This window comes from Defluviicoccus vanus (assembly GCF_014672695.1).
Classification (GTDB): domain Bacteria; phylum Pseudomonadota; class Alphaproteobacteria; order Rhodospirillales; family Defluviicoccaceae; genus Defluviicoccus; species Defluviicoccus vanus.
Window position 1 is genome coordinate 4030523 of the sequence record NZ_CP053923.1, and the last position, 57671, is coordinate 4088193.

The 57671-nt window shown below is 61.4% G+C and carries 53 protein-coding genes and 2 pseudogenes (2 of these 55 running past the window's edge); 23 read left to right on the forward strand and 32 right to left on the reverse strand.

Going from position 1 to position 57671, the window contains the following annotated elements; all coding sequences use genetic code 11:
* Positions 1 to 745: the 5' portion of an ArsB/NhaD family transporter gene (locus HQ394_RS18410; RefSeq protein WP_223291717.1), read on the reverse strand. 599 nt of this gene lie to the left of the window's left edge; the window shows 745 of its 1344 coding nt (coding positions 1-745); the start codon lies at positions 743 to 745; the stop codon falls past the left edge of the window.
* A gap of 27 nt (positions 746 to 772) precedes the next feature.
* The gene (locus tag HQ394_RS18415; protein WP_223291718.1) at positions 773 to 1297 is read right to left on the reverse strand and encodes a CBS domain-containing protein; all 525 of its coding nucleotides are present in this window, start codon (positions 1295 to 1297) and stop codon (positions 773 to 775) included.
* A gap of 233 nt (positions 1298 to 1530) precedes the next feature.
* On the opposite strand from HQ394_RS18415, the gene HQ394_RS18420 reads away from it, so the two are divergent.
* Positions 1531 to 2355, forward strand: coding sequence for an IS5 family transposase (locus HQ394_RS18420; RefSeq protein WP_190261407.1), 825 nt, complete (start codon positions 1531 to 1533; stop codon positions 2353 to 2355).
* Positions 2356 to 2383: 28 nt separating this feature from the next.
* Here HQ394_RS18420 and HQ394_RS18425 read toward each other — a convergent pair whose 3' ends face one another.
* From HQ394_RS18425 to nifH, 14 genes are all read right to left on the reverse strand, one after another.
* Complete coding sequence (locus HQ394_RS18425; protein ID WP_190261408.1) at positions 2384 to 3385, reverse strand: TerC family protein; 1002 nt, start codon at positions 3383 to 3385, stop codon at positions 2384 to 2386.
* A gap of 170 nt (positions 3386 to 3555) precedes the next feature.
* Positions 3556 to 3900, reverse strand: a complete 345-nt coding sequence (locus HQ394_RS18430; RefSeq protein ID WP_190261409.1) for a hypothetical protein — start codon at positions 3898 to 3900, stop codon at positions 3556 to 3558.
* A gap of 305 nt (positions 3901 to 4205) precedes the next feature.
* Positions 4206 to 4739 (reverse strand): hypothetical protein, encoded by a 534-nt coding sequence (locus HQ394_RS20275; RefSeq protein WP_223291719.1) that lies wholly within the window; start codon positions 4737 to 4739, stop codon positions 4206 to 4208.
* Positions 4740 to 4856: 117 nt separating this feature from the next.
* Positions 4857 to 7223 (reverse strand): NADPH-dependent glutamate synthase, encoded by a 2367-nt coding sequence (gene gltA / locus HQ394_RS18435; RefSeq protein ID WP_223291720.1) that lies wholly within the window; start codon positions 7221 to 7223, stop codon positions 4857 to 4859.
* A 38-nt stretch (positions 7224 to 7261) separates the two neighbouring features.
* Positions 7262 to 7708 (reverse strand): nitrogenase-stabilizing/protective protein NifW, encoded by a 447-nt coding sequence (nifW, locus tag HQ394_RS18440; RefSeq protein WP_190261410.1) that lies wholly within the window; start codon positions 7706 to 7708, stop codon positions 7262 to 7264.
* Complete coding sequence (gene nifV / locus HQ394_RS18445; protein WP_190261411.1) at positions 7705 to 8877, reverse strand: homocitrate synthase; 1173 nt, start codon at positions 8875 to 8877, stop codon at positions 7705 to 7707. Before nifV ends, nifW begins: the two co-directional genes overlap by 4 nt.
* The gene (locus tag HQ394_RS18450; RefSeq protein WP_190261412.1) at positions 8874 to 9197 is read right to left on the reverse strand and encodes a HesB/IscA family protein; all 324 of its coding nucleotides are present in this window, start codon (positions 9195 to 9197) and stop codon (positions 8874 to 8876) included. The genes nifV and HQ394_RS18450 overlap by 4 nt, the downstream gene beginning before the upstream one ends.
* Before the next feature lie 148 nt (positions 9198 to 9345).
* A complete protein-coding gene (locus HQ394_RS18455) occupies positions 9346 to 9939 on the reverse strand; it encodes a nitrogen fixation protein NifQ (protein WP_190261413.1) in 594 nt (197 codons plus the stop codon).
* A gap of 48 nt (positions 9940 to 9987) precedes the next feature.
* Positions 9988 to 10272, reverse strand: coding sequence for a ferredoxin III, nif-specific (gene fdxB, locus HQ394_RS18460; protein ID WP_190261414.1), 285 nt, complete (start codon positions 10270 to 10272; stop codon positions 9988 to 9990).
* 23 nt (positions 10273 to 10295) lie between these two features.
* The gene (locus HQ394_RS20890) at positions 10296 to 11273 is read right to left on the reverse strand and encodes a NifX-associated nitrogen fixation protein (protein WP_456151460.1); all 978 of its coding nucleotides are present in this window, start codon (positions 11271 to 11273) and stop codon (positions 10296 to 10298) included.
* The gene (locus HQ394_RS18470) at positions 11266 to 14034 is read right to left on the reverse strand and encodes a bifunctional nitrogenase iron-molybdenum cofactor biosynthesis protein NifEN (RefSeq protein ID WP_190261415.1); all 2769 of its coding nucleotides are present in this window, start codon (positions 14032 to 14034) and stop codon (positions 11266 to 11268) included. The genes HQ394_RS20890 and HQ394_RS18470 overlap by 8 nt, the downstream gene beginning before the upstream one ends.
* Before the next feature lie 129 nt (positions 14035 to 14163).
* Positions 14164 to 15702 (reverse strand): nitrogenase molybdenum-iron protein subunit beta, encoded by a 1539-nt coding sequence (gene nifK / locus HQ394_RS18475; protein WP_190261416.1) that lies wholly within the window; start codon positions 15700 to 15702, stop codon positions 14164 to 14166.
* Positions 15703 to 15812: 110 nt separating this feature from the next.
* Positions 15813 to 17294 carry a nitrogenase molybdenum-iron protein alpha chain gene (gene nifD, locus HQ394_RS18480; protein ID WP_190261417.1) on the reverse strand — a complete coding sequence of 494 codons (1482 nt, stop codon included), beginning with the start codon at positions 17292 to 17294 and terminating at the stop codon, positions 15813 to 15815.
* Between the two features lie 40 nt (positions 17295 to 17334).
* Complete coding sequence (nifH, locus tag HQ394_RS18485; RefSeq protein ID WP_190261418.1) at positions 17335 to 18237, reverse strand: nitrogenase iron protein; 903 nt, start codon at positions 18235 to 18237, stop codon at positions 17335 to 17337.
* A 280-nt stretch (positions 18238 to 18517) separates the two neighbouring features.
* Here nifH and HQ394_RS18490 point away from each other — a divergent pair, with 280 nt between their 5' ends.
* Together HQ394_RS18490 and draG are read left to right on the forward strand one after the other, a co-directional pair.
* A complete protein-coding gene (locus HQ394_RS18490; RefSeq protein ID WP_190261419.1) occupies positions 18518 to 19369 on the forward strand; it encodes an NAD(+)--dinitrogen-reductase ADP-D-ribosyltransferase in 852 nt (283 codons plus the stop codon).
* A 22-nt stretch (positions 19370 to 19391) separates the two neighbouring features.
* Positions 19392 to 20300, forward strand: coding sequence for an ADP-ribosyl-[dinitrogen reductase] hydrolase (draG, locus tag HQ394_RS18495; RefSeq protein ID WP_190261420.1), 909 nt, complete (start codon positions 19392 to 19394; stop codon positions 20298 to 20300).
* 95 nt (positions 20301 to 20395) lie between these two features.
* Here the strand turns inward: draG and HQ394_RS18500 are convergent, their stop codons facing one another.
* The 6 genes from HQ394_RS18500 to HQ394_RS18530 form a co-directional block, all read right to left on the reverse strand.
* The gene (locus tag HQ394_RS18500; RefSeq protein ID WP_190261421.1) at positions 20396 to 20602 is read right to left on the reverse strand and encodes a dodecin; all 207 of its coding nucleotides are present in this window, start codon (positions 20600 to 20602) and stop codon (positions 20396 to 20398) included.
* Positions 20603 to 20735: 133 nt separating this feature from the next.
* On the reverse strand, positions 20736 to 21212 hold the full coding sequence (gene nifT / locus HQ394_RS20895; protein ID WP_317628968.1) for a putative nitrogen fixation protein NifT: 477 nt from the start codon (positions 21210 to 21212) through the stop codon (positions 20736 to 20738).
* A 45-nt stretch (positions 21213 to 21257) separates the two neighbouring features.
* Positions 21258 to 21452 carry a 4Fe-4S binding protein gene (locus HQ394_RS18515; RefSeq protein WP_190261422.1) on the reverse strand — a complete coding sequence of 65 codons (195 nt, stop codon included), beginning with the start codon at positions 21450 to 21452 and terminating at the stop codon, positions 21258 to 21260.
* Positions 21453 to 21512: 60 nt separating this feature from the next.
* A complete protein-coding gene (gene nifB / locus HQ394_RS18520) occupies positions 21513 to 23003 on the reverse strand; it encodes a nitrogenase cofactor biosynthesis protein NifB (RefSeq protein WP_190261423.1) in 1491 nt (496 codons plus the stop codon).
* 161 nt (positions 23004 to 23164) lie between these two features.
* Positions 23165 to 24793 carry a nif-specific transcriptional activator NifA gene (nifA, locus tag HQ394_RS18525; protein WP_190261424.1) on the reverse strand — a complete coding sequence of 543 codons (1629 nt, stop codon included), beginning with the start codon at positions 24791 to 24793 and terminating at the stop codon, positions 23165 to 23167.
* A gap of 475 nt (positions 24794 to 25268) precedes the next feature.
* Positions 25269 to 25967, reverse strand: coding sequence for a hypothetical protein (locus tag HQ394_RS18530; RefSeq protein WP_190261425.1), 699 nt, complete (start codon positions 25965 to 25967; stop codon positions 25269 to 25271).
* Positions 25968 to 26181: 214 nt separating this feature from the next.
* On the opposite strand from HQ394_RS18530, the gene HQ394_RS18535 reads away from it, so the two are divergent.
* The 13 genes and pseudogenes from HQ394_RS18535 (at position 26182) to HQ394_RS18590 (ending at position 41642) form a co-directional block, all read left to right on the forward strand.
* The gene (locus HQ394_RS18535; RefSeq protein WP_190261426.1) at positions 26182 to 27189 is read left to right on the forward strand and encodes a TRAP transporter substrate-binding protein; all 1008 of its coding nucleotides are present in this window, start codon (positions 26182 to 26184) and stop codon (positions 27187 to 27189) included.
* A 109-nt stretch (positions 27190 to 27298) separates the two neighbouring features.
* Positions 27299 to 27709 (forward strand): annotated as a pseudogene (locus tag HQ394_RS20285) (TRAP transporter small permease); the annotation flags it as partial.
* Between the two features lie 141 nt (positions 27710 to 27850).
* Complete coding sequence (locus HQ394_RS18540) at positions 27851 to 29134, forward strand: TRAP transporter large permease (protein WP_223292138.1); 1284 nt, start codon at positions 27851 to 27853, stop codon at positions 29132 to 29134.
* Between the two features lie 158 nt (positions 29135 to 29292).
* On the forward strand, positions 29293 to 30933 hold the full coding sequence (locus tag HQ394_RS18545; RefSeq protein WP_456151651.1) for an alpha-glucosidase: 1641 nt from the start codon (positions 29293 to 29295) through the stop codon (positions 30931 to 30933).
* Positions 30934 to 31060: 127 nt separating this feature from the next.
* Positions 31061 to 31456 (forward strand): hypothetical protein, encoded by a 396-nt coding sequence (locus HQ394_RS20290; RefSeq protein ID WP_223291722.1) that lies wholly within the window; start codon positions 31061 to 31063, stop codon positions 31454 to 31456.
* Positions 31457 to 31550: 94 nt separating this feature from the next.
* On the forward strand, positions 31551 to 32000 hold the full coding sequence (locus HQ394_RS18555; protein ID WP_190261430.1) for an RrF2 family transcriptional regulator: 450 nt from the start codon (positions 31551 to 31553) through the stop codon (positions 31998 to 32000).
* Between the two features lie 127 nt (positions 32001 to 32127).
* Entirely contained in the window at positions 32128 to 33147 is a 1020-nt protein-coding gene (locus HQ394_RS18560) for a sulfate ABC transporter substrate-binding protein (RefSeq protein ID WP_263053748.1), read from the forward strand.
* Positions 33148 to 33150: 3 nt separating this feature from the next.
* Positions 33151 to 34005 carry a sulfate ABC transporter permease subunit CysT gene (gene cysT / locus HQ394_RS18565; RefSeq protein WP_190261431.1) on the forward strand — a complete coding sequence of 285 codons (855 nt, stop codon included), beginning with the start codon at positions 33151 to 33153 and terminating at the stop codon, positions 34003 to 34005.
* A gap of 18 nt (positions 34006 to 34023) precedes the next feature.
* Positions 34024 to 34884: a sulfate ABC transporter permease subunit CysW gene (gene cysW / locus HQ394_RS18570; RefSeq protein ID WP_190261432.1), complete on the forward strand. Its 861-nt coding sequence runs from the start codon at positions 34024 to 34026 to the stop codon at positions 34882 to 34884.
* Between the two features lie 21 nt (positions 34885 to 34905).
* Positions 34906 to 35991, forward strand: a complete 1086-nt coding sequence (locus HQ394_RS18575; protein ID WP_190261433.1) for a sulfate/molybdate ABC transporter ATP-binding protein — start codon at positions 34906 to 34908, stop codon at positions 35989 to 35991.
* 128 nt (positions 35992 to 36119) lie between these two features.
* Positions 36120 to 36614 (forward strand): transcriptional repressor, encoded by a 495-nt coding sequence (locus tag HQ394_RS18580; RefSeq protein WP_190263412.1) that lies wholly within the window; start codon positions 36120 to 36122, stop codon positions 36612 to 36614.
* Between the two features lie 250 nt (positions 36615 to 36864).
* Complete coding sequence (locus tag HQ394_RS18585; protein ID WP_190261434.1) at positions 36865 to 40068, forward strand: type I secretion system permease/ATPase; 3204 nt, start codon at positions 36865 to 36867, stop codon at positions 40066 to 40068.
* Positions 40069 to 40460: 392 nt separating this feature from the next.
* Complete coding sequence (locus HQ394_RS18590; protein ID WP_223291723.1) at positions 40461 to 41642, forward strand: alpha-D-ribose 1-methylphosphonate 5-triphosphate diphosphatase; 1182 nt, start codon at positions 40461 to 40463, stop codon at positions 41640 to 41642.
* 44 nt (positions 41643 to 41686) lie between these two features.
* Here the strand turns inward: HQ394_RS18590 and gltA (HQ394_RS18595) are convergent, their stop codons facing one another.
* Positions 41687 to 43009, reverse strand: a complete 1323-nt coding sequence (gene gltA, locus HQ394_RS18595) for a citrate synthase (RefSeq protein ID WP_190263414.1) — start codon at positions 43007 to 43009, stop codon at positions 41687 to 41689.
* A 91-nt stretch (positions 43010 to 43100) separates the two neighbouring features.
* Entirely contained in the window at positions 43101 to 44528 is a 1428-nt protein-coding gene (gene gltX / locus HQ394_RS18600; protein WP_190261435.1) for a glutamate--tRNA ligase, read from the reverse strand.
* A gap of 240 nt (positions 44529 to 44768) precedes the next feature.
* On the opposite strand from gltX, the gene HQ394_RS18605 reads away from it, so the two are divergent.
* The 3 genes and pseudogenes from HQ394_RS18605 to HQ394_RS18615 all read left to right on the forward strand — a co-directional run bounded on the left by HQ394_RS18605 (position 44769) and on the right by HQ394_RS18615 (position 47436).
* Positions 44769 to 45203: a secondary thiamine-phosphate synthase enzyme YjbQ gene (locus tag HQ394_RS18605; protein ID WP_223291724.1), complete on the forward strand. Its 435-nt coding sequence runs from the start codon at positions 44769 to 44771 to the stop codon at positions 45201 to 45203.
* A 407-nt stretch (positions 45204 to 45610) separates the two neighbouring features.
* Positions 45611 to 45847 (forward strand): hypothetical protein, encoded by a 237-nt coding sequence (locus HQ394_RS18610; RefSeq protein ID WP_190261436.1) that lies wholly within the window; start codon positions 45611 to 45613, stop codon positions 45845 to 45847.
* A 226-nt stretch (positions 45848 to 46073) separates the two neighbouring features.
* Positions 46074 to 47436, forward strand: a pseudogene (locus HQ394_RS18615) (IS1182 family transposase).
* 347 nt (positions 47437 to 47783) lie between these two features.
* On the opposite strand, the gene HQ394_RS18620 reads toward HQ394_RS18615, so the two are convergent.
* Positions 47784 to 49679 carry an ABC-F family ATP-binding cassette domain-containing protein gene (locus HQ394_RS18620; protein WP_190261437.1) on the reverse strand — a complete coding sequence of 632 codons (1896 nt, stop codon included), beginning with the start codon at positions 49677 to 49679 and terminating at the stop codon, positions 47784 to 47786.
* Between the two features lie 369 nt (positions 49680 to 50048).
* On the opposite strand from HQ394_RS18620, the gene HQ394_RS18625 reads away from it, so the two are divergent.
* Positions 50049 to 50513 (forward strand): hypothetical protein, encoded by a 465-nt coding sequence (locus tag HQ394_RS18625; protein ID WP_223291725.1) that lies wholly within the window; start codon positions 50049 to 50051, stop codon positions 50511 to 50513.
* Between the two features lie 42 nt (positions 50514 to 50555).
* On the opposite strand, the gene HQ394_RS18630 is transcribed toward HQ394_RS18625, so the two are convergent.
* The 7 genes from HQ394_RS18630 to HQ394_RS18660 form a co-directional block, all read right to left on the reverse strand.
* The gene (locus tag HQ394_RS18630) at positions 50556 to 50951 is read right to left on the reverse strand and encodes a hypothetical protein (RefSeq protein ID WP_190261439.1); all 396 of its coding nucleotides are present in this window, start codon (positions 50949 to 50951) and stop codon (positions 50556 to 50558) included.
* Positions 50952 to 51112: 161 nt separating this feature from the next.
* On the reverse strand, positions 51113 to 51319 hold the full coding sequence (locus HQ394_RS18635; protein ID WP_190261440.1) for a hypothetical protein: 207 nt from the start codon (positions 51317 to 51319) through the stop codon (positions 51113 to 51115).
* A 150-nt stretch (positions 51320 to 51469) separates the two neighbouring features.
* A complete protein-coding gene (locus HQ394_RS18640) occupies positions 51470 to 52732 on the reverse strand; it encodes a nucleoside recognition domain-containing protein (protein ID WP_456151652.1) in 1263 nt (420 codons plus the stop codon).
* A gap of 231 nt (positions 52733 to 52963) precedes the next feature.
* A complete protein-coding gene (locus HQ394_RS18645) occupies positions 52964 to 53401 on the reverse strand; it encodes a helix-turn-helix domain-containing protein (RefSeq protein ID WP_190261442.1) in 438 nt (145 codons plus the stop codon).
* A 279-nt stretch (positions 53402 to 53680) separates the two neighbouring features.
* On the reverse strand, positions 53681 to 54145 hold the full coding sequence (locus tag HQ394_RS18650) for a CoA-binding protein (RefSeq protein WP_190263416.1): 465 nt from the start codon (positions 54143 to 54145) through the stop codon (positions 53681 to 53683).
* 5 nt (positions 54146 to 54150) lie between these two features.
* A complete protein-coding gene (locus HQ394_RS18655; protein WP_190261443.1) occupies positions 54151 to 54963 on the reverse strand; it encodes an enoyl-CoA hydratase in 813 nt (270 codons plus the stop codon).
* A 46-nt stretch (positions 54964 to 55009) separates the two neighbouring features.
* Positions 55010 to 55486: a bacteriohemerythrin gene (locus HQ394_RS18660; RefSeq protein ID WP_190261444.1), complete on the reverse strand. Its 477-nt coding sequence runs from the start codon at positions 55484 to 55486 to the stop codon at positions 55010 to 55012.
* Between the two features lie 262 nt (positions 55487 to 55748).
* Here HQ394_RS18660 and rplM point away from each other — a divergent pair, with 262 nt between their 5' ends.
* From rplM to argC, 3 genes are all read left to right on the forward strand, one after another.
* Positions 55749 to 56207: a 50S ribosomal protein L13 gene (rplM, locus tag HQ394_RS18665; RefSeq protein ID WP_190261445.1), complete on the forward strand. Its 459-nt coding sequence runs from the start codon at positions 55749 to 55751 to the stop codon at positions 56205 to 56207.
* Between the two features lie 8 nt (positions 56208 to 56215).
* Complete coding sequence (gene rpsI / locus HQ394_RS18670) at positions 56216 to 56698, forward strand: 30S ribosomal protein S9 (RefSeq protein ID WP_190261446.1); 483 nt, start codon at positions 56216 to 56218, stop codon at positions 56696 to 56698.
* A gap of 69 nt (positions 56699 to 56767) precedes the next feature.
* On the forward strand, positions 56768 to 57671 hold the 5' portion of the coding sequence (argC, locus tag HQ394_RS18675; protein WP_190261447.1) for an N-acetyl-gamma-glutamyl-phosphate reductase. Its footprint extends 161 nt past the window's final position; only the first 904 of its 1065 coding nucleotides appear in the window; its start codon is at positions 56768 to 56770; its stop codon lies beyond the right edge, outside the window.

The following is a 57671-nucleotide window of genomic DNA, read 5'->3' on the forward strand; positions in this document are numbered from 1 at the left end:
CGATGACGCAGGCGACCACGGCCAGGGCCTTCTTTAAGAGTAATGGATCGGTAATCGCCTTGCGTTCATCAAAGCCCATGACATGCGCCCGTGCCGCAGCCGTGGCGTTGAGCTTTCGGCCCCAGAGGAAGTGCATCGAGGCGAGATGGAAGGCGAGAATAACGATGATAATGGGACTGAGATTGATGACGAACTGGTTAAACGACAGGTTGGCCAGCGTACCGATCAGGATGTTGGGCGGATCGCCGATCAGCGTTGCCGTTCCGCCGATATTCGATGCAAGGACCTGAGAAAACAGGAACGGATAGGGATTGACCTTCAATGCTTCGGTGATCGCCAGCGTCACCGGGACCATCAACAGTACGGTGGTGACGTTGTCGAGGAAGGCGGACGCGACCGCGGTGACCGCTGCCAGCATGGCCAGGATGCCGGCCGGGCTGGCCTTCACCATTTTCGCCGAGCGGATCGCCAGATATTCGAAGAGGCCTGATTTGCGCGTGATCGAGACGATGATCATCATGCCGACGAGCAGGCCGATGGTATTGAAGTCGATCCCGGCAATCGCCTGCTCCTGCGTCAGCAGGCCACCCATGATCATCAGCATCGCCCCGATCAGCGCGATAATGGCGCGATTGAGCTTTTCGCTGATGATCACCGCATAGGTGAGGATCAAAATGGTCGTAGCGAGCCACATCGGGTCGAGCCCGAAGATGGCGCCCGCTGCGGCACTTGTATGGGCTTCCACGAAAGTCCTCCCTGTCGCTGCGGAAAACTACTGATCCGCGGATATTTTCTTGAGCAGATCCCAGGTCGAAACGACACCGACGAGCTTGTTCGTTGCTGCGTCGACCACAGGAAGCATGGATCGATGCAGATGCAGGTGATGGACGGTTTCGATCAATGGGGTATCCGGCCGCACCGGAGGCGTCTTGAGGTCCATGTGCCTGTCGACGCGGTCGCCGGCGATGTCCCGATATCGCCGGCGGAGGTCGTCCAGGGTTTCTCCCGCGACGACGGCGTCGATGATCCGGCCCACATTGGTCATCTGTTCTTCAAGCACCGCGATACGCGGCAGCAGGCGCTCAATCAGCAGGCTGCGCAGGAACATGCCGCGGTAGGTGCCATCAGCCTCGACCACTGGGGCGCCAAGCACTCGGTATTCGAGCAGGACATTGAGCGCGGTTGCCACTGTCGCGTTCGGGGCGACGAAGGCTAGCGGTGGCGTCATGATCGCCCCGCACTTGATCGGATCAGTCATTGAATGTGACGAACTGGAACGCGGAAGCGCGCCGTCCATAGCAACGTCCCTCCCTGTATGAGTGCTGATGTTCTTATGGTTAGGTGCCCGTCTTAACAGCGGACTCCCGCCGCGGCAAGGTCGCGAAAGGTCGGGCCGTCGGATGGGCGCCATTGCGCTTTGCATGGTGGCCGCGGAACGGGTTCGGGTTCTTAGAGCCCGGCCGAAAAAGAGTTGAGTGATTTCAGTGGGTTGTGATTCTGTCTGGTTGACAGCAAGACGGAGCGACGAAGATGCCCTGGACTGAAATCACTCGGCCGAAGTATCGGCGGGATGGACTGAAGTATGCAAGCGACACGACGGACGAGGAATGGGCGCTGATTGCGCCTTTGATGCCGCAAGCGCGCCGGCTGGGACGGCCGCGCGCAACAGCGCTGCGGGCGGTAGTCGATGCACTGTTCTACATCCTGTCCAGCGGCTGCCAGTGGCGGATGCTGCCGAAGGATTTTCCACCGCGCTCGACGGTGCAGGGCTACTTCTATCGCTGGCGCGACGACGGCACCTGGGGGCGGATCAACCATCACCTGCTGCTGACGGCGCGTGAGGCGGCGGGACGGGAGGCGAGCCCGTCGGCCGGGGTGATCGACAGCCAGTCGGTGAAAACGACGGAGGCGGGCGGCCCGCGCGGTTACGACGCCGGCAAGAAGGTCAACGGCCGCAAGCGGCACATCCTCACCGACACCCTGGGACTGCTGGTGGCGGCGATCGTCCATTCCGCCGGCATTCAGGACCGCGACGGCGCGGTGCCGCTCCTCGCATCGATCCGCAGCGCCTTTCCCTGGCTGCGCTACGTCTTTGCCGACGGCGGCTACGCCGGGGAGAAGCTGCGGGCGGCGCTCGGCCGGTTGGGCCGCTGGACGCTGGCGATCGTCAAGCGCGCCGCCGACGCCGACGGCTTCCAGGTGCTGCCGCGCCGCTGGGTGGTCGAACGGACACTCGCCTGGCTCAACCGCAACCGCCGACTGGCCAAGGACTTCGAAAAGTCGATCGCCAGCGCCGAATGCTGGATCATGATGGCCAGCGTCAAACTCCTCTCGCGACGTATCGCAAGAGGCTGAACAACCTATGCGATTCCGAGTCAGACACTTAGGCGGCCAAATTTCCGCTGTCGCTGTTGCCACTGCTTCCGCGGCGCAACAGAGAAGCGATGATGCCACCCGCAAGCAGGGCAAATGTCACTCCAAGGGAGATCGTCGGGTCGAGCTTGCCGTAGAGCTCACTATAAAAAATCTTTGCACCGATGAAGATGAGCACCAGCGCCAGCGCGTATTTCAGATAGCCGAAGCGATGGATCATCGCTGCCAGGGCGAAATACAATGCTCTGAGGCCGAGAATAGCAAATATATTACTCGTATAGATCAGATACGGATCAGTGGTAATCGCAAAGATCGCCGGTACACTGTCGACGGCAAAGATCAGGTCGACAAACTCGACCAGGCACAGGGCGAGAAAGAGCGGCGTTGCGTAGCGAACGAGCTTACCGGACAGCGGATCGGGCTTGTGCACCCAGAAATGCCCATCAGCGAAATCATCGGTAATCCGCAGCCGCCGCTGCAGAAACTTAAGCAGTGGGTTGTTGGCGATGTCCGGCTTCTGGTCGGCGGCCAACAGCATCTTGATACCGGTCAGGATGAGGAATGCTGCGAAAATGTAAAGCAGCCAGTTGAACTCGCTCACTAGCGCCGCGCCGACGCCAATCAGCAGGCCGCGAAGGACAATAACGCCGAGAATGCCCCAAAACAGGACGCGATGCTGGTAGCGGCGTGGAATGGCGAAGAAGGAGAAGATGAGGGCGATGACGAAAACGTTGTCGAGGGACAGCGACTTCTCGATAACATAGCCGGTGAAGAACTTGACCCCGGCATCCGACCCCAGATGGAGCCAGAGCCCGCCACCGAAGGCGCAGGCGATGGCAATATAGAGTGCGGACAGCCACAGGCTTTCCTTGACGCTGATTTCATGCTGCTTACGGTTCAGCACGCCCAGATCAAAGACAAGCAGAAGAACAACGAGACCAAGAAACAGAATCCACAGCCAGGTGGCTTTGCCAAGAAAGTCTGCGAACAGGAAGGTGCTGAGAACCTCCATGCATGACCCCTCTGAATATCGCGCCGCGCCAGCGCAAGCTTAAGGCGTAAGGATCCGACATCATAGCCGACGCCTCGGCTACCAGAGGGGCCCGGATCCGGTTGACTTGCAGATAGGGATGATGGCGACGACGGTCAATCGTGCCTGGCTTCGGACCTTTGGATCTGGGCTCAAATCACCAGGAAGAGGCTGAACAGGGCGATCACCGCCAAGCGTGCTGCGCCGGCGACTACCGGCGGGATGCCTGCATGGCCGGCGCTGCGCCAGACGCCGACGACGAAGAGAAGGTTATAGGGTAGGGGAAGGAGATGCAGCGCAAGCAGCAGCACGGGTGCCAGCGGCTTTATTGCCTCGGCAGCGCCGGTGTGGCGCGATAGCACGATCACCGCCAGCGACAGCGCGCTGCCTGCGAGGTTGATCAAGAGCCCCCAAAATACCGCCCAGTCCCAGAACGCCTCACGCAGCGGCAACTGGCCGGACCCGAGGGCCTTCAACCGCGAAACAAGGCAGCGCATTGGCGGCAGTTCGTCGTTGGCGATGTGGATACCAATTATGCCAGACCTGGAGCGATTTGGCGATGGCAGCGGTCGCGCGACCGAAACGATACGGGGGGCGTCATCGCCCCCGTCGGTTGGTTCCCTCACCCAAAGGCCGCCGTTGATCGAAGGCGGTTTCGGTTGCCTTTGGTGCTCCCTGATGGACTTGCCAGCTGGCGTGGCAAAACACTCGATTTAGCGAAAAGCGGACAGCCTGGGTGAGGGATTCCGTCGTCAACTTTGAGCTGCTGACGCCAAACGCGCCAACGGCCCCGGGGCGTCTATCATAGCAGGCCCGGTTTGCCGGCCTGCCAACGGGCAAATTCGGTGGTGAGGAGGGCGACGTGTTCACGTTCCTCCGCAGCCAATTCCTTGTAGAGCTGATGCTCAACTGAATCAGCACCTGCCTGCTCACTCCGTTCGCTGAAATAGGCGACAGCGCGCTCCTCGAAGGCGATGGCGATGCGGAACAGGCTGGACGGATCGTTGGGTTTATTCTCCAGCCCGGCGTAGATGGCCGCCCGATCGAGCGAGAAGTCTTTTGATGGTGCGGTGACCTGCGCATGGTAGCGCTTGGCCAGCGTGTCCATGTGCTCGGTTTCCATCTCGGCGAATCGACCAAACAGTTCCTTCAGCATCGGGTCCTGTGATTCCTGGCTGGCGCGCAAGTAGAATGCTTGGCCACCCAGCTCGATTTCGAATGCGGTCCGGATCGCGGCCAGCGCCGCTTCGTCTTCCAGATCGCGATCGCCAAGCACTTCAAGACGGCCATTGCAATAGGGGCACATTCCGTAGGGGAATGCAAACCCCTCGCTCACTTTGCCGCAGTCGGTGCAGTGCCACTGTACCATCGATTGGGCACAGCAGATGTACGCCTCCTCGCCTTCGAGGGGCTGGTGGCATTTGGGACAGAGCATGCTTCTTTTCCTTTGATCTCAGGCAACGGTGGCGGCTGGCGCGGCGCTGGCATCCTGAGCGGAGCCGAGCGGCACCGGCGGCACGAAGGCTGCCAAGTCGTCTGCGGTGAGCGGCCATTTCTGCTTCTTCTGCTGCAGATAGGCGCCGATCGCCTTCGCCGCCCGCCGTCCGGCACCCATCGCCAGGATGACTGTCGCTCCACCGCTGACGATATCGCCGCCGGCAAATACGCCTGGGAGGTTGGTCGCCTGGGTCGCATCGTCAGCGACGATGTTACCCCACTTGTTCAACGCCAGGTCCTTGGCCGACTGACCGATAATCGGGTTGGCGTTGGTGCCGAGGGCGTAGATCACCGTGTCGCAGTCGAGTTCGACGAACTCATCGAGTGGCACCGGCTTGCGCCGGCCTTTCTCGTCGGGTTCACCCATCACCATTTTCTGCACCTTCATGCCGGCGACGTTGCCGTCGGCATCGGTGCGGATTTCCACCGGCGCATGCAGGAAGAGGAATTCGATGCCTTCTTCCTTGGCGTGGCGCAGTTCCTCGATGCGTGCCGGAGCCTCGGCCTCGGTGCGGCGGTAGACACAGCGCACGGTGGGCACGCCAAGCCGCTTGGCGACGCGTAGGCAGTCCATGGCCGTATTGCCGGCGCCGATGACGACAACGCTATTGCCGAGGGTGATCGGCGTGTCGAGGTAGGGGAACTTGTCCCCACCCATCAGATTGATCCGGGTGAGAAACTCGTTCGCCGAGTAGACCTGACCGGCAAACTCGCCCGGGATGCCGAGGAAGGATGGGGCGCCGGCGCCGGCGCCGACGAACACCGCATCGTAACCCTGACCGTTCATCAGCTGGGCGATGGTAAACGTCTTGCCGATGACCTTGTTGGTTTCGAAGTGGACGCCCATGTCGGCCAGCCGCTTCACCTCACGGTCGATGATGTCGCGCGGCAGGCGGAAGGAGGGGATGCCATAACGTAGCACCCCACCGACCACGTGCAGCGCCTCGTAGACCGTTACCTCGGCGCCGAAGCGGACCAGATCGGCCGCGGCAGCGAGTCCCGCCGGTCCCGAGCCGACGATGGCGACCCGCCCCAAAGACTCGGCAAAGGTCGCGGGGACCACCGGCTTGGCCTGCGCATGATCGCCGACAAAACGCTCAAGCCGACCGATCGCCACCGATTCCATCTTCCGGTTGATGACGCACTGGCTTTCGCACTGCGTCTCCTGCGGACAGACGCGACCACAGATCGACGGGAACAGATTGGACTCGTTGATCACTGCCAACGCGCCATCAAGGTCGCGCACCAGCACATGGCGGATGAAGCGTGGAATGTCGATGGTGACCGGACAGCCACTGACGCAGGTTGGCTTGGCGCACTGGATGCAACGCTCAGCCTCTTGGAAGGCCTCGCGCATCGAGTAGCCGAGGTTGACCTCCTTGAAGTTGCGCGCCCGCTCGGTGGCGTTGCGCTCGGGCATCGGCGTCTGGTGCGGCGCCAGTTCCTTCAGCTTCTTGTAGCCGCGCTTGCCTTCGTCGAAGAGCTGCTTTTCCAGGTTGCAGAGGTGGGAGTAGTCATCGCTGGCCTTGGATTCCTCACTCTTGAACCGGCGCTGGCGGGCGATCAGTTCCTTGAAGTCCACCTGGTGCCCGTCGAAGTCGGGGCCATCGACACAGGCGAAGCGAACGTCGCCACCGACGGTGACGCGGCAGGAGCCGCACATCCCGGTGCCATCAACCATGATGGCGTTCAGCGACACCATCGTCTTGACGCCAAACGGGCGGGTGGTTTCGACGCAGGCATTCATCATCGGTAGCGGGCCGATGGCGACCACCAGATCGGGCTTGTCGCGTTCGAGAAGTTCATGCAATGCGGTGGTGACAAAGCCGGGCTTGCCGTAGCTGCCGTCATCGGTGCAGACGATCAGGTCGTCGCAGTACTTGGCGAACTTGTCTTCCCAAAACACCAGGTCACGATTGCGAAAGCCGATGATCCCGGTGATGCGGTTGCCGGCTTCCTTGAACGCGCGCAGCTGCGGATAGACCGGGGCGACGCCAAGACCACCACCGACGAGAACCACGTGGCCCACCTTGTCGACATGCTGCGGCAGGCCGAGCGGGCCGACGAAATCGGTAAAGCTGTCGCCTTCCTTGTAGCGATCACGCATCTCGATTGTCGTCTTGCCGAGGGACTGCACCACCATGGTGATGGTGCCTTTCTCGCGATCGAAGTCGGCGACGGTCAAGGGGATGCGCTCGCTGCCTTCATGCAGGCGGAGCATGACAAAGTGCCCTGGCTCGGCAGCATTGGCCACATCGGGAGCGGCCACTTCCCAGAGGAAGGTGATGTCAGAAAATGCCTCGCGGCGAAGAATCGTGTACATCGTTGGTCTTCTCGTCTTCTGCGATGCGCTAGCCGTCCCTATCGAAACCCTAGGCGGATTACGGTCGCGACGAAATAGCCATTTTGGTCTGAGTGCCCCCAAAGGGGATGGCGAAGATCCCCCTGAAACGGCAAGTTATTCCCGGGGAACACGCCGCCGATCTGATCGAGGGGCACGAATACGCTTGTCGACTCTTTTTCTTCGCAGGATTTCTCCGCGTCGCGCAACACCTTGAACACCCTCTCGGTCAGTGGACCGGAGCTGAGAAAGTCCTCGTAGGCGCGAAGCAGATAGTCGTGCAGCAGGGCATCGCGGGCTGCGTCATCGGCCGGCTCTTCCTCTGCCTTGATCAGATAGTCATGGAAGCGCTGCAGGATGTGCAGGCGCAGCCGGTTAACCACTGCGGTGTCATAGTCGATCTTGAAGTGATCGAGGAAATCTTCCGCCGTTTCCAAAGACTGGAGTTCGGAGGGAAGAGAAATCATGCCGCGACCTCCTGGTGTTGACGGGTCCGCTCGTAGAAGTGGCGGAGCATCGTCGGCGACGGTGCCGTCTTGTTGCTTGTTGCGAACCGACGTACCCATTCGAGAATGACATCGGCGCGATGACGATCGATGGGTAGCCCCATTTGGGTATAAACGTGCTGGATGGCAGCTGCCCCTGAATGTTTGCCGAGCACCACCTGATGTTCCCGCCCGAAGTCATCCGGGTCGAGGGACTGGTAGTTGAGGCGATCACGCAGCAGACCGTGTACGTGGATACCGGCCTCATGGGTAAAGACGGCGCCACCGACAATGCTCTTGCCCGCGGGAACGGGGCGCTGCGAGGCATTGGCCACCAGTGCGGAGATCTGCGGCAACCGCCGCCGGTCGACGCCGGTTTCGCGGTGGTAGAGAAAGGCGACGGCGGCGACGATCTCCTCCAGCGGCGCATTGCCGGCCCGCTCGCCGAGACCGTTGACGGTGGTGCTCACATGACTGGCGCCGCCGCGTACGGCGGCGAGGGAAACGGCGGTGGCGAGGCCCAGATCGTCGTGGGCGTGGATCTCCAACTCCAGATCGGTGGCGGCGCGCAGGCGGCGGAACAGGTCGTAGGTGAGGAAAGGATCGAGGACACCGAGCGTGTCGGCGAAACGGAAGCGTCTGGCGCCGGTCCGTTCGGCGACTTCGATGACACGAAGGAGGAAATCCGGATCGGCACGGGAAGAGTCTTCGCCACCGACGGCTACGGCAAGGCCGCGATCGCGCGCATAGGCAATAAGGGTGGCCAACTGCTGCAGCACCCACGCCGAATCCCGATCGAGCTTGCGACGGATCTGCTGTTCGGAGACCGGGATCGACAGATTGATCATCGCCAGACCGCAGGCAACCGCCGCATCGATGTCGATGCGTGTCGCCCGGCACCAGCCGATGGCAGTGGCCGGCAGCTTGAGGGCGACGATGCGGCGAATACCCGCCTGTTCGTCCGCGCCCATCGCAGGAATGCCGACTTCCATCTCGCCGACGCCGGCATCGCTGAGGGCGCTGGCGATGGCGATCTTCTCTTCGTGGGTGAAAGCAACACCAGCGGTCTGCTCTCCATCACGCAGCGTGGTGTCGTTGATCACCGGCCCCGGTGCGGCAGCCGTGTTCTCATGCTCTAGCGCATCGGTCATGGAGTAAACGATTTCCCACAGGCGCAGCGGTTGCCGATATTGGGGTTGTTGAAGACGAAGCCGGCGGCTTCAACACTCTCGACGTAATCGATGTGCATGCCGTCAATCATTGGCAGGCTGAAAGGATCAATGAAAACCTGCACGCCGTCGAATTCGTACACCTGGTCGACCTTGCGAGCATTGGCGTCCAGGCCGAGGATGTACTTAAGGCCGGCACAGCCGCCCTCCTGGACGCTGATTCTGAGGCCGGTCGCTTGGCCATTCGAGTTAGCGATGAGGCGCCGAAGAACCTCTTTCGCGTTGTCGGTGAGTGCCACCATGCTATCGCTCCTCTTGCCGTCGCCTGCACATGCGACGCTGCCAAGGAAATCAATGCAACGTCCGTACCAACATCTAACATACTGATCTGTGGGTGTTTTTTGTTTGTGCGGGTTGTCGGATATGGGACAGATGAACGCGTTGTCGGCTTTATGACATGGGTCGACGCAACGGTAGCAGCGGCTCTCCGGTTTCTTCGGCGAAGCAGATACCCACGTCGGTGCAAACCTCGCAGTTCGGCGCCTTGCAGACGAGGACGCCATCGAACTGGCAGAGCTCACGATAAAAAAACTTCTTCCACTTCATATCTTTGGTGTTACGCAGGGCCAAGGGTGCAAAGTGGCGGACGAGGAGGCGGCTCAGCTCGCCGCGATTGGTCAGCCCGAGGTCTTGCCACAGATGATTGGCGCCGAGCGATCGGCGCGCAACCATCGCTGCCAACCAAGCCGAACACTCCTCATCGCAAGTCCGGTTGTCGAGCAGCAACTGATGCAAATCCGGCTCTTCGACGGCATCTGCCACCGCTGCCGCCTCGGCGGGAAGGGAGGTGAGAAGAGCCTGGGCATGCGGAAAATAGCGTCCAAAAAGACGCTGCAGTGCATCGCGGCCCAGGCCGCTGGCATCGGTAAGGGGCCGCTCCGTCTCGCTCAGGGCGATCGCCAGCACACACGCAAACACATGGCGATCAAATATATCGCCATCGTCGGCGGCGCCTTCCCGCTCGTCCCGGCCGCCGCCGTTCAACAGCCCATAGGCATCGACCGCGGTCAGGACAGGGGGGTCAATGCGCGCTCAGGCGGCGACGAAGTGCTGCGCCTTGGTCGTACAAACGCGCATGCACGCGCGGCAGCCAACGCAGTTGCCGCTGTTTTCGACGACGGTGATCATCCGCTCCGACTCTTCTTCTTCGGGATCGACGATTTCGCCGTCTTCATTGATCGCCTTCAGCGCCATGACGTTCTGGCCGCACACCTTGAAGCAGCGGCCACAACCGATGCAGATTTCCGGATCGATGGAATCCAGGTAGAGCGGCGTCCACGGCGTGCCGTCACGAGTTAAAAAGGGACCATCACTCATTCTATCCTCCCTGGTACATAATCTCAAAGTTTGGCGATTTCGGGGTAGGCGTTGATCATCGACGTGGCTTCGGCCACCAAGCGGTTGCCCTCGGTGGCGAGGTCGGTAAGAGTGTCGAAACCGAAACGGTGAATGTCGCGCAGGTTGCGGCTGACAACGACCAGTCGCCCGGCGAGCATCACCAGCCGGCCGTAGCCTTCGTGCGACAGCTTGAGGATCGGTGAGGCAATGATGCCGGTTGCCTGTTCCACGCTCAGGCCGACGGCATTATAGAACTGCTCCACCCGCCAGATGGCGCGCCGGTCGGGATCGGCGATGACCGGAATCTTCCGCCGCTGCTCGCGGCTGAGGATGTACGGCTCCAACACATCGGCATCGCTTTTCTTCGCCCACACACCATGCGCATCGTGCGCACGCATTTGCCGAACGAGGGTGACGATAAACGGCAGCTTGAGCGGATCGACGCCTTCAGGCGCAGGTGGCGTTGCTGCCGGTTCGTCACTCANTTCCTCGTCCTCCTCATCATCAACAAACGAAGGAACCTGATCATCGTGCTTGCGCAAGGCCTTGCGTAACCACGGTGGCGGCGAGCCGTTCAGCATTGTCTTCAGTCGCTCAAGAATGTCGGCGATCGGCTCCGGCCGCGGGACCTTGACTGGATGAATGCGGTGCGCCACGACGCGTGCCGCTGCCGGTCCGCCGATGGCGGCTACGAACAGCAGTGAGCAGTCGTCGATGGCCGAAATCCGCGCCTCCAGCCGATCGTGGCCATCCTCGGCATGGTTTCCATCCTGCTTGCTGCCTGCATCGAAGCGCACCGCCTCAACAAACCGGTAGCCGTCTGGGGCAATCTCGTAGACGGCGAAGTTGCGCGCACCGGCAAAATGAGCATCAAGCATGTGCAGGTCTTGTGTCGCGAACGCGACCTTCATAACTCCTCCTTCGGCCGAGGCAGCCGACTTAGGCATCGGGCTGGCTTCAACCACTCTTAGTCTACGCATGGCTCACCATCCGTTCTGGTGGTTCCACATGACGGGTTGCGGGAGCACTGTCGTGGGCGGCCTCGTGTTCGCCGCTGTGGTCGAGCAGCAGGTTGCCAAGATCGAAAATGAGGCGACGGGTGCCGCGATAGCCCACCGACAGTGCATGTGCCGCGCCGAGGCGATCGAAAATCGGGAAGCCGACTCGATACAGCGGCAGGCCAAGGCGTTGCGCCGGGGCTGCCCCGTGCGCATTGGTCAGGATGAGATCGGTGCCGGCCGCGGCATCCTCGAGATCGCCCAAATCACCGATGCAGACGGTGTCGGCGGGGATATCGCCCAACAGTTCGGACGAAACCGTCGTCACTGCGGTGGTGACCTTTGCCCCCAGGCTGGTGACGAGGCGGGCGAGAGCGAGCAGCAGATCGGGCTCGGCGGCGATGGCGATCTTTGCTTCGCCAAAGGGGAAATGCGCGTCGAGCATGGCATCCACCAGCCGGCTCCGCTCACGCTTGACCCGGTCGCTGGGACCGCTGCCGCTGATCTCGATCAATGTTTCCACCATGGCGTCGACGGCATCAAGTCCGGTCATCGACGGGAACACTCGGTAGGGTACTCCGGCGCGGGCGGTGAGCGCGGCCGCTGCAGGGCGCATCTGCTCGCCGACGGCAAACGTCATCACCGACTGACCAAGGCTGCGGATTTCCGCGACCGTGGTGCCACCAAGCGAGGTGGGCACGTGGGTGTCTGGCACCCAACCATCCAGCGAACGCGACAGATCCGGCAGGACAACCGTTTGCAGGCCGAAGCCTTCGATGAGATCGCGGAGTTCCTCCACGTCGGCGGGCGTCAGGTGACTGCCGGGGAGAAGATTGACCTGGCGAAGGGTTTTCTGGCCGGTGGCGGCTGGAACGAGCGATTCGATAGTCGCCTTGACCGCGGAACTCCAGCCTTCCTGCAAGCCGCCCATATAGTCCGGCGTCGACGCATAGACGATGTCGAGGTCCGACCACTCCGGGTGATTGCGGGTAATCTGTTTCAGGTCACCGGCCATATCCTCGCCGCGGGTCTCCGTCAGGGCGGTGGAACACAAGCCGATCACCCGCGGCTGTGCCCGCGAGCGGAGGTTGATGATCGCTTCCTCCACATGATCGGCGCCACCGAGAATGGTCGAGAGCTCGTTCATCGCCGTGGTCTGCAGCGGGATCGCTTCGCGAAAGTGGCGCACCATCAACACCAGGGCGAAAGCGGTGCAGCCCTGGCTGCCGTGAAACAGCGGAATGCAGCGATCGATGCCGAGAAAGGCAAGGGCGGCGCCCAAGGCGGGACTGACCTTGAGCGGATTGGTGCTGGCAGCGCGCGCCGGGTTGAGAATGCTGTTCATGCCAACTGNCTCCGCCGGGGCCGCGTCCCAAGGTGCCGGCCGCCGGGTGTGCGACCAGACCGGGTTCGCCAGTTCGCTGTCCACCAACCGGGCAAAGCGCACCGTGCCTTCGTAGCCGGCATAGCCGTGGTGCCGCTCCTGGTTGATGTCGAGCCAAGGGGTTCGTGTCTTTAAGGCGACAAACTGGGTGCGGCCGCCGGACATCAGGATGTCGGCCTCGCCGCTTTTCAACATGCGGAAGAGTTCGCGCGGCGGAATCTGGTCTACCATCGGCGCATCGTCACCCATCAGCGCCTTGATCCGCTCCTTGTCTTCCACCGTCGACTTTCGCACCGAGGTCTTGACCACCACCATGCCGAGTTCGGTCAAGGCACTGATCATCGCCCAGGATTTAACCCNCCCGGTGTAGAGCAGGACGCGCTTGCCGCTGAGGCGGGCGCGATAGGGCTCCAACGAGGCAGTGGTTGCCGCAGCAGCGTCCTCGGTCCACGTCCGCGTCCGCTCGATCAGCTCCGCCGGCGCACCACGCGCCACCAGCATCTCGGCGATCGTCCGTAGCGAGGTGGTCGTGCCTTCGACGCCGTAGAAGGAGCCTTCGAAGTAGGGGATGCCGAACCGGCTTTCCATCTTCCGCGCCAGCGACACCAGCGCCTGACTGCAGACCACCATATTCACCCGCGCCCGATGCGCGGTGCAGACCTGGTGATAGCGGGCGTCGCCGGTGATCGTCGCCAGGACGCGGATGCCGAGCTTTTCCAGCAGCGGTCGGACCTGGGCAAATTCGCCGGCGACGTTGTATTCGCCCAGCAGATTGATGTCGTAAGGGGTGGAGTCCTCCGGCTCGCGCGTACCGATCACATGATCGAGGAGCGCTTCGCCGGCGAGCTTGTTACCGAAATTCTTCGATCCGGCAAAACCGGGTGCCGTCACCGGAATCACCGGCGTGGCCAAGCGCTTCGCTGCTTCGGCGCACACCGCTTCCACGTGGTCGCCGATCAGCGATGGCACACAGGTGACATAGACGAACACCGCCGGCGGCTGATGCCGGCGGACGATCTCCTTGATCGCCTTGTAAAGCTTCTTCTCGCCACCGTGGATGATGTCCAACTCGGTCAGGTCGGTGGTGAAGCCGGTGCGGTAGAGCATTGGGCCGCTGGAGCCGACGTTGCGGCTGTCCCAGCTGTTGCCTTCACAGGCGATCGGCCCGTGCACCAGATGTGCCGCATCGGTAATCGGCTGCAGGGCGATTTTGGCGCCATCGAAGGCACAGCCGCCGGCGGCAGCGCCGGGAGTGAGGGTCTTCGCGGAGCAACCGGCACGGCGATCGCGATCCGTCTTGTCGCGGTTGACCGCGCAGCCGGGCTCATCGAAAGCTTTGGCAAGTTTGTCCGTCAGCATCGGCAGCTCCCGTCGAACCGTCGGTGGTGGCGCAAAAGCAGAACCTCCGCTCCGCTGCCACCCTCTTCCGGCGGAAGAGGGCGCAAGCGAGGCGAAAGCGAGGAGGGACCCTCGACCATCGGCCGCCGGTCAGCGAGTCAGGTCGAAGCTGATATCGTTGACGCCGGCGACGTTTGTCTGCGAGTCCAGGATGTCGAACACCTTATCCAGGATGCGCACCAACACCTGCAGACCGCCCTGATAACCCCAGGTCGGGAAGCGGTGATGGTGGTGACGATCGAAGATCGGGAACGACAGCCGGATCAGAGGGATGCCGGTATCGCGCTCCAGATACTTGCCGTAGGAGCTGCCGATTATCAGATCGGTGGGCTCGGTGAACAGGAGCGAACGCACGGCCCACAGGTCTTTGCCGGGCCACACCTGGGCCCGCGCACCGAAGGGAGAGGAGTCGAGAACTGCCTTCACCTTCTTTGCCCAGGCCTTGTTGCCGTTGCTGGCAACCACGTGCACCGGCTCCGCACCCACTTCCATCAGGAAGCGGACCATGCCGATGCAGAAGTCGGGATCGCCGAAGACGGTGAACGTCTTGCCGTGCAGGTAGGCCTGCGAGTCGGTCATCGCATCGACGAGGCGACCGCGCTCGATCGCCAGTTCCTGCGGGATCGGCTTGCCGGTCATCTCGGACAGCTTCATCAGGAATTCGTCGGTCGCGGCGACACCGAGGGGATAGTTGAAGGCTTCCGTCGCCTGGCCCTTGTTCTTGATCATACCAAGCGTCTTACGCGTGCAGTACTGCTGCATGCTGATCGTGGCTTTGGCGTTGATCGCGTCCTTCGCCTCTTCGATCGTCGTGCCTTCCGCATACATGCGGAAGGTGCCGTCGGCCGGGGTGTCGTAGATGTCGGCGGGATCGCTGATGATCGTCGCGTCGACCCCCATCAGGCCAAACATCCGCTTCAGTTCACGGTTATTGCCGACACAGTAGCCGTCAAAACCGGGAATGACGTTGATCTTCTCGTTTGGGGTCGGCGTAAGATCGGCCCAGAAGTAGCTAAGGATCCCTTCCAGCATGTTGTCGTAGCCATCGCAATGGCTGCCGGTAAAGGAGGGCGTGTGTGCCGACGGGACCGGGAAGTCCGCAGGGATCGCGCCCTGCTGCTTCGCCGTGGTGATGAACGCCTGCAGGTCATCGCCGATGACTTCCGCCATGCAGGTGGTCGAGACGGCAATCGCGGTCGGCTTGTAGAGCGTGTAGGAATTTTGCAGGCCGTCGATCATGTTGGCGAGGCCACCAAAGACGGCGGCGTCCTCGGTCATGTTCGAGGAGACTTGGGTCGACGGCTCCTTGAAGTGACGGGTGAGGTGCGAGCGGAAGTAGGCGACACACCCCTGCGAACCGTGCACGAACGGCAGCATGCCGGCAAAACCCGATGCGCAAAAGGTGGCACCGAGCGGCTGGCAGGCGCGGGCAGGATTGACCGTTACGGCCGTCCGCGCCAAGTTCTTTTCCCGATAATCCCAGGACTTCGTCCACTCGGCAACTTCCGCAATCTTTTCAGCGGAATGGCCACACTCGAAGTCCTCACGCTTGCGCGCGAACATTTCCTGGTATTCGGGATCTTTGAATAGTGCAACGTGGTCTTTGATCTGGTCTGTAGACTGCGGCATCTCAAATGTCTCCTAATGACGTTCCAAATCCCGCCTCCCTCCCGAACCGCGGCCCCTCCCGTTGGGGAGGGGCGTGGGCTCGGTTGTGAAAGCGAGGGGAGCGTCCGGTCTTAGGCTTCAGTCGGGGTGGCTTCAGCCGTAGCCCAGGGTACCTTGGTCAAACCCCAGGTCGGGCTGTTAACGGCCATGTCCATATCGCGGGCGAACACGGCAAAGCCGTCGTACCCATGGTAAGGACCCGAATAATCCCAAGAGTGCATCTGACGGAATGGGATGCCCGCCTTTTGCGTCGAGTACTTCTCCTTGATGCCGGAGCCGACGAGATCGGGACGGATCTTCTGGACGAACTTCTCCAACTCGTAGCCGGTCACGTCGTCGTAGATCAGCGTGCCATCCTTCACGTAGTCCATGGTCCGCTGATAGTCGTCCTTGTGGGCGAATTCATAACCAGCGCCGACGATTTCCATACCGAGGTCTTCGTAGGCGTTGATCATATGGCGGGGACGCAAACCACCCACGAACAGCATGACCTTCTTGCCTTCGAGGCGCGGCTTGTAGCGAGCGATCACCGCGTCGGCCAGCGGCCGATACTTGGCAATCGTTTGTTCGGCTTTCTCCTTGATCGTGTCGTCGAAGAACTCCGCAATCGCCCGGATCGAAGCCTCGATCCGGGAGGGACCGAAGAAGTTGAACTCGAACCAGGGCGTGCCGTACTTCTCTTCCATGTGCCGGGAGATGTAGTTCATCGACCGGTAGCAGTGGATGAGATTGAGCTTGGCTTTCGGGGCGATCTCCAACTCGGCCAGGGTCGAGTCACCGGTCCACTGGGCGATGACGCGCAGCCCCATCTCCTCGAGGATCTTTCGCGAGGACCAGCAGTCACCGCCGATGTTATAGTCACCGATGACGACTACGTCGTAGGGCGTGCTCTCGAACTCGGGGTGCTCATTCTTGCCCATGACCCAGTCGCGCACCGCATCGTTGGCGATGTGGTGACCGAGGGACTGGGAGACGCCGCGAAAGCCTTCACAACGCACCGGCACCACCGGCTTGCCGATCTCTTCACCCTTCTCGCGTGACACCGACTCGATGTCGTCACCGATCAGGCCGACCGGACATTCCGACATCACCGAAATGCCACGGTTGAGCGGGAACAGTTCTTCGATTTCGTCGATCACCTTCCGCAGCTTCTTGTCGCCGCCGAAGACGATGTCCTTCTCTTGGAAATCGGAGGTGAACTGCATGGTTCCGAAGGAGTCGACGCCGGTCGTTCCCACGTAATAGTTGCGCCGCTGTGACCATGAATAGTGACCACAGCCCACCGGTCCATGCGAAATATGGACCATATCCTTCACCGGCCCCCAGACCACGCCCTTGGCGCCAGCATAGGCACAGCCACGGACACTCATCACGCCGGGAATTGACTTGATGTTCGACTTCACACCGCAGTCAGAAGCGCCATCATTGGTCACGGATAAGTGCTTCGCGCGCTTTTTACCCGTCTTTTCCGGATAAGCGGACAGCACTTCCTTGATTAGGGCCTCGTGAAACTCCTTGTCGTTTTTGTACTCGATTGTCTTGACGACGGTCATCCGTCTCTCCTCCGCTTGGGGGCCGTTAGCTGCAACAGGACTAGGCGTTAACGGCAACCCGCTTCATAGCAGCCTCTTTCGCCTCCAACTCGGCGATCATCTGCTCGTCGGATTTGATGATGCCGAAGTCCATCAGCATCTCTTCCAGCTCATCCATGCCCACCGGGGTCGGGATCACGCCCTTACCCGAGTTCTCGTGGATCTTCTTCGCCAGCACCCGGTACTCGTCTGCCTGCGGGTGGTCCGGCTGATACTGGATCACCGTCTGCCGACGCAGCTCGGCGTGCTGCACCACGTTGTCGCGGGGAACGAAGTGGATCAGCTTGGTGCCGAGTTTCTTCGCCATCGCGTCGGAGAGGTCAATCTCGCGGTCGGTCATCCGCGAGTTGCAGATCAGGCCACCCAGGCGGACACTGCCGGTGGTGGCATACTTGAGAATGCCCTTGGAGATGTTGTTGCACGCATAAAGCGCCATCATCTCGCCCGACATGACGATATAGATTTCCTGCGCCTTGTTCTCGCGGATCGGCATCGCGAACCCGCCGCAGACCACGTCGCCCAGAACGTCATAGGAGATGTAGTCCATGTCGTCGTAAGCGCCGTTCTCCTCGAGGAAGTTGATGGCGGTGATGACGCCGCGGCCGGCGCAGCCGACGCCCGGCTCCGGGCCACCGGATTCGACGCACTTGATCCCCTTGAAACCTTCGCGAATGACTTCTTCGGGTTCGAGGTCCTCAACCGAGCCCTTCTCGGCGGCAAGGTGAAGTACGGTCTGCTGCGCCTTCGAATTCAGGATCAGACGAGTCGAGTCAGCCTTCGGATCGCAGCCGACGATCAAGATCTTTTGCCCCATCTCCGCCAGCGCCGCGAGGCAGTTCTGGGAGGTGGTGGATTTGCCGATGCCGCCTTTACCGTAAAAGGCGATCTGACGGAGAGCTGCCATAATCTAAACTCCTGTCGCTCGGGAAACACGTGGGCTAAGCGCCCTTGGGCCTTAAGAAGCAATGTGTGTGCCAACCGCCATAACTCTAGAAAAATAAAGCAATATCAATATGTTATATGGAAGTGAGGCGATCCAGGTCGTGGTGTTCGGAAGGCGACAATCTCCGACAAACTGTTCGAACCGGGACAGCATTCGTCATCAACGACCGCGCGCCGGGGGGCGATGGTCCGGTGTTTGCTTGCAAGTGAGAACGATTATGCAGGAGGGTGACGAGGGCCCGATGGACCAGGCTACGAAATCGCCTCGAGCGGCCTGGCGGCGGGGTGACGGCACCAACCTCATCGGCATTCCAACTGGCCTGTTCGCCAGCGCCGCGTACAACAGCAGCAATCGATCGGTGCACATTGCCGGTGTGCGCGAGATGAACACCGATTTGTTCCGCTTGCTGGATGCCGCCGGTTCGCTTGAGGAAGCAAGCGGTCTGTTCTCCGCCTACATGGCGACCATGTTCGGATTATCCGAGGAACGGAAGCCGCTCCACGGGACTGATGCTCCGAATGAGCCGCCGGTGAAGCGTCGATATCGATCCAGCTACCTGCGCCTGCTGCGCGGCTGGGCCTTCGATTCCAATGCATCCGAGGGCGCCATGCTGAAAGGCTGGGTGGAGAGCCGGTTCGGCCTCGTACCGACCTTCCACCGCCAGCCGCTCACCGATTTTCACTCCGCCGCCTGGGCGCGCTATGTCGAAGAGNNAAAAATGAGTAGCCGCTTCGACAATAACGCAATCCTCAGCCAGCTCGATCTGCTGTACGAGTTCGCCCAGTGGGCGCTTAGCCGATTCCAACCGGAGCAGCCGTTGCTCCGCCTGTACCGCGGCGTCAACGATTTCGAAGAGCATCAGATCGTTGAGCGACGATCCCGCCGACAGGTTGTCCTGCGTCTGAACAATCTTGTGTCATTTACGAGCGAGCGGGACATGGCCAGCTGGTTTGGCGATCACATTTTGGAGGCCGAAGTGCCAAGGATGAAGATATTGTTTTTTAATGCGCTTCTGCCCCGACACACCTTGAAGGGTGAGGGCGAACTGTTGGTGATTGGCGGCGATTATCTCGTAACCGCGTCGTACTACTGATCGCAGACGAAGGGCAGATGATATGAGCGCGGCGACTCCCATCGAGCCGACCGACGCCGTCCTTGACCGTGCCTTGGGCGCGTATCTTGGTTTCGCCATCGGCGATGCCCTGGGGGCGACGGTTGAATTCATGACCCCGTCGGAGATTGCCCGCCAATACGGCGTGCACTCGCGAATGATCGGCGGCGGTTGGCTGAAGCTGGATCCGGGACAGGTCACCGACGATACCGACATGACGCTGTGCGTCGGTCGGGCGATACTTCACGCTGGCGGTTGGGATCTGAAGGGGGTGTGCGACGAGTTTGCAGCCTGGCTGAAGCGGGTGCCGGTGGATGTTGGCAATACCGTCCGCCGTGGCGTTCGCCGTTACATCCTCGATGGGAGCATGACGACGCCGCCCAGCGACGGGGATGGCGGCAACGGGGCGTGCATGCGCAACCTGCCAGTGGCGCTGGCGACCATCGGCCGGCCGGTGGAGTTCGAGCAGTGGACACTCGAACAGTGTCACATCACCCACAACCACCCGCTATCCGACGCGGCCACCTTGGCGATGGGACGAATGGTGCAGCGCTTGGTCATGGGCGGCGGCGTCGCCGCCTGCCGGGATGAGGCAAAAATCCTCATCGCTGCGCATACGCAGTTTCGCTTTGATCGCTTTCGCGGTCCCTGCTCGGCTTATATCGTCGATACGGTGTGCACTGTTTTGAAGCACTACTTCCTGACCGACACCATCCGCAGCTGCGTCACCGAAACCGTCAACATGGGCGGTGACGCCGATACGGCGGGGGCATTGGCCGGGATGCTGGCTGGCGCGACCTACGGCGCATCGACGTTGCCCGATGCCTGGCTGAAACGGCTCGATCCGAAGGTGACGGAGGAAATTAAGGCACAGGTGCCGCGACTATTGGCGGTGGCACACCTCCGCCGCTGACGCGTCGACTAAGGGGGCGAACGCGGCAGGGCGGCGGAGCCGTGGGGGCAGCGGCGGGCGAAAGTGCCGCCAATGCTGCGCTTGACGGTTTCGTCTCAGTCGAGGCGGGCGCCCACCTTAACCACAACCTGGTATTGGGTAACCTTGCCGTTTTCCACGTGACCGCGGATCTCCTGCACCTCGAACCAGCTGATGCTGGGAATGGAGGCCGACCCGGCGGCCACGGCGTTGTCAATCGCATCGGTAATCGAACTGGGCGAAGTCCCGACAAGTTCCACTTTTTTAAAGACGCTATTGGACATGCTGAATTCCCTGGTGCGCCGCCCGCGCAGGCAGCGATGCGACTTCCTGTCACATGGCGGGAGGCGTCAACGTTATCAATAAGCCGAGGAGGGGAGATCCGTGGGATACGAGCGGTGCCGGAGCACCACTCGCTCAATCGCTGCCGCTCAGACGCTTCGCTTCGAGGGTCAGGGGCAGTCGGGTGTCTGCGTCCTTTTCGGGCATCGCAAACCGCCAGCCATTGGCCAGTTCCACCCAGCCGCCCCAGAGTGCCGGTCGCTCACTGGCGACGATGTCCTGCTCCAGATCTTTCTTCGCGATGTAGAGGGAGTACTGTTCGCCCCGCCGGGCGACGGTCACTTTCATGCTAANCTNCTCCGCCGATTCAATCTCGCCACGTCGCATCCCGACGATACGTCCTCGCTCGAAAAAATCGACGGCATAAATGTAGTAGCGGTTCAGAAATTCGCCGATCGACTGCACGTAGCCCAAGTCGCCGACCTCGACCAGTACCTCGCCACGGGCGGCACCAGGATACGAACCATCGTTGCGTACTGCAGTCAGTGACCGCACCTTCTGGCTTGGCTCGAATTCGGGCGGCGAAGCAATCTCGATCTCGGTCGGCTCCATACTCGGTATCCTCGCGGCTGCGGTCTGCGATCTGAACCGCGTTGGTCAGGCGGCAAGGGTGATACAGTCGGCCGGGCAGGCGGCAACGCACTGTGGTTCGTCGAAATGTCCCTTGCACTCGTTGCACTTGCTCGGATTGATCACGAAAATGTCGCCCTTCATCTTGATGGCGGCATTCGGGCAGCCGAATTCACATGAACCGCAACCGGTGCAGGCGGACTCGTTGATTACGTAGGCCATGCTCTCTCTTCCTTCATCGTTTGGCGCGTGAGGAGCCCTGCGCCTCGGGCGCCGATGGTGCTACGCGCGTCGTTCCGTTGCAACCGTTTGGGCGTAGCAGTCGTGAAAGTGGGCGGCAATCGCCGATTCGATGTACTCGAAGGCCTGGGCATCACTGACGGTAATCCCGGCTTCGCTTAATTGCTGGCGCGGACAATTCCCGATCTTCGCACAGAGAACGTGGCGAATGCCGGCCAGGGCGACGATCGTCGTCTCGAGCTTGCTGTCGTCCCCTTCACCGCCGCCGCAGTAGCGGTCGATCCGCCGGTGGCCGATGAAACGCAGGCCATTGCTGTCGGCGGCGTAGACCTTGAACTCGCTGGCATGCCCGAAGTGCTCGTTGATCCGGCCGCCGCCCTTGCTGCACACGGCGACCAGCGTCTCCTCCGTCAATTCGAGCGCGCGAATGGTGCGGCGAGCGTCGCCGGCCTGACGGGTCTTGTCCTGTTGCTCGTGCGCGATCAAGGCGCGGTACGATTCCCGTTCGCGCGTCGTATCCTCGACGGTTTCCGGCAGCTTCGCCATGGTAAATTCCTGACCCCGGTCTTCGCCTATCAGGCCCACGGCATCGGCGCGGCACTGTCGGCAGTGGCGCATGACCCGCGCATCGCCGCTGACCTGATCTTGGACGCGCTGCAGTTCCTCCGGCGACGGTCCGCGCTGGCCGTTGAGGCCGAAGTAGGTGCCATGCGCCGGATCGGAAATGAGCGGCATGATGTTGTGGATGAAGGCACCGTGCTGACGGACGACAGTGTTGAGCTTGGCCAGATGATCGTCGTTGATGCCGGGGATCAGCACCGAATTGATCTTGACCAGGACGTCGGCACGGGCGAGGGCATCGAGACCCTCCATCTGCCGGTCGAGCAACACCGTCGCCGCTTCAAGACCGCGCAGGCGGCGGTTGTTGAAATAGACCCAGTCGTAGATTCCCTCGGAGACGTGCGGATCCACCGCATTCATCGTGATCGTTACGTGGTCGATCCCGAGCGACTTGATGGTTTCGACGTGGTCAACCAGCGCTAACCCGTTGGTGGAGAGGCAGAGACGCAGATCCGGCAGTACCTCGCGCATCAGGCGGAAGGTGGCGAAGGTGTGACGGTAGTCGGCGAGCGCATCGCCGGGGCCGGCAATGCCGACGACAGAAAGCTCGGGCATTTTCGCCGCCACCGCCTGCACCTTGCGTACGGCGTCCTCCGGGCTCAGCCGCTCGCTGACGACCCCCGGCCGGCTCTCGTTGGCGCAGTCATACTTCCGGTTGCAGTAATTGCACTGGATATTGCATGCCGGTGCCACCGCAACGTGGATGCGGGCGAAATTGTGGTGTGCCTCTTCGCTGTAGCAGGGATGATCGTTGATCCGCGCCAACACGCTGGCGGGAATGGCAGCCTCGGCCGACGGCGTGCCGCAACCACTTGTGGAGCAGCCACCGCCGGTACTGGTAGGCTTCGATGCGCGGTCAACGGTCGTTGAGCCGGCAACTGCGTCCTTGAGCGAAATGATGCTGCTGCTCACCCGCGCATCTCCCTTGTGCTGACGGCGGCACCAGCCAATTCCGGCACCTGGGAGTCTGAGCAAGAAGCGGGCCAAATCCATAGTTCCTTGATGTACAACGATTATGGCAGATGTCGCAACGGTCGCGACGATGTTGCCTCCGCGACATCCTGTCGCAAAACCTACAGTCGCTTGATGGAGATGTTGTGCTTGCGCAGGGCGTAGCCGATCTGACGCGGTGTCAGGCCGAGGATGCGGGCAGCCTTCGCCTGCACCCAGCCACACTTTTCCATCACCCGGACCAGTCGGTCGCGCTGCGGCAGGGCATCAAGATTGTCGAGATCGTCCATCTCGTTCCAATCGGCAACGTCGGCCGCATCCGCTAACTGCTCCGCTTCGGTCGGTGCCGTTGCCATCTGGAACGCCGGCCGCGGCATCAGGACCTGACAGTGGCACTGGCTCGTCTGACACGGCAGAGCCAGATCCTCGATCACTTCGCCGCGGGTCATCGTCGCCACTCGCTGGACGCAGTTTTCCAGTTCGCGCACGTTGCCCGGGAAGGAGCAGCGGGCAAGCACCTGCAAGGCGCTGCCGGCAAAGCGCATCTGGCGCTCGTTCTCCTCGTTGAACTGATTGAGAAAGTGTTCGGCGAGGGACGGGATGTCCTCCTTGCGTTCGCGCAAGGCGGGGATAAACACCGGTACGACGTTGATGCGGTAATAGAGATCGGCGCGGAAATCACCCTTGGCGACGGCGTCTTCCAGGTTGCGGTTGGTGGCGCAGACGATGCGCACGTCAACCTTGATCGTGCGGCTGCCGCCTACACGTTCGAACTCGCGCTCCTGCAGCACGCGCAGCAGCTTTGCCTGAAAGGTCTGTGAAATTTCGCCGATTTCGTCGAGAAACAGCGTGCCGCCGTCAGCAAGCTCGAAGCGACCCTTGCGATCGTGAATAGCGCCGGTGAACGAACCTTTTTCGTGCCCGAACAGTTCCGACTCGAGCAGCGTGTCCGGTAAGGCGGCACAGTTGACCTTGATGAAGGGGCCGTCCTTGCGCGGGCTGAGTGCGTGCACCGCGTGGGCGATCAGTTCCTTGCCGGTACCGCTTTCACCGCGGAGGATCACCGTCGACTTGGTCGGCGCCACCAGGTGCACCTGGGCGAAGACCGACTGCATCGGCTTCGAGTGGCCGATGACGGTGTCGACGCCCATCTCCTTGAGTGCCGTCTGTACCGCCGGCTTCAGATTGTTGCGCGGCACCGCACGAATAGCCTCGCGCTCACCCACCCGCTGGTGCAAACGCACCGTCTGGGCGATCAGGTTCGCAACCATCGTCAACAGCCGGACGTCGTCGCCAAAGCTGATTTCAGTGGCATCGTTCCAGACCCGCGCCACTGCCAGCACCCCGAAGGGCCGCCCGAAGGTTTTGATCGGGACGCCGATCAACGATATCCGCTCGTCATCAAGCGCGCCGGTAGCGCCCACATAGTCGGCGAGCAGGGGATGCTCGGAAATATTTTCGGTGACGAATGGCATCTGGCCATTGAGGATGCGCCGTGCAACCTCCTCCGGCAGGTTGGCGCCGCCGTTCTGATCGGCGACGCGACCGGGACAGGCGGCAGTCACCTCGATCGCACCCGCGTCATCGACGATGGCGACGACGCCGCGGCGCATTTCGAGGTACGAAGACATCAAGTTGAGAACGGCGCGCAAAGAAGCTTCAAGATTGGTTGATGAACTCAGAATTTTGGAGATCTCGTAGAGACTTACCAATGACAATGCAGCGGTATTGCGAGGACGTTCGATGGTCATGCCCGAACCTCACCGATAGAAAATACCAACAATCGCATCGTCCCATCCGTTCCCTGTTCAACCTGCTCGACGACAGAAATATCTCGTTATTCGAGTTATCTCCGCCCTGCACCGCAACGACCGCCAACAGTATTGCTCCAAACGCAACCATACTGATCGAACACAACGGCGCGATGCTGCCGTTTTCAACCTGTAGGGGGCGACGGCGTGGCGGTCATCGGCACCTTCAGTGCTCCGGTCTGCATCGCCGATTATCTTAAACTTAAGCAAAACCAATGCCACGCTGCAGGCTGGCAAGTCGTCAATGTTTTCTGACGCTTGCAGCAGCCACGACAATCCCTACAACCGAGCAAATGACTAAGGTATCACCGCCTGTGGTTCTTTTGCCCAATTGGTGCGCAACCGCTTGCGCCGCTAGCGGCTTAACCACCCCTTTGGACTGAGGTGTTTCGCCACCGCAGCACACCGGCCGACGCTACAAGCCGATGCCAATTCCACGCGGCCAAGGATGTAATGGCGGAGATAGAAAAAGCGAACGGGTGACTTCACCAAGTAAAAGTGCAAATGCAGGATCATCGACGCCGGTGCTTTGCGGCAATGAGCCTGCAGCGGTGGCGAGCAACTCCTCGCCATCGCAAAAGGCCGCGGATAGCTGGATCGCACCCTGCGATTGCGGAGTGCCGCCGGCGTCAGACTGCAGCGCGCATTGACTGGCCCCCACATAGCCGGTGTTGAAAATGAGGCTGACGAAAAACGACCCGCCAACGGCACTGGCGGGGTCGGTACTGAAGCGTGGGTTGGCGTACCAGGTTAACGCCTGCTGCATGGAGTGCTCGATACGGGCGTCAATCACCTGGCGCGGCGCGGCGTAAGGTGTGCCGGCGACGCGGACGAGCAGAGGTCCCTTGGCCATGACGCCGCGGGCGAACTCCCACGCACCGGGATTGACGTAGCCCGGCGTAACGCGGCTTCCATTGCTGCAGCCGGCCATGCAGATGTTGAGGCCGACGACCAGGACCGCCAGCCTCGGCACTATTCTCAACGCTATCCTCAACTGGCGCATCGGTCTTGAAAAAGACATCCGCTCGCCTCGCCGGGCTCGATACGCCCTCCACTCTGATGTGGCGTGATATTTGAGCAAGGAAAGGGGTAAAGCGCCGATGTAAGCCAGCACGCCAATGACTTTATCCGCTTCAGATCATGTTGCGGCGCACAATTTGATTATTTGTGTGATATCTTTCGCAAACAATTCATCAGGCGTTCGATTGTTATCTTGACGTACACATAAGGGAAATTGTTTAACAACCATTAGAAATGGTTGGTGATCGCAACTGGTCGGAAGGCTCAGGCGATCGCTCAGAATAACCTGAATTGGGAGGTTCGTTATCATGAGGTTAGCTCTAGCCCTTATCTCTGCCGCCGCCTGTCTCCTTGGCGGTGTGTCATTGGCTGAGGAGCCGATCGTTATCAAGTTCAGCCACGTCGTTGCTCCGGATACACCGAAGGGGCAGGCGGCAGAACGTTTCAAGCAGCTTGCCGAACAGTATACCGGCGGCAAGGTAAAAGTCGAAATTTACCCAAACAGTCAGCTCTACAAAGACAAAGAAGAGCTCGAGTCGCTTCAGCTTGGTTCCGTTCAGATGCTGGCGCCATCACTGGCCAAGTTCGGTCCGCTCGGTGCCAAGGAATTCGAGGCGTTTGACCTGCCGTGCCTGTTTCCTGACCGGGCGGGACTGCACCGCGTCACCGACGGTAAGATTGGTGCAGAACTGTTGAAGAAACTGGAGTCGCGCGGCATCGTCGGCCTCGACTATTGGGATAACGGTTTCAAGATCTTCAGCGCCAACTCGCCAATCAAGACCGTAGCCGATTTCAAGGGTCTGAAGATGCGGGTGCAGTCCTCAAAGGTACTCGAGGCACAAATGCGTGCGCTCGGTGCGATTCCGCAGTCGATGCCGTTCTCTGAAGTCTATCAAGGTCTGCAGACCGGTGTCGTTGACGGGACGGAAAACCCACCATCGAACATGTATACGCAGAAAATGTTCGAAGTGCAAAAATACGCCAATGTCTCCAGGCACGGCTACCTCGGTTATGCCGTCATCGTTAACAAGAAGTTCTGGGATGGTCTCCCGGAAGGCATTCGTACCCAGCTGTCAAAGGCAATGACCGAAGCAACCGCCTACAACAATGAAATTGCGCAAAAGGATAACGACGACGCACTTGCGGCAATGAAGGCAAGCGGGAAGACTGACTTCTTCACGCCGACCGTCGAGGAGCGCAAAGCAATGTGCGTCGCTCTTGAGCCGGTCTATGAGGAGATGCAGGGCCGCATCGGCAAGGAGCTGATTCAGGCGATCCGTCAGGAGGCGGGTAGCATCATCGAAGGCAAGAACTAGACATAACAAGGCGGCAAGCGTCTGGTGCAGACCGGGCGCCTGCCGCACGGTGAGGCAAATGCTCCTACGAATTCTCGATCACCTTGAGGAATGGCTGATTGCCTTTCTCATGGCTGCGGCGACGCTGGTCATCTTCGCCGCAGTTGTCCACCGTTACGGGTCCGGCATTCCAATTCTGCAGGACTTCCTGTTGAAGATAAACATGTCCTGGGCGCAGGAACTGTGCATCTTCATGTTCATCTGGATGGCGAAGTTTGGCGCTGCGTACGGTGTTCGTACTGGTATTCACGTCGGCGTCGATGTCGTCGTCAACGCGATGGACACCAACTGGCGGCGCATCTTCGTAGCTTTCGGGCTCCTGGCCGGCGCCTTGTTTACCGGCCTGGTTGCCTGGTTCGGGGCGACGTTCGTGTCGGCCCTGCACGGAACGGAGCAGGTTTCCTCCGATCTCGAATGGCCGATGTGGCTCGTCTATCTGTGCATACCCGTTGGTTCGGCGCTGATGTGTTTTCGCTTCTTGCAGGCGACGTACATCTTCCTCAAGACCGGCCACCTGCAGCGGGTTGATCATGGCAAAGTCGAGGGCGTCGAACTGGATGCGGATGAACCGATTGCNCGCGGCCATAGAAGCCGACAAAAATATTCGCATGGGAGGGAAGGATTGACCGCCGCATTCCTCTTCGGCCTGCTGATCGTCCTGATGGCGACAGGGATGCCGATTGCCGTTTCGCTTGGTCTTACCGTCCTTGCGTTTCTGTTTGTTTTTACCGACGTTCCGGTTGAGATCGTCGCCCAGAAGCTGTTCACCGGCATCGAGAAGTTCGAGATCATGGCGATCCCGTTCTTTATCCTTGCCGGCAACTTTCTCACCCACGGCGGTGTCGCACGGCGGATGATCAACTTTGCCACCGCCTGTGTCGGTCACCTGCATGGCGGCCTTGGCATCGCCGGTGTCATGGCCTGTGCGCTCTTCGCCGCGGTCTCCGGCTCCAGCCCGGCGACAGTGGTGGCCATCGGTTCGATCCTGCTGCCGGCGATGGTGAAGTTCGGTTTTCCGAAGCGGTTCGGTGCCGGTGTGATTACCACCTCCGGGGCGCTCGGCATCCTTATTCCGCCGTCGATCGTCATGGTCATGTACGCCGTCGCCACCAACACCTCGATCGGCACCTTGTTCATGGCCGGCATCGTCCCTGGCATCGTTCTTGCCAGCATGCTCGCCGGTGTCACTTGGTATCGGGCGTGGAAGAACGACTATCCACGGATGCCACGGGCGCCGTTCAGCACCGTTCTTAGCACATTTCGTGAGAGCATGTGGGGACTGCTGCTGATCGTTATTGTTATAGGTGGCATCTACGCTGGAATCTTCACACCCACTGAAGCAGCGGCGATGAGCGCGGTCTATGCTTTCATTGTAGCTGTCTTCATCTATAAGGACATGACGCTCCGGCAGGTGCCAAAGGTCCTGCTCGATTCGGCAAATATGAGCGCGATGCTGCTGTTTATCATCGCCAATGCCATCCTGTTCTCTTTTTTGATGACCAACGAGAACATTCCCCAGGCGATGGCGAGTTGGATGATCGATCAGAACTTCAGCGTCATCCTCTTTCTGCTTGGCGTCAATATTCTGCTGCTGCTTGCCGGCAACGTCATGGAGCCATCGTCGATCACCCTGATCATGGCGCCGCTGCTGTTCCCGATTGCCACCCGGATGGGGATTGACCCGATCCATTTCGGTATTCTGATCGTGGTGAATATGGAGGTCGGTATGTGCCATCCACCGGTGGGCCTGAACCTCTATGTCGCCAGCGGCATCACCAAGATGGGGATTACCGAGCTTACGGTTGCGACCTGGCCATGGCTGCTGACGATGCTTGTCTTCCTGGTGCTGGTCACATACTGGCCGACGCTGTCCTTGTGGCTGCCGCGAATGATGGGTGTCATGTAAGCGAAGCAACCAGACGGCACCTTCTTTCGGGACTTGTTTGATCGTCTCGAAGGCGACATGACTGAACTGCGATACGAGGGCCGCTGCCGATCGGGGCGGCCCTCGTTCTGTTGCAGTGGGCGAGGAGGGTGGCGTTGAGCGACTGGTGGCGNGGGGCGGTGATCTATCAGATCTATCCGCGCAGCTTTCGTGACTCTAACGATGATGGTATCGGCGATCTGGCGGGAATCACCGCGGCGCTCGACTACGTTGCCTCGCTCGGCGTCGACGGCATCTGGCTGTCGCCGTTCTTCACCTCGCCGATGAAGGACTTCGGCTACGACGTTGCAAACTATGTCGATGTCGACCCGATTTTCGGCACCCTCGGCGATTTCGATCGCCTCCTGGCACGCGCGCATGCGCTCGGCCTGAAGGTCATCATCGATCAGGTCTATTCGCACTCATCGGACCAGCATCCGTGGTTCGCGGAAAGTCGCCAGAACCGCACCAACCCGAAAGCCGACTGGTACGTTTGGGCCGATCCGAAACCGGATGGCATGCCGCCCAATAACTGGCTGTCGGTGTTCGGCGGTGTCGCCTGGGAGTGGGAGTCGCGCCGCCGCCAATATTACTTTCACAATTTTCTCAAGGAGCAGCCGGACCTCAACGTGCACAATCCGCGCNNGGTCCAGGAGGCAATCCTCGCCAGTGCCGATTTCTGGCTCCGCCGTGGTGTCGACGGCTTCCGCGTCGATGTGGCGAATTTCTTCTGCCACGATCCGGCGCTGCGCGACAATCCGCCCTCCGGCCACCCGGCACCGGACAAGGCCTATTGGCTGCAGCGGCCGCTATATACGCGCAATCGGCCTGAGACACTCGACTTTGTCCTCCGCTTTCGCCAACTGCTCGATCGTTATGCCGGCACGATGGCGGTGGCGGAACTCGCGGCCGAGGATCCGGTGGGGACGATGGTGGCCTACACCGACGGTCCCGACCGCTACCATACCGCCTACAGTTTCGTCTTCATGCGCGAGGCCTTCAACGCGCCGCTGTTTCGCCGCGCGGTGGAGGACTTGCAGCACCGATCGCAGGCGGCGTGGCCGTCCTGGGCTTTTTCAAACCACGACGTGCCACGGGTGGTCAGCCGCTGGGAGGCGGCCGGCGGCCGCGACCCGGCCTTTGCCAAGGCGATGATCGCGCTGCTGACGACGCTGCGCGGCACCGCCTTCCTCTACCAGGGTGAAGAATTGGGGCTGCCACACGCCGAGGTGCCCTTCGAGAAGTTGCAGGATCCGGAAGGCAAAGCCTTCTGGCCGCACCACCGTGGCCGTGACGGCGCGCGGACGCCGATGCCATGGCAGGCCGACGCCCCCTTTGCCGGCTTCACCTCGGTGGAGCCCTGGCTCCCCGTTTGTTCGCAGCACCTGCCACTGGCGGTCGACCGGCAGGAGGCGGATGCAGCGTCGGTGCTGGCGTTCACGCGACACTTCCTCGCTTGGCGCAAGCAGCAGCCGGCGTTGATCGATGGAGCGATCCGCTTTTTCGATGCGGCGGAACCGGCGTTGGTCTTCGAGCGGCGAGACGAGGGGCAGGCCGTTCTCTGTATCTTCAATCTTGCCGCGGAAAGCCTGAGCCTGCCCTGGGCCAATTTGTCCGAGTGGTCGCCCATCGACGGTCACGGGCTGCCCGCCGGTCGCATGGGGAGCGATCGCATCGGCTTGCCGGAGTGGGGGCGCTCTTTCTCCGCCGTCGCTGAACCCGCACGCAACGTGGCATGCTCGCAGAGGCGGCGGGTATCGGTAAATTGCCTATGGATATAATAGGCAATATCGTCTAATATTAACCTAGTGGTAAATAGGGTGTAAGCGCGTCGATCGTTATGCCGACCGTGCAGGGCAGGTGGCGATGGTTGAATTCTCCAGTGGACAAGACACGCAGACGCGATACTTGCTGCCGAGTTGGATGCATTTCGGCAACCGTCACCGCGCATCTACGCACGCCGGGTGGTCGGTCCTGCCGCTGAACTGGCATGACGTGGCGGAGGTCACCTTGCGGCGTCTATCGCGAGGTGCTGGCCTTGCGGCGGCCAAGGCAGAGCCGCCATCGCCCGTGTTGCACTTTGTCGCAGAGGTTGTCGCCCCAGTGACGGAGGAGGCCTCCCCGGAAGCGGCCGCTTCGCCCGATGCAGCGATCACCAGTGCGGCCTTCAATGCGGCGAGCGAGGAGGAGTGGCGGCCACTGGCTTCGGACGGCGAACTGGCGGCATTCGGTGCTTTGATCTGCATCCTGAGCGCGGTGGCGACGCTTTCCGCCATGGCTTGGCTGATGGCGGCGCTTGCCTGAACAACTCGGCGCAAATGCCAGTTGACAACACCGTGATAGTGTGGAAATCCAATCTGGATAATAGACAAATCTCTGGTTGGATTGTCACGCCCGGATGCTTTCCCAAAAGGCGAAGTATGCGCTGAAGGCTTTGTTCCAGTTGGCGACCTCGCCACCTGGGACGATGATGTTGGTAGCTGACATCGCCGCGAAGGAAAACGCACCGAAAAAGTTTCTGGAGCTGATCCTGCTCGAGTTAAAGCGCGACGGTATTGTCTACAGTCTGCGCGGCCGCAATGGTGGCTATGCGCTGGCCCGCCCGCCCGGGCAGGTGACGGTGGGGCAGGTGGTGCGGCTTATGGATGGACCATTGGCACCTATTCCCTGTGCCAGTCTCAGCGCCTATCGTCCGTGCAACGATTGTAAGGACGAAGAGTTCTGTCCGGTGCGGCGGGTGATGCGCGAGGTGCGGGATGCGGTGGCCGAGATTCTCGACAATCGCACCCTCGCCGACATGACGGCAAATGCGGCGCTGCACGGGCTGATCAAGGTTGGCGTGACCTGAGTGTGATCGCACCGTAACAGGTGTGATTATTTTTTTGCCACTAACATAATTAAATAGATAGACTAAATCCTGCGAGTTGGGTATTATACCGCAAGTTGTAATTTGTTGCCTGGGATAGGAGGATTGTGTGTTCGGACGGCGCCGATTTCTGCCCATTCTCGCCGGCTGCGCCCTGATTTTTGCTGCTGGCAGCGCCCGTGCAGCCGACAAGACGCTGCTCAACGTTTCCTATGATCCAACTCGAGAATTCTATCAGGAGTTTAATGCGGCGTTTGCCAAGGTCTGGAAGGAGAAGGCCGGCGATGGCGTCATCGTCCGCATGTCGCATGGCGGATCAGGCAAGCAGGCCCGTGCGGTGATTGATGGTCTGCAGGCGGACGTTGTCACCCTCGCTCTCGCCTACGACATCGATGAAATCGCGGCGAAAACCGGTTTTTTGCCGGCTGATTGGCAGAAGCGTCTGCCCGAGAACAGTGCCCCTTACACCTCGACCATCGTCTTTCTGGTCCGCAAAGGCAATCCGAAGGCCATCCGCGACTGGAACGACCTGACGCGCGACGGCGTTTCCGTCATCACCCCCAATCCGAAGACCTCTGGCGGGGCGCGATGGAACTTTCTCGCTGCCTGGGGGTATGCACTCAAGCATTGGGACGGTGATGAAGCGAAGGCGGAAAAGTACGTCACCGACATTTTTCACAACGTGCCGATCCTTGAGACAGGAGCGCGCGGCGCCACCACCACATTCGCCCAGCGTGGCCTCGGCGACGTCTTGATCACCTGGGAGAACGAAGCGCTTCTGGCCAAGGAAGAATTCGGCACCGATACGTTTGAAATAGTGGTGCCGTCGATCAGTATCCGGGCGGAACCCACCGTGGCGCTGGTGGATACCTGGGTCGACAAGCACGGGACCCGCGATGTGGCGGAGAGCTATCTGCAATATCTCTATTCACCCGAGGGGCAGCGGCTGGCGGCCAAGCACTATTTCCGCCCAACCCGAACGGACGGCGTGCCTGCGGCTGAGTTGGCCCGCTTTCCCAAGCTTGAACAGTTCACCATCGACGACGTGTTCGGTGGTTGGCAGAAAGCGCAGGCGCGGTTCTTCTCAGATGGCGGCGTCTTCGATAAAATCTACACGCCAGTGAGATAGCCGATGACTGCGATCGCTCAGCGTCTCAGCGTCTGGCGCCGTGACAGCGTGCTGCCGGGATTTGGTCTTACTCTCGGCCTCACCTTGACATATCTCAGTCTGGTGATTCTGCTGCCCTTGTCGGCGCTGATCATCACCACCTCCGGTATGGGCTGGCAGGCGTTTCTCGATGCAGCATTCACGCCGCGGGCGCTCGCCGCCTATAAGCTGAGTTTTGGTGCGGCCTTTATCGCGGCAGGGATTAATGCCGTCGCCGGTGTGATCGTCGCCTGGGTGCTGGTGCGCTACAGTTTTCCCGGCAAGCGCCTTGTCGATGCCATCGTCGATCTGCCCTTTGCGCTGCCGACGGCAGTTGCCGGGATAGCGCTCGCTGCCATCTACGCCTCGAACGGCTGGATCGGTGGCCCTCTCTCCATTCTTGGTATCAAGGTTGCCTTCACGCCGCTTGCGGTCGTTCTGGCCCTGCTGTTCGAAGGTCTGCCGTTTGTCGTCCGAACGGTGGAACCGGTGCTGCAGGATCTCGATCCGGAGTTGGAGGAGGCCTCGGCCAGCCTTGGCGCCGGGCGGCTGCAAACGATGGTGCGGGTCATTCTACCGTCGATCCTACCGGCGGTGGTCACCGGCTTTGCGCTCGCCTTCGCCCGTGGACTGGGCGAGTACGGTTCGGTGATTTTCATCGCCGGCAATCTACCGATGGTTTCGGAAATCGCCCCGCTGCTGATCATTATCAAGCTCGAGCAGTACGACTACACAGGCGCGACCGCGATCGCCACCGTTGTCCTACTTGCCGGTTTCATTCTCCTGCTGGTGATCAATGTCCTGCAGCGTTGGAGCCGCCGGCACGAGCACCGTACCTAGCGAAAGCGAGTTGGAACGATGATCACTCCCGCTGCGAGAGCTTCTCGTATTGCCATCAAGGAACCGCCATGGCTCAAGGTCGTCCTGACCCTGTCGGCGCTGTTGTTCCTCTTGCTGTTTGTCGCCATGCCGCTTGCCGCCGTCTTCGTCGAAGCGTTTCGGCGTGGCGTGGACATGTTTTTCCAGGCACTGGTAGAGCCTGACGCGCTTGCCGCCATCCGCCTGACCACCTTCGTTGCGGCCATCGCCGTTCCGCTGAACATGCTATTCGGTATCGTTGCCTCGTGGGCCATCGCCAAGTTTGACTTCGCCGGCAAGAGCGTCTTGATCACCTTGATCGACCTGCCGTTTTCAGTGTCGCCGGTGGTCGCCGGTCTGGTCTTCGTGCTCTTGTTCGGCATCCATGGATGGTTTGGCCAATGGCTCGTCGATAACGATATCCAGATCATCTTTGCCGTTCCGGGCATCGTCCTGGCGACGATCTTCGTCACCTTCCCCTTCGTCGCGCGTGAACTCATTCCGCTGATGGAGGAGCAGGGACGGGAAGAGGAAGAGGCGGCGATGTCGCTTGGTGCCGGCGGCTTGCAGACCTTCTTCCGCGTGACCTTGCCAAACATCAAGTGGGGCCTGCTTTACGGCGTTCTCCTCTGCAACGCCCGGGCGATGGGAGAGTTTGGTGCTGTGTCCGTGGTCTCGGGACATATCCGCGGTGAAACCAACACCATGCCGTTGCACGTTGAGATCTTGTACAATGAGTACAATTTCGTTGCGGCGTTTGCGGTTGCCTCGCTCCTGGCGGGTTTGGCGTTGATTACCCTTGTTCTCAAGAAATTCATTGAATGGCGGTCCGGCGACACCGGCCGCGGCGCACCGCTTTAAAGGCGGTCGAGGAGAGTCAGCATGGACATCGAAGTCAGGAACATTGGTAAGCGATTTGGCGATTTCGTCGCCCTCGACAATGTCAGCCTGGGCGTCAAGCAGGGTGAACTGGTGGCGCTGCTCGGCCCGTCCGGGTCGGGCAAGACAACGCTGCTGCGGATCATCGCCGGCATGGANAGGGGGTCCGAAGGACTCGTCCTGTTCGGCGGCGAAGACGTGAACAGCCGGACGCTCCGTCAGCGCCGCGTTGGCTTTGTCTTCCAGCACTACGCTCTTTTCAGACACATGACGGTTTTTGAAAACGTCGCCTTCGGTCTCCGCGTCAAGCCGCGTAAGGAGCGGCCGACCAAGGAGTCAATCCGCGAACGGGTGACCCGGCTGCTTCACCTGGTGCAGCTCGATCCGTTCATGCAGCGCTATCCCTCGCAGCTCTCGGGCGGCCAGCGCCAGCGCGTGGCCCTGGCACGCGCCCTGGCGATCGAACCCAGCGTCCTTCTCCTCGACGAACCCTTCGGCGCCCTCGACGCCAAGGTCCGCAAGGACCTGCGGCGCTGGTTGCGCAAACTGCATGACGAGATGCAGTTGACCAGCCTGTTCGTCACCCATGACCAGGAAGAAGCGCTCGAACTCGCCGACCGGGTGGTGCTGATGAATCGCGGCCGCATTGAGCAGGTGGGGCCGCCGCAGGACGTCTACGATCATCCGGCAACCGCCTTTGCCTACGAGTTTCTCGGCCACGTCAATCGCCTCGCCTGCGTGCGCAATGACGACAGGCTGACCTTCCCGGGTGGGGAACTGACCCTGTCAGCGACAATGAATGGCGAAGCGAACAACGCCTTTGCCTACGTCCGTCCGCATGACGTGGAGATTTTCGCCGGCCCGGTGATGGTCGGAACTCCGGCCACGGTACTCTACGTTTCCGGCGCCGGGCCGTTCATCAAAGTGGAGCTGACGCTCCCCAACGGCAACAGCGAGGAGACCATCATCGAAGCCGACCTCTCGCGCGAGGAGTATCGCAAGCTGAACCTGAAGGCGGGCCAGCCGGTGTTCATCCGCGCGCGCAAGGCACGCGTTTTCGCTGCCGACGCCGAACTCCGCATGCATTGAGCGACCGGGCGAAGGGAGCACCACCATCGCCCCCTTCGCCTTTGCCTCACGATCGGCGGTGATATACCCTGGCGCCGGCACTTGTCGTGTCTCGACCATGCTGATGAAGGGTTGCCGCCGTGGCGGAGATGCAGCGTTGCGACCATGATCATGGTCAATGTATCGCCGCGCTGATGCTGGCGGCGGAGCGCCGCTGTGCCGAGCGGGGAGTCCGCCTGACCCAGCAACGGCGTCGAGTGCTGGAGGTGGTTGCCGGCAGCCATCTAGCGGTGGGTGCTTATCAGATCCTTGAGCAGCTTGGTCAGGATGGCCGGCTGCCGGCGCCGATTTCCGTCTACCGTGCTCTCGACTTTCTCGTCCAACAGGGATTGGTGCACCGCGTCGCCAGCCGAAACGCCTTCGTCGCCTGCAGCGGTCCGGATGAGTCGCACACCGCCCAGTTTCTCATTTGCGAGCACTGCGGCATCGTCAGTGAGTTGCGCGATGCCGAACTGGTCCAGACGCTCAACCGCGGTGCCACCGGACAGGGCTTCACTATGACTGCGGCAATCGTTGAGGTTTACGGCGCCTGCCCCGCCTGCGTCGCTGCCGGTACGCGTCCAGCCAACGCTGGCGGCTGCTGATCCCGTAGCCACTCAAATGCGTGTTCACCGCCTTCGTGCGGCGCGTCTGCCGCGTCTCCTCCCTGACAAGGCCCGCGGCGGCCGTTGATGAGCGCCCCTTGTGTGTCTGGTGGGCTTCCACTATCAAAGCCGCACGCCACGAAAGGGGCAGCAGCGGCGATACTTGCATCAGGCGATATTTGCTGGTGCGCTCGCATCTGCATCTCCAGGTAATCTGTGGTGCCGCGGGGGCAGGCGGTGGGAAGCGGTGATGGCGTCGGCAAGCAAGAACGTTATTCTCGTCGCGATTCGCGAATGCCGATCAGGGTTTCTTCTCCTTGGGGCGTTCAGCTTTTTCATCAACCTGCTGATTTTGACCCCGACTCTCTACATGATGCAGGTCTACGACCGCGTCCTCGGCAGCGGTCGTCTGGAAACCCTGGTCTTTCTCACCATCATCGCCGCATGTGCCTACATGGTGATGGGTGCCCTTGAGGCGTTGCGTGGACAGGTTCTCAGCCGCATTGCCCGCTGGCTCGACCGTAGGTTGTCGCCGACGCTGATCGAAATGAGCATGCGGGGTGTCCTTTACGGGCTACCGGCGAACGCCCAGCCCTTACGCGACTTGGCGCAGGTGCGTGCGTACTTGGGCGGCGCCGGTGTCAACGCGCTGTTTGATGCCCCCTGGTCGCCGATCNNTTTCGCCGTCATCTGGGTGTTGAACCCGCTGCTCGGCATGTTTGCCGTTGGCGCCGCGGTCATTCTCGCCGGTATCGCTATCCTCAACGAATACCTGTCGCGCCGGGCGTTGAGATCAGCCTCGGCCCTGTCGATCAACAACACCCAGCGAGCCGATACGGCGGTGCGCAATGCCGACGTCTTTCACGCCATGGGGATGTTGCCGGGCTTCCTCGCCGACTGGGTTGCCCGTAACGACGAGGCACTGGCAATGCAGGTGGCGGCGGGCGATCGCAACGCGATCATCCTCGGTATCAGCAAATTTTTCCGCCTGTTCGTCCAGTCGTTCATTCTCGGCCTCGGCGCCTACGTCGTCTTGCAGCAGGAGATGAGCTCGGGAGGCATGATTGGCGCGTCGATCCTCCTCGGTCGGGCACTGGCGCCGGTGGAACAGGCCATCGGCAGTTGGAAGAGTTTGGTGGCAGCGCGCGATGCCTACGAGCGGCTACGGCAGCTGGCCGAACGGCTGCCGCCGCCTGCGCCGGCGATGCGATTGCCGGCGCCACGCGGTCGCCTCACCTGCGAGCAGGTGGTGTTCGTGCCGCGTGGCCGCGAGACGCCGATCCTGCAGGGCGTCAGTTTCGTCATGGAACCGGGAGAGGCGATCGGCATCATCGGCCCGTCGGCCGCCGGCAAGTCGACGCTGTGCCGGCTGCTGGTGGGGTCGTGGCAGCCGACGCGCGGTTACGTACGCCTGGACGGGGCTGACATTTTTACCTGGCCGTCGGAAGACCTCGGCCCCTATGTGGGATACCTGCCGCAAACCGTCGAACTGATCGGCTCGACCGTCGCCGACAGCATCGCCCGGCTGGCGCCGAATTCCGATCCGCAGGCGATCGTCGAGGCGGCGCGTACCGCGGGTGTGCACGAGATGATCCTGCGTTTACCCAAGGGTTATGAGACGGAGATCGGCGACGGCGGGTCAATCCTGTCCGGTGGCCAGCGTCAGCGCATTGGCTTGGCGCGGGCGCTGTACGGTCGGCCGCGCCTGGTTGTTCTCGACGAGCCGAATGCCAGTCTCGATGCCGAAGGCGAGGACTCGCTGATCGGCGCCATTCTGAAAATCAAGAGCNNTGGGGGGGGGGTGTTGATCGTCGCCCATCAGCCACGCATTCTGCAGCCCGTTGATAAGCTGCTGCTGCTGCGCGACGGCAAGGTGGAACTGTTTGGGCCGCGTGACGAGGTGTTGAAGAAGCTAAGGGCGTCGCGTGGTCCGGTTGCCGTGCCGGTGCCGGCTNNACCGCCGGCAAAGCTGGCCAAGGTGCGACCGCGGCGGCCGCTGGACGCGGTGCGTCGTCGGCGGGCGGGTAAGGCCGACGATGACCGACAACCCGCCGGTAAAGACAGGCGACTCCGGCTTGGGTGGCCAACCGGTGCAACAAGCGCCTGCCAGCATTGTTCCCGCGCTGCCAGTGATCGTTCCCCGCATCGCCAGCCGATCCCGCCGCTTCGCCGCGACCTGCGGGTGACGGCGGGGATAGGGCTGCTGATCGCCGCCGTGTTCTTCGTCATCGGTGGCGGTTGGGCGGCGATGGCCCCGATTGGCGGTGCGGTCATTGCCGAGGGCGTGGTCAGCCCGGAGGGAAGCCGACGCACCGTGCAGCATCTGGAAGGCGGGATCGTTCGCGAAATCGATATCAAAGAGGGCGATCAGGTCAGCGCCGGACAGGTGCTGATGGTGCTTGAGGACGTGAGCGCGCGAGCCGAGGTGGGGACGCTTGAAAGCCGGCTGCGAACGCTGGCGGCAATCGAAGCGCGGCTGACTGCCGAGCGCAATGGATCGCATCAGGTGGTGTTTACCCATCCGATCCTCGCCAACGGTAGCGATCCGGAAGTTCGTGCCGTCATCGATCAGCAGGTCAATCAGTTCGAGGCGCGACGCAGCAACGACGTTGGCCGGGAAAGTATCCTCAATCAACGTGTTGCCCAGCTCGACCAGCAGATCGTCGGTGCGCAGCGTCAGCTGGAAGGCGTCCGTCGTCAGGCGGATCTGATTCGCGAAGAGATCAAGGGCGTCGCCGAACTGTACGAGAAGGGCTACGAGAAGAAGCCGCGCCTGCTCGCCCTACAGCGGAGCGAGGCTGACCTGATGGGGCAGGAGGGGGATCTGGTGGCGCGGATCGCCCGCTCGCGCGAGCAGATCGGCGAAACCCACATGCAGATCATGAATATCCGTCAGCAACGCCTGGAAGATATCGACAAGGAATTGGCCGATACGCAGGCAAAGCGGCAGGAGATCGAACAACAGATCCGCGACAGCCTCGATAAATTGCACCGTAAGACCATCACCGCTCCTGTGGATGGTACGGTGCTGACCTTGAAGATCAAGACCGTCGGTGGCGTGGTCCGTCCGGGTGAACCGGTTATCGACATTGTGCCGCAGCACGATGATCTGATTATTGATGGGCGAATCTCTCCCAAGGACGTGGACGATGTCCACGCCGGTCAGCACGCCTTCGTGATGTTTCCCTCCTTTTCGCAGCGGGTCATGTACAAGCTCCACGGCACCGTCGATCACGTTTCGGCGGACTCGCTCATGGACGAGAAATCCGGTCGCAGCTTTTTCATCGTAAAGCTTCGTGTCGACCGCGAGGAACTTGAACGTTTGGATCCGGAAATCGTCCTCGGGCCGGGCATGCCGGCCGAAGCATTCATTTCCACCACACCGCGCACCTTGCTTGAATACTTGGTGCAACCGCTGTCGATGGTGATCGCGCGGAGTTTCCGCGAGCACTGAGGATGGCAGCCCCGCGTCGCGGCGGTGCTTAGCGAGAACGATCGCCGCGGGTCGTCAATGGCCACGCCGTCACGCACGCCGGCCCCAGCAAGCTCGCTAATGTGGATGCGCCGATCGGCACCAATATTGGCAGCTGGCATGTGAACACAATCACTGCCGGCGTCCCCTCGTCATCGTACGCTTCCTTCTTACCGGTGGTCATTTGCAGTATGGCTGCATGGAAATGGGACCGTTTACCCCTGGCGCTGCCGGGGCTGCCGGCGAACCTGATGCCGGCAGGACAGCGAGGATAGTGTGATGGCCGGACCGGACCAAAGACTGCATATACAAGGCCATGCTGCGGCGCTGCCGAAGCCGGTGCAGGTATTGGCTAATCCTCTCTCTTTAACACCGTGCGCCCCCGGCCTTTAACCCAGCCGACGGCGCCCTGTTGTTCGACGGAAATCGTTTTCAACCGCGGTTCGCTTGTTGTCGGCGACGAGATCATCCAGGGTTCGCTGGTAGTCCGCGATGGCCTCATTGCCGCCATCGACACCGGGGTCAGCCACCTTTCCGGAGTCGTTGACCTTGAAGGAGACTTGCTGCTCCCGGGGCTCGTTGACCTGCATACGGACAATCTGGAGCGTCACCTGCAACCCCGACGCGGCGTGGCGTGGCCGACGTTTGACGCATTTCTAGCACACGATCGACAGATGGCTGTTTCCGGGGTGACGACGGTCTTCGATTCCCTCTGCGTCGGCGACCAGTTTACCGGTCGCAGTGGTCGCGATGACACGTTGGCCTGCGCCATCGCTGCCATCGAAGCGGCGCAGGCGGATGCGCTGTCGAGCTGCGTTCACCTGCTGCATCTCCGCTGTGAGGTTTCGTCCATCGACGCGGTCAGCGTGCTGGCGCGCCACATCGGCCATCCCCTGGTGCGTCTCGTTTCGCTGATGGATCATACCCCGGGGCAGCGGCAGTGGCGCCAGTTGGACAAGTGGCGGCAGGTCAATGGCGAGCATTTCGAGGCCGAGGTGGACCTCGATGCGGTGGTGCTGCACCGCCAGGGTTTGCAACAGCAGCACGCGGATGCGGCGCGGCGCGCAGCGGTGACGCTCACCCGTGCGCATCATCTACCGCTCGCGAGTCATGACGACACCACCGTTGATCACGTGGCGGAGGCGGTCTGGAACGGAGTGTCGATCTGTGAATTTCCCACCACTGCGATCGCCGCTAGGGCAGCGCACCGCCGCAGCATGGCCGTGGTCATGGGGGCGCCAAACGTGATTCTTGGCGGCTCGCATTCGGGCAATGTTTCGGCGCGTGCATTAGTGCGCGAAGGGCTGGTGGACGCACTCGCCTCCGACTACGTCCCGACCAGCCTGCTGCAGGCGTGTTTCCTGCTGCACCACCAGCTTGGCCTAACCCTTACCTCAGCAGTTGCCTTAGCCAGCCGCACCCCGGCACGCATGGCCGGTCTCAACGATCGGGGCGAACTCGCCGTCGGCAAGCGTGCTGATCTGCTTTGGGTCAGAGACTATCCGCAGTCGCCGGTGATCCGCGGCGGTTGGTGCGGCGGCAGCCGGATAATCTGAGGACCCAACTGCGGCCGAACCAAGGCTGACGCGGCTAACCGTCCTCAGGTTCGATCGGCGAGAGGGACGAAGGCCCGCTTGGGCGAGCCGCGATAAAGCTGACGTGGCCGGCCGATCTTCTGCGTCGGATCCTCGATCATTTCGTTCCACTGCGCCACCCATCCGACGGTACGGGCGACGGCGAACAACACGGTGAACATCGAGGTGGGGATACCCATCGCCCGGAAGATGATGCCGGAGTAGAAGTCCACGTTCGGGTAGAGCTTGCGCTCGACGAAGTACTCGTCCTCAAGCGCGATCCGTTCCAGCTCCATCGCTAGGTCGAGCAAGGGTTCGTCACGCACGCCGAGCGCATCCAGCACTTCGTAGCAAGACTGGCGCATGATCCGGGCGCGCGGATCATAGTTGCGATACACCCGGTGACCGAAGCCCATCAGGCGGAACGGGTCGTCCTTGTCTTTGGCGCGCTTGATGAATTCGCCGACACGGCTCTTGTCGCCGATTTCATGCAGCATTTTCAGCACCGCCTCGTTGGCGCCGCCGTGGGCGGGACCCCAGAGGGACGCGATGCCGGCAGCAATGCAGGCAAACGGATTGGCGCCGCTCGACCCAGCCAGACGCACGGTAGAGGTTGAAGCATTCTGTTCATGGTCGGCATGCAGGATCAAGATGCGGTCCATCGCACGCGCGAGAACAGGATCCACCTCGTAATGCTCGCAAGGAGTAGCGAACATCATATGCAGGAAGTTCTTCGAATAGCCGAGGCTATTCTGCGGATAGAGAAACGGCTGACCAATCGAATACTTGAGCGCCCACGTCGCCAACGTTGGCATCTTGGCGATCATCCGATAGGAGGCGATCATCCGGTGGCGCGGATTAGTGATGTCCGTCGAGTCGTGATAGAAGGCGGACAGGGCGCCGACCATTCCCACGAGCACCGCCATCGGATGGGAATCGCGGCGGAACCCCTCGATGAGCGCGTGCATCTGTTCGTGCACCATCGTGTGATAGGTGATGTCGTGCTCGAACTTGCTTTTCTGCTCCAGCGTCGGCAGGTCGCCGTACAGCAGGAGGTAGCAGGTTTCCATGAAGTCGGCGTGCTCGGCCAGATCCTCAATGGGATAGCCGCGATAGAGCAGAACGCCGTTGTCACCATCAATATACGTAATCGTCGNATCGCAACTTCCGGTCGACGTGTAGCCAGGATCAAAAGTGAAATAGCCGGTGTCCTGATACAGACGGCGAATATCGATAACATCAGGACCGGTAGAACCACTTAACAGGGGATACTCGAAACACTTCCCGCTGACGTTATCGATGAGAGTTACCGTTCGCTTACCAGCCTGTGGGTTCAAAGCTTCATTCATCTCTATTATCCTCTGCACAATCCTACACTGGCCGGCGTTTTCACCGATGCCCTGCTGGTTTACAGTTGTATGCAGTCCCGTGTAGTACGCCTCACGCCTGAAGCTTGCCCTCCGCAGACGCGACCACGGCACCAATTCGCCCCAGAGTTTCCTCCGGGCCAAGCACTTCCATGACTTCGAATATCGGCGGAGACACCGTCGAACCGGTAAGCGCAGCACGCAGCGGCTGCGCTACATCCTTCAATTTGAGCGGCGGATGGGCGCTGGCAAAGGCGCGGACGACGCCTTCGAGTTCGGAACTCGTCCATGCGCTCTGGCTACGGAGAATTTCACCCAACGTGGAAAGATTTGCCACCGCCGATTGGGCGAGGAAACGCGCCGCATCAGCCGTGAAATCCAAAGGCGGGTCCATCGCATAAAACATGGCGTTATCAGCCAGTTCGACGATCGTCTTCGCTCGCTCTTTCAAACCGGGTAATCCCTTGCGGATACGTTCGTCGGCCTTGGGAGAGAGCCGCCCGTCCAATCGCTGCTGCAGCCGTTGCAAGACCGAATCGGCGAGTGTCCGTTCATCGGTCAAACGAATATAGTGAGCATTCAGGCTCGTCAACTTGGCAAGGTCGAATCGGGCGGCGGAGCGGCCGACCGCATCGAGATCGAACCAGGCAATCGCCTCGTCACGGCTGATGATTTCATCGTCGCCATGGCTCCACCCGAGCCGCAGCAGATAGTTGCAGAGCGCTTCGGGAAGAAAGCCCATGTCGCGATAGGCATCGACACCGAGCGCCCCGTGCCGCTTCGACAGCTTCGCCCCATCACCGCCATGGATCAGCGGAATGTGGGCGAACAGCGGCTGCGGCCAGCCGAGAGCGGCGTAAATCTGGTGTTGGCGAAAGGCATTGGTCAGATGGTCGTCCCCGCGAATGACGTGGGTAACGTGCATATCGTGATCGTCGACCACCACTGCCAGCATATAGGTGGGCGTTCCGTCGGCCCGCAGCAGGATCATGTCGTCCAACTGGACGTTGTCCACGCTGACCGGGCCCTGCACCAGGTCGTCGATTACGGTTGCGCCACTTTGCGGTGCCCGGAGGCGAACCACCGGGTCGATCCCCTCCGGCGCGGTGGCCGGATCACGGTCGCGCCAGCGGCCGTCATAGCGGACCGGCCGTCCGGCCGCGCGCGCCTTTTCGCGCATCTCCGTCAGTTCTTCGGGGGTGGCAAAACAGCGATAAGCCATCCCGCGGTCAAGTAACTCACGGACAACGGCGGCGTGGCGATCCGCCCGCTGTGATTGAAATACCGGCGCCTCATCCCAGGTCAGACCAAGCCATTGCAGTCCGTCGAAGATGGCGGCGATGGCCGCATCGGTGGAGCGCAGCCGATCGGTGTCCTCAACGCGCAACAAAAACCGGCCGCCATGGTGGCGGGCAAACAGCCAGTTGAAAAGCGCAGTCCGGGCACCGCCGATATGTAGAAAGCCGGTGGGAGAGGGGGCGAAGCGAGTAACGACCGTCATAAGCTCATCAAGGCGGGCAACCGCGAAGTGATTTAAACCGACTTCCTTCTAGCACATCTGTTCAGAAGCGCCAGCCGCATCGACGTATCCGCTCGCTGGCGTTCAGAGGCGTCAGCTGTGAAAACGGCTTTGCCCCGTAGCAGACGTCTTTCGATGCCGATCGTTTGTCGTCACAATGGGTTGAGCATTGTGTTGATACGGCCGATGCCACAGTGTCGGCGCTTTGCAGGTAGGGATGCCATGGCCGGAGAGACAATCGTTCACTGCGATGCGTTCGACATTTCCCTCGCCATGGGGCCCGCTGTCGCCGACGTCACGACACCGCTTGCGGCGATCGTTGCCGCCGCACAGGTCCGCGACGGCAGCGCCCAACTTGCGGCGGTGGGCTCAACCGCGTCGTTGACGACGATAGAATTCGAGCCAGGCGCGGTTGAAGACTTGAAGCGGGCGATCATGCGCCTTGCCCCGGCCGATATGGAATACAAGCACGAACTCATGTGGCACGACGGAAACGGTCACAGCCATGTTCAGGCGGCTCTGCTCGGCCCGTCGCTGATCGTCCCGATCCGCGCAGGGCGGATGCGACTTGGCACCTGGCAGCAAGTCGTCGTCATCAACCACGATAACCGGCCACGTCGTCGGACAATCGAAGTTACGGTCATCGGCTGCCGCTGACCCGAACGGATAAATAATCGCCTGACCGTGAGCAAAGATTGATGATGGAAAGGTTCCCCCGCGTGGAACGAGTTCCGTCAGTAGACGTTCTTCGCTGCCGGCCAAGTGGCCACGCCAATCGATAGGCGACTTCAGCCTGAGGCATCAAGCAAGGCACGCAATGCCAGCATCAGGCAACTGGTGTTACACGCGTGTTAGCGCATGCGAAGTTCGAAGCAGCGTTCAAAAGATGAAAATGATTACCAACATCATCAGAAAATTACCCACTTAAACTGGTGGCAAATATACGCTACACTAGTCTTGTTCGGGATATCTGCCTCGGACTGGCCATCTGGGAGGGCCAATACCCCTGCCGATCTGAGCGATCGAAAAAGATTAAGAGGTTGTGCGGAGGCGTCTGCAAAAAAATGCTCTACCTGCCGAATAACGGCTACAAGGTTTATATGGTTGAGCTGTTCAACCAACAGGTCAGGAGCCTCGTCACCACGCGACGACGGCACTCGTTTTTTAACGACCACTGGGCAGAGGTGCAGGTGCGCGACGTTGTCGCGCGCAGCGAAACTGAAGCGCGGGCCTTGATCGCCGAACGATTCCCGCCCGAAGACGGGTTTGTCGTCCAGGCAATCGTTCCCGAACGCTGCTGATCTCGCGTCTGCCTGCGCTTCCGCAATTCTTGCGGTTGAAATTGTCACTGCCAACAAATCGTCAAGCAGGACCCAGCGGGTTTGACGTGTCGCCTGTGCGTTGGCGGCGGCTGGGGATTACGTGCAAAGCAGTGGTGCTAGCAGCCTGTCGGACTTAACGCGAGGCGGAGCTGTGGGTTATAGAATCCGGGCATGGATTCACGCCCCCGGCCCGGACCTCTTCGGCATGAGCAACTTCCGCCCGATCGACCGCGACAGCGGATTTCTGATGCCGCCGTCGGTGGACGAGTGGCTTCCGCAGCGGCACTTGGCGCGGTTCGTGGTGGAGGTGATCGCGGGGCTGGATCTGCGGCCGATGACCGGCAGCTACCGTGGCTCTGGGGAAGCGTCCTACCACCCCAGCCTTCTGCTGGGCATTCTGATCTACGGCTACGCCACCGGGGTGTTCTCCAGCCGCAAGCTGGAGCGGGCGACCTATGACAGCGTGGCGTTCCGCTTCATCGCGGCGAACGATCATCCGGACCATGACACCATCGCCGCGTTCCGCCGACGCTTTCTGCCGCAGATCGAGAAGCTGTTCGTCCAGGTGCTGGTGCTCGCGCGCGAGATGGGCGTGCTGAAGCTGGGAACGGTCGGGCTCGACGGGACCAAGGTCCACGCCAATGCCAGCCGGCACAGCGCGCTGTCCTATGACCATGCGGGCAAGCTGGAGGCCCAACTGCAGGCCGAAGTGGCCGATCTCATGGCCAAGGCAGAAGCGGCGGACCAGGTGGACATCGCTGACGGCATGTCGATCCCCGACGAACTGGCGCGACGTGAGGAACGGTTGTCCAGGCTCGCCGAGGCCCGGGCGAAGATCGAGGCCCGCGCGAAGGAACGCTTCGAACGGGAGCAGGCAGACCATCAGGCGAAACTCGCAGCACGGGACGCCAAGGCAGCGGCCACCGGCAAGAAGCCCACGGGCCGTGAGCCGAAGCCGCCGGTGGCGACGCCGCTGCCCACGGATCAGATCAATCTGACCGACGAGGAAAGCCGCATCATGGCGGTGGCGGGCGGCGGTTTTGAGCAGTGCTACAATGCGCAGGCGGCGGTGGCGGCGGGCAGTCTGCTGGTGGTGGTCGCCGACGTGGTGCAGGCGCCCAACGACAAGCAGCAGCTTACACCCATGCTGGACAAGATCGGCACTCTGCCGGACGTGCTCGGCAGGCCGGACATGCTGTTGGCGGACAATGGCTACTTCAGCGAGGCGAATGTGCAGGCCTGTGTGGCCGGCGGGATCGAACCGCTGATCGCACTTGGTCGCGAGGCGCATCATCTCAGCCTGCAAGAGCGCTTCGCTGCGGCGCCACCGGCGCCCGAAGACCCCACCCCGGTTCAGGCGATGGCGTATCGGCTGCGCACGCCGCAGGGCCGCGCGCTCTACGCCCTGCGCAAGCAGACGCCCGAGCCAGTGTTTTGGCATCATCAAGTCCGTGCTGGGGTTCCGGCAGTTCCTGCTGCGCGGGCTCAATGCCGCCCGTGGCGAGTGGAGGCTTGTGACCATGGCATGGAACCTGAAGCGGATGTTCGCCCTCAGCCGCGCCGTCTAGCCTGCGCGGCCAGTTCCGCAGGCGCGCCAGCGCGACCGCACCGCCCAAAATGGCGCTGACAGAGGCGCCGACGCACCGATCCCTACGCAGGTCCGGCGACGCCCGAGACGCAAGTCCGACAGGCTGCTAGAATGGCTTTAATCGCAAGCGCCAGCGCCAGACTCTGCGCCTCGGCTGGATCTCGATGCGTTCCATCCGCGGGACTGGTGGAGACGATCGCCGACGCATCAAGAAAGTGCGCGCCGCCCTTCCTGGCAACGACCACGTAGGCAGCGAAAAGCTCCCGGGAGGACCCTGCTTTCGGCGAACACCGTCCGTCCGCACAGCCCTCCTTCGATCACCCGCACTCAGTCACCTTGCGACAGCTCCGCTTCCGCCTCCTCGAAGGCCTGTTGCCGGCTGAACCATGTTTCTTCGGCGGTGGCGATCGATTTTTCGAGCTGAGCGTATTGCCGACGCAGGTCAGCCGCGCGTCGTCCATCCCCCTGATAGAGTGCCGGATCGGCCAGGGCGTCGCGCATATTCGTCTTCTCCGCTTCCAGACGGGCGACCATTGCCTCGGCCTCAAGCACCTGACGCCGCAGCGGCGCCAAAGCGTTGCGCCGCTCGGCGCTCAGCCGTCGCGCCTCCTTTTTGCTCGGCGTGCCGCGGTCGTTGCCTGCCGGCTTCGCGGTCGCACTGCCGCTACCGGATGCACACAGTGTCCGGTATTCGTCCAGGTCGCCGTCGAAGGGAACGCTTCGCCCGCCGTCAACCAGCCACAGCCGGTCGGCGGTCAGCGCCAGGACGTGCGGATCGTGGCTGACGATGACGGTGGTGCCGGCAAAACCGTTCAGCGCCTGCACCAGCGCCTGACGCGAGAGGATATCGAGGTGATTGGTGGGTTCGTCCAGCAGCAGAATATGCGGGCGCTCGGCACTCATCAGCGCGAACAGCAGGCGCGCCTTTTCACCACCCGACAGGTTGGCGATTTTGGTTTCGGCGCGCTCCTGCGAAAAGCCAAACCGTCCGAGATGTGCGCGCAATTGTGTTTCGACGTCCCGCGGTCGCCGGCGCGACAGGGCAAGCACCGGATTGGCCTCCAGATCCAGTTCTTCCGCCTGATGCTGGGCAAAATAGCCGATGCGCAGTTTGCTCGACTTGCGGATTTCTCCCGCCAGCGGTGCAAGTCGGCCGGCGAGCAGCTTGAGCAGGGTCGATTTGCCGTTGCCGTTGGCACCAAGCAGGCCGATGCGATCGTCGGCGTCGAGCCGGAACGAGAGGTCGCGTAGCACCGGTCGGCCATCGTAACCGAGACTTACCGCTTCGGCGGAATATAGCGGCGACGCGAGTGGTTCCGGGTCGGGAAAGGCGAAGGTGATCGGCTCCTCCTCACGCAGTTCCGGAATGGGCTGCAGCCGGTCGAGCATCTTCAGGCGCGATTGCGCCTGGCGCGCCTTTGATGCCGTATAGCGGAATCGTTCGACGAAGCTGCGAATGTGCTGCCGCTGCGTCTCCTGGCGAACGCGGAGCTTGGCGTTCACCTCCGCCTGCATGCGGCGGACCTCCTCGAAGCGATCGTAGCCTCCCTGGTAGCGGGTCAGTTTGCCGCCTTCCAGATGCAGAATTTCGTCCACCGCCCGGTTCAGCAGTCCGCGGTCGTGGCTGACCAGGATCACGGTGCCGGGATAGTCGCGCAGATAGTCCTCCAACCACAGCGCCGCCTCCAGATCGAGATGGTTGGTGGGTTCATCCAGCAGCAGCAGGTCCGGTTCGGTGAACAGCAGCCCCGCCAACGCCACCCGCATCCGCCAGCCGCCGGAGAACTCGTCGCAGGCCCGTTGTTGCGCCGCCTCGTTAAAGCCGAGACCGGCGAGCAGGCGGGCGGCGCGTGCCTCGGCGGAATGTGCGTGTTTCTCCTGCAAGCGGAGGTGAATCTCGGCGATGCGATGCGGATCGGTGGCGATTTCTGCCTCGGCTTGCAGTTCAGCCAGTTCCCGGTCGGCGGCGAGCACCGTAGAGATCAGGTTCTGCGTTCCCGACGGTGCTTCCTGGCTGGTGATGCCGACTCGCCAGCGCCGAGGCACGTGGATGCGACCCTCGTGTGCTTCGAGGGAGCCATCGATCATCCGTAGCAGCGTCGTCTTGCCGCTGCCATTACGGCCGATCAGTCCGACGCGGTGGCCGGTGTTCACTGTCGCCTCAGCCTCGTCGAACAACACCCGCGGCCCGACGCGATAGGTCAGTTTTTCGATGCGTAGCATGGGGGCGGGTTTACCACGCTCGGGCGGGAGCGGCGAGCACTCGCGTGCGCAGCCCTGGGCCGCGACGAGATTCCCTCCCCGGTCAGGTTACGCTAGGGTAGGGAGGCCGGCGGCAGGACGACATGGCCGATCAGGCGCCTTTCCTCGGTTCGCAACTCAGGTATCGATCATGCAGCCATCCGTTCAGCCGGCATGCGTGCCAAAACGCCAGCGCTACCCCTACCGTCCACAGCCGCGGCAAGCGCGCTGTGGTGTCGGTGTTTTTTTGCCTTCGCTTGCCTCCTCAGCGCGTCATTTGCCACTGCTGATGATGCCTGGGTGGCGCATGTGCGTGGCGTCGGGGCGTCAACGCTGCCGATGGGAACGCCGTTGCAGGTGGTCGCGCAGGATTTCACCGAAAGTGACATCCGGCTGCAGCCAACGATCGAGCGCGCACTCACGGCTCAGGGCTATGCCGTTGATTCCCAGGCGGCGCTGCAACTGGTCTATGCGACGCAATTGTCAACGGAAGCCGGCGCGGAAGAGGCAGCTGATGAGGATGCAGCCGAAGAGAACGGGGATTTGTCCGACGAGTTGAATACGGGGCCGAATATGGCCGAATTCAAGGACGTTGCGCCGCAGGTGAACCTGCAGTTGCGGCATGCTGCAACAACCGGTCTGTCAAACTATGCGCTCAGCTTCGTGCTCGGTGTGGCAGGCCAGACGCCGCTGTGGCGTGGCAGCGTCACGGCGGCGCTGCCACCGCAGGATCCCTTGCCGATTGTCGAGACCATGGTGCCGATGCTGGTTCCCGCCATCGGTAAGACGGTGGAGGCTGAGCACGCATTTCCATAGTAGATAATGTGCAGACAGGCTCGGCGGGGCAAGCCGGCGTATCTAGAAGCCTCTCGGCCGAGCCACATCGGTGGCGGTTATCGTCCGCTTGCGGGCGCAGGCGCGTGGAAAGGGAACGATGTTGCTGCCGGCGTGCGTGCATTCGTTGGGAATCGCCGCCGGCTTCTTGCATGACGCCAGCGTCGAAGGCGGCGGCACCATCGCGCCAATGCGGTATTCGGTGCGGTATTCCGTCCACGGTTCGGCGTCGTCATGTACCGTGTAGGACTGGGTGATCTCCAGTCGGCCACAGCCACCTGGCTGCTGAGTGTGCACGAAGGCCTGGAAACGCTCTTCAATCGCCGCTTCCACCAGCCCCATGGACTCGCCTTGCATCCGCATCAGCAGCGCGGTCAGATCTGTGTAGAGGGCACGTTCGGCCGGAGTAGGCGTCATCATCGCGGGTCTCCTATAGCCAGATGGCCGCTTGTGCGGTCCGTAAAGCATCGAACAAAAGATCGTCAAAATAGGAACAAAATGAGAATATATGGATTTTGCGCCTAGGTCAAGTCATATACCCCAAACAGGGGTGTCGCGCCAATGCCGCATCGCCAACGCACTCACGCCGACACCTGGATCAGCAGCGGCATGCAGCAGCGAATAGCGTGCGCGTGGTCGGTCGCGGCCTGACTTGCGGCAGCGTAGAATCCCAGATGAGTAAAGACGCGGCCGCCGGGAAACTGGAAGTACCAGAGGCCGAAGCCCTGCGGCTTGCGACCGAAAATGCGCTCGTAACGCTGGGTGCTGATCGTGATGCTTGTTGCCATGGAACGTCTCCTGAAGCGCGAGTGAAGCGTCACCGCTTCACGGTAAGAGAGTATCCATGGGGCACATCTAATACAAGAAAAATATTCTCAATATACCCGTATTACGGGAGTACTGCAAAAACAATCTGCGGCCAATATCTACTAGTAGAGCTAGCTGCCGTAGAGCGTACGGCAGATGAACACCGCCGCGATCAGGCCGGCCAGATCGGCGAGCAAGCCGGCAAGCAGGGCGTGACGCATCCGCCGGATGCCGGCGGCGCCGCAGTAGACCGACAGGACATAGAACGTGGTCTCGGTCGAGCCCTGAATGGTGCTGACGAGGTAGCCGGTAAAGCTGTCCGGTCCCACCGCCGGGTCGTTGAGGATGGTTGCGAGGTAGGCGTAGGCACCGGAACCGGAGAGGCTGCGCAGCACCGTCATCAGCAGCGCTTGCGGCGGCACTCCGAGGGCTTCGGTCAGTGGCGAGAGCAATTGCATCATGCCATCGAGGGCGCCACTGGCGCGCACCATCCCAATGGCGACGAGGATCGCCACCAGATAGGGAATGATGCGGACCGCCACATCGAAGCCTTCGCGCGCGCCCTCAACCAGCGCTTCATAGACGGCGACGCGGCGGCAGACGCCGAAGGCGACAAGCGCAGTTATCAAACCCGGGATAAGCCAGGAGCCGAAATCGCGGCCGAAAATGATCAGCAACGGCATCAGCGCCAGCATCGCCGNCGCCGAAAGCCACACAACCCATGCCGCATAGCCGGCCTGGGTGGACGCCATGATCTCGGTGGGCGCTTCGCCGTCTGCGGGCGCGGTGGCGCCAAACCCGACCGGATCCTGAGGCCTCGGCCCGCTTGCCGGCGGCGAGGGCAAAGCTGGCGTTGTTGCTGCGGCGGGCGCGGTTGCAGGCCACAGACGATCGCCCAACCGGGCGACGATGATGGCGACGATGGTCGAACAGGTGGTGGCGAACAGCGTCGTTACGGTCACCCCGGCCGGGTCGGCCGAGCCGGCGGCCGCGCGGAGGGCGATAACGCTGGTGGGCAACAAGGTGACGTTGGCGGTGTTGATGGCAAGAAACAGCACCATNNGGGCNNTGGTGGTGGCGGTCCCCTTGACCGGGTTCAGCTGATCGAGCGCCTGCATTGCCTTCAAGCCGAACGGCGTCGCCGCGTTGCCGAGGCCGAGCATGTTGGCGGCGATGTTCATGATCATGGCACCCATCGCCGGATGCTCGGGCGGCACCTCCGGAAACAACCGCAACATCGGTCGCCACAGAAGGCGGGTGAGCAGGCGCAGCAGCCCACCGGCCTCCGCCACCTTCATAATGCCGAGAAACAATGCCAACACGCCGATCAGGCCGAAGGCGACGCTGACCGCGTGCCCCGCCTCGTCAACAATCGCCTGACTCAGTTGCAGCATCACATCGACGCCGCCCGATTCGCGCAGCTGCCGAAAAGCGGAGACAGCGAAGGCAACGAGGACGAAGAGGGCGAGGAGGCTGTTCACGGCGCTGATTGTGCTCGAACGGCGAACGCCATCCGTTGGGGGAACGAGGGGGAGTGTCTTTGAGAAGTGATCGAGACCGATCAACCTATGCTAGCGCCGATGGACCACAATATGAACCCCGCTCAAGGGTAGACGAAAACAGCTTTAGTTCTCGGTTTCCGAGTGGGCGAGGATACGAACCAACTGAAAAAGGCGCTTGCGGATGGTCGGATCGCCAATGCGAAAATAGTTATGCATCAGTTCGAACGCCTCTCGCGAATTCATCGGGTTGACTTCGAACGGCTGCGGCGCAACATCGGACAGACCACTATTAGCAATGGCTGCCTCCATGGATGGTTCGTTATTCACGCCTTCAAAGAAGAAGGAGACATCCACCCCAAGTGCCTTCGAAATCTTAAACAGGTTGCTGGCGCCAACCCGGTTTGTTCCGCTCTCGTATTTCTGAATCTGCTGAAATGTAACGCCAATCGCTTGCCCCAACTTTGTTTGGCTGACGCGCAAGCCAACACGCCGCCCACGAATGCGCGTGCCCACATGGCGGTCGATTGNATCCGGACTATCGTCGATTACCATTCTTTTCATATCAGTGAGGTTATATTAAGTTGTACCAGTTTGTCTAGACGCCCACGTCGTTTCTACAGTCGTAGCACGGCCAATCCGGAAAGGGAACAATGATCAGCTTGGCTGCACAGGCGAGCGACCTCATTTGATTCGATCAGACTTGATCTTGTACACACGATTCGGAGGAAAATCGAGCGCTATAAGAACACGACGCTAATCGCGCTTGTCCTTGGTCTCCCACCCATTTAGGTCAGGCACTATTTATCCTGAAGCACGCCGCAAGATGTGCGCCGGCGTACGTTATTGCCGACCTGACGTATCCTTGGCGCTGCTTCGCTGGCGTAAGCGACGATGTTCAATCTTGATGCAACGATCGACGATCATTTCCAGCCCCGCATTGCAGGCACGCTCTGTCGCTGCGGCGTTGCGCACGCCCAGCTGCAACCATACGCTGCGCACGCCCAGCGTGTTCTTGCTCGCGATCGCTGCATCGATCGCCTCGGCTGCCCGGTCGCTATTGCGAAACACGTTGACCATCTCTGCCGGGACGTCGATCGATGCGAGATCATCAAAGACGGATTCCCCCAGGATACGAGTGTCGCGTGCATTTGGATTGACCGGGATGACGCGAAATCCCTGCTGCTGCAGGTACGCCATTATCGCGTGCGAATCGCGCCACGGATGCGGCGACGCACCGACCAAGGCGATCGTTCGCGTCTCGGCTAGGATGCGCGCCAGTCCCGCATCATCATCGACGATCGGCACCCGTGCTAACCTTCCGACCATTCGGGCATCGGTCGCTTGGCGATGAACGCCTCGATGCCGGCGCGAGCATCCTCGCCAACCAGGTTGCGCGCCATCGTTTCGGTGGCAAGACTGTAGGCAGCCTCGATACCGGCTTCGATCTGTCGGTAGAACAGTTGCTTGCCGAGCGCGATCGCCGCCGGCGACTGGCGGGCGATGCGGACCGCCAGCGCCTCGGTCACGGCATCGAGCTCGGCCTCGGCGGCGACGCGATTGAGCAAGCCCAGCCGTAGTGCCGTTGCCGCGTCGATGAATTCACCGGTCAGCAGCATCTCCATCGCCGCCTTGCGCGGGATGTTCCGTGTCAGTGCCACCATCGGTGTCGAGCAGAAGAGGCCGAGATTGATTCCGGAGACGGCAAACCGCGCGGTGTCTGTTGCTACCGCCAGATCGCAGGCGGCGACCAGTTGGGTGCCAGCAGCGGTGCAGGTGCCGTTGACGCAGGCAATCACCGGCTGCGGCAGCCTGGTCACCGCCAGCATCAGTTGCGAACAGCGGGCGAAGAGGGCGGCTGCCTCGTCCTTACTCGGACATGCCTGTAACTCGGCGAGATCGTGGCCGGCGGAATAGGCCTTGCCGCTGCCGGCGAGAATCACCACCCGAACGCTGCGGTTGATGCTGAGTTGATCCAAAGTGTCCTGCAACTCCGCCATCAACGCCACCGAAAGGGTGTTGTACTTCTCGGGACGGTTGAGGGTGAGCCGGGCGATACCGTCGTTGCCCAGGTGGACAAGAACGTTACTGGTACTGGCGGCGGCCGAGTCCACTGCTGCTGTCATCGCTTTACCCTATGTTCCACCGCGGCAATCACGATCGCTGCGTTGTCTAGCCGGCGATCGCCGCCGTCGCCTTGGCTTCGCTGGTCATCCCGAAGTTGCGGTCCGCCTCATCGACCACATCCCGCTGCTTGGCCATGAACGGAACATAGAGGTGGTCGCGACCAACGATATGCGTCGTCAACCACGTCTTGAGGAAGGCAAGAACCTCGCGGGAGTGAATCGATTCTGGATTGCGCACGTAGCGATCGCGGATATCGGCAACCTGCGCCCGCAGCGTTGCGTGCGTTCGGACATGGCTTTCATAATCGGGATACGAGCAGGCGCGCATGAGCGATTCCTCGCGCCCGAAGTGGTAGATGGTGTAGTCCAGCAACGCATCGAGAACACGATGCACGGTGCTCCGCGGTTCGCCGGCGGTGATCGCTTCGCTTAACTGGTTGAGCAAGCTGATCAGAACTTTGTGGTCGGTGTCGAGGGATTCGACGTCGACGCTGAACTCAGGCGTCCATTCAATCAATGGCATAGGGGTTTCCAACGTTGGCCAGTGGTTCGTGCGCACGGTTTGGCGGACGAGGTCGGCACTGCGTATCTCCTCCATCAAACCGTTCGGCTTGATCTTCGTATCATTTTAGCAAATCGAGAAGAAATGCGAGCAGGAACCGCTTGAACCAGGCGGATTTTCCGCACCGGTTGACAGAGATCAACGACTTCGCCTACATCTCCCCTCCCGGCGTTCGCATTCGTGTTCGCTGCGGGATGGTATTTAGTCGACATCCGAGGACCCCATGAGGACCTATTCCGCACGCCCCGCGGACATCAATCGCGACTGGTATGTGATCGACGCCGAGGGCGTGGTTCTCGGTCGGCTCGCGGTGTATGTGGCGATGCGCTTGCGTGGCAAGCACAAGCCGACCTTTACGCCACACATGGATTGCGGTGACCACCTGGTCGTGGTCAACGCCGAGAAAGTGAAGCTCACCGGTCGCAAACGCAGCGACAAGGTCTTCTATTGGCACACCGGTCATCCGGGTGGCATCAAAGAGCGGACCATGGCGCAGATCCTGGACGGGCGGTACCCGGAGCGCGTTATCGTCAAGGCAGTCGAGCGGATGATCACCCGCGGACCGCTCGGTCGACAGCAGATGCGCAAGCTCCACGTCTATAAAGGGCCGAGCCATCCGCATGCAGCGCAGCAGCCGGTGAGTGTGGACCTGGCGGCGATCAACGCCAAGAACAAGAGGTAGACGAACCGATGGCCGAACCCACTGGAGCGTTCGACGAACTGAAAAAGATGACGGGTGGGGCGGTAGTTGAGGAGACGTCCGCGGCCCAGCCGGAGATCGATGCCTTCAACCGCGCCTACGCCACCGGCCGACGCAAGGATGCGGTCGCCCGCGTCTGGATCAAGCCGGGACGGGGAACGATTCTCGTCAACGGCCGCGATGTGAGCGTCTTCTTCGCCCGGCCGACGCTACGGATGATTATCAATCAGCCATTCACTGTTACCAACCGCCTTGGCCAGTACGACGTTTCCTGCAGCGTCAACGGCGGCGGTCTGTCGGGCCAGGCGGGTGCGCTGCGGCACGGCATCAGTCGGGCGTTGGTCCGCTACGAGCCGGCTCTGCGCGGCGCACTAAAGTCAGGCGGCTTCCTGACCCGCGATTCACGCGTCGTCGAACGTAAGAAGTACGGTCGTGCCAAGGCACGTCGCAGCTTCCAGTTCTCGAAGCGCTAAGTCCTAACATCCTCGCGTCCACGTCCCGCATCGGCGAGGGTGGCGCGACAACTTATGCGGAGAAATGCGATGACCGACGACGCGAACCGGCTTCGCGTCGCCATCGTTGGCGCCAGCGGCTATACCGGTGCGGAACTGGTGCGGCTTCTCGTTTGTCACCCCGCCGCCCGCGTCGTTGCCCTGACCGCCGACCGAAAGGCGGGCAATACGCTTGACGCGGTGTTTCCGCATCTTGCCGGCGCGGGCGGGGAGGGGGCGTTGCCGCCCCTGGTGGCAGTGGACAACGTCGATTGGGAAGGCATCGATATCGCCTTCTTCGGTCTGCCGCATGGGGCCTCCCAGCCGGTGATCGCTGCCTTGCCACCACAGGTGAAGGCCATCGACCTGTCGCCCGATTTCCGCTTCGCCGATCCTGCGGTCTACAGCGAATGGTACGGCTTGCCGCACCAGAGCCCAGCGCTGCAGGCCGAGGCCGTTTACGGGCTGACCGAACTGATGCGTGATCGCGTCAAGGCGGCGCGGATCATTGCCTGTCCCGGTTGCTATCCCACTTCCTCGTTGTTGCCGCTGATCCCGCTCGTCGAGGCTGGTCTGATTGAGGCTGACGAGGTGATCATCGATGCCAAGTCCGGCGTCAGCGGTGCCGGTCGCGCCGCCAAGGAAGGATCGCTTTACGCCGAGGTGGCGGAGGGGATCCATGCCTATGGTGTGGCGTCGCATCGCCATGCGCCGGAGATCGAGCAGGGGCTCTCGCTTGCTGCCGGACGGGCGATCAAGGTGAACTTCACCCCGCATCTGATGCCGATGAACCGCGGCATTCTCTCCAGCATCTATGTCCGTCTCGCCAAGGGCGCATCGGCCGACGATCTGCGGGCGACGCTCGCCACCCGTTACCAGGGCGAGCCCTTCGTCAAGGTTCTCGCCGCCGGAACTGTTCCGGCGACGCGTCACGTTCGGGGCTCCAACCAGTGTC

What these genes read in the sequence shown, in the direction of transcription:
- HQ394_RS18415 (WP_223291718.1), bottom strand. Translation starts at nt 1,297, where the DNA reads ATGGACGGCGCGCTTCCGCGTTCCAGTTCGTCACATTCAATGACTGAT.
- HQ394_RS18420 (WP_190261407.1), top strand. Translation starts at nt 1,531, where the DNA reads ATGCCCTGGACTGAAATCACTCGGCCGAAGTATCGGCGGGATGGACTG.
- HQ394_RS18425 (WP_190261408.1), bottom strand. Translation starts at nt 3,385, where the DNA reads ATGGAGGTTCTCAGCACCTTCCTGTTCGCAGACTTTCTTGGCAAAGCC.
- HQ394_RS18430 (WP_190261409.1), bottom strand. Translation starts at nt 3,900, where the DNA reads ATGCGCTGCCTTGTTTCGCGGTTGAAGGCCCTCGGGTCCGGCCAGTTG.
- gltA (WP_223291720.1), bottom strand. Translation starts at nt 7,223, where the DNA reads ATGTACACGATTCTTCGCCGCGAGGCATTTTCTGACATCACCTTCCTC.
- nifW (WP_190261410.1), bottom strand. Translation starts at nt 7,708, where the DNA reads ATGATTTCTCTTCCCTCCGAACTCCAGTCTTTGGAAACGGCGGAAGAT.
- nifV (WP_190261411.1), bottom strand. Translation starts at nt 8,877, where the DNA reads ATGACCGATGCGCTAGAGCATGAGAACACGGCTGCCGCACCGGGGCCG.
- HQ394_RS18450 (WP_190261412.1), bottom strand. Translation starts at nt 9,197, where the DNA reads ATGGTGGCACTCACCGACAACGCGAAAGAGGTTCTTCGGCGCCTCATC.
- fdxB (WP_190261414.1), bottom strand. Translation starts at nt 10,272, where the DNA reads ATGAGTGATGGTCCCTTTTTAACTCGTGACGGCACGCCGTGGACGCCG.
- nifK (WP_190261416.1), bottom strand. Translation starts at nt 15,702, where the DNA reads ATGCCGCAGTCTACAGACCAGATCAAAGACCACGTTGCACTATTCAAA.
- nifD (WP_190261417.1), bottom strand. Translation starts at nt 17,294, where the DNA reads ATGACCGTCGTCAAGACAATCGAGTACAAAAACGACAAGGAGTTTCAC.
- nifH (WP_190261418.1), bottom strand. Translation starts at nt 18,237, where the DNA reads ATGGCAGCTCTCCGTCAGATCGCCTTTTACGGTAAAGGCGGCATCGGC.
- draG (WP_190261420.1), top strand. Translation starts at nt 19,392, where the DNA reads ATGAGCGCGGCGACTCCCATCGAGCCGACCGACGCCGTCCTTGACCGT.
- HQ394_RS18500 (WP_190261421.1), bottom strand. Translation starts at nt 20,602, where the DNA reads ATGTCCAATAGCGTCTTTAAAAAAGTGGAACTTGTCGGGACTTCGCCC.
- HQ394_RS18515 (WP_190261422.1), bottom strand. Translation starts at nt 21,452, where the DNA reads ATGGCCTACGTAATCAACGAGTCCGCCTGCACCGGTTGCGGTTCATGT.
- nifA (WP_190261424.1), bottom strand. Translation starts at nt 24,793, where the DNA reads ATGACCATCGAACGTCCTCGCAATACCGCTGCATTGTCATTGGTAAGT.
- HQ394_RS18535 (WP_190261426.1), top strand. Translation starts at nt 26,182, where the DNA reads ATGAGGTTAGCTCTAGCCCTTATCTCTGCCGCCGCCTGTCTCCTTGGC.
- HQ394_RS18555 (WP_190261430.1), top strand. Translation starts at nt 31,551, where the DNA reads ATGCTTTCCCAAAAGGCGAAGTATGCGCTGAAGGCTTTGTTCCAGTTG.
- cysT (WP_190261431.1), top strand. Translation starts at nt 33,151, where the DNA reads ATGACTGCGATCGCTCAGCGTCTCAGCGTCTGGCGCCGTGACAGCGTG.
- cysW (WP_190261432.1), top strand. Translation starts at nt 34,024, where the DNA reads ATGATCACTCCCGCTGCGAGAGCTTCTCGTATTGCCATCAAGGAACCG.
- HQ394_RS18580 (WP_190263412.1), top strand. Translation starts at nt 36,120, where the DNA reads ATGCAGCGTTGCGACCATGATCATGGTCAATGTATCGCCGCGCTGATG.
- gltX (WP_190261435.1), bottom strand. Translation starts at nt 44,528, where the DNA reads ATGACGGTCGTTACTCGCTTCGCCCCCTCTCCCACCGGCTTTCTACAT.
- HQ394_RS18605 (WP_223291724.1), top strand. Translation starts at nt 44,769, where the DNA reads ATGGCCGGAGAGACAATCGTTCACTGCGATGCGTTCGACATTTCCCTC.
- HQ394_RS18610 (WP_190261436.1), top strand. Translation starts at nt 45,611, where the DNA reads ATGCTCTACCTGCCGAATAACGGCTACAAGGTTTATATGGTTGAGCTG.
- HQ394_RS18620 (WP_190261437.1), bottom strand. Translation starts at nt 49,679, where the DNA reads ATGCTACGCATCGAAAAACTGACCTATCGCGTCGGGCCGCGGGTGTTG.
- HQ394_RS18630 (WP_190261439.1), bottom strand. Translation starts at nt 50,951, where the DNA reads ATGATGACGCCTACTCCGGCCGAACGTGCCCTCTACACAGATCTGACC.
- HQ394_RS18635 (WP_190261440.1), bottom strand. Translation starts at nt 51,319, where the DNA reads ATGGCAACAAGCATCACGATCAGCACCCAGCGTTACGAGCGCATTTTC.
- HQ394_RS18655 (WP_190261443.1), bottom strand. Translation starts at nt 54,963, where the DNA reads ATGACAGCAGCAGTGGACTCGGCCGCCGCCAGTACCAGTAACGTTCTT.
- HQ394_RS18660 (WP_190261444.1), bottom strand. Translation starts at nt 55,486, where the DNA reads ATGCCATTGATTGAATGGACGCCTGAGTTCAGCGTCGACGTCGAATCC.
- rplM (WP_190261445.1), top strand. Translation starts at nt 55,749, where the DNA reads ATGAGGACCTATTCCGCACGCCCCGCGGACATCAATCGCGACTGGTAT.
- rpsI (WP_190261446.1), top strand. Translation starts at nt 56,216, where the DNA reads ATGGCCGAACCCACTGGAGCGTTCGACGAACTGAAAAAGATGACGGGT.